This window comes from Paenibacillus sp. A3 (assembly GCF_001399685.1).
Classification (GTDB): domain Bacteria; phylum Bacillota; class Bacilli; order Paenibacillales; family NBRC-103111; genus Paenibacillus_G.
Genome location: NZ_JTHN01000166.1, coordinates 1 through 56,131 on the forward strand (window position 1 = coordinate 1; position 56,131 = coordinate 56,131).

At 51.2% G+C, this 56,131-nt stretch carries 70 protein-coding genes, 1 rRNA gene and 1 other annotated feature; all 71 genes read left to right on the forward strand.

Annotated features, from left to right (window positions below):
* The first annotated feature begins 112 nt into the window (after positions 1–112).
* The 71 genes from rrf to QJ48_RS24290 all read left to right on the forward strand — a co-directional run bounded on the left by rrf (position 113) and on the right by QJ48_RS24290 (position 56,128).
* A 5S ribosomal RNA gene (gene rrf, locus QJ48_RS23940) occupies positions 113–229 on the forward strand.
* Between the two features lie 246 nt (positions 230–475).
* Positions 476–937, forward strand: coding sequence for a CtsR family transcriptional regulator (locus QJ48_RS23945; protein ID WP_054975975.1), 462 nt, complete (start codon positions 476–478; stop codon positions 935–937).
* A 46-nt stretch (positions 938–983) separates the two neighbouring features.
* Positions 984–1,502, forward strand: a complete 519-nt coding sequence (locus QJ48_RS23950) for a UvrB/UvrC motif-containing protein (protein ID WP_054975976.1) — start codon at positions 984–986, stop codon at positions 1,500–1,502.
* Between the two features lie 25 nt (positions 1,503–1,527).
* Positions 1,528–2,595 (forward strand): protein arginine kinase, encoded by a 1,068-nt coding sequence (locus tag QJ48_RS23955; protein WP_054975977.1) that lies wholly within the window; start codon positions 1,528–1,530, stop codon positions 2,593–2,595.
* Between the two features lie 61 nt (positions 2,596–2,656).
* A complete protein-coding gene (gene clpC, locus QJ48_RS23960) occupies positions 2,657–5,101 on the forward strand; it encodes an ATP-dependent protease ATP-binding subunit ClpC (protein WP_054975978.1) in 2,445 nt (814 codons plus the stop codon).
* Between the two features lie 177 nt (positions 5,102–5,278).
* The gene (gene radA / locus QJ48_RS23965) at positions 5,279–6,646 is read left to right on the forward strand and encodes a DNA repair protein RadA (protein ID WP_054975979.1); all 1,368 of its coding nucleotides are present in this window, start codon (positions 5,279–5,281) and stop codon (positions 6,644–6,646) included.
* Positions 6,647–6,834: 188 nt separating this feature from the next.
* Positions 6,835–7,914, forward strand: a complete 1,080-nt coding sequence (disA, locus tag QJ48_RS23970) for a DNA integrity scanning diadenylate cyclase DisA (RefSeq protein WP_272948151.1) — start codon at positions 6,835–6,837, stop codon at positions 7,912–7,914.
* A 75-nt stretch (positions 7,915–7,989) separates the two neighbouring features.
* Positions 7,990–8,724 (forward strand): CDP-diacylglycerol--serine O-phosphatidyltransferase, encoded by a 735-nt coding sequence (pssA, locus tag QJ48_RS23975; RefSeq protein ID WP_054975980.1) that lies wholly within the window; start codon positions 7,990–7,992, stop codon positions 8,722–8,724.
* Positions 8,725–8,890: 166 nt separating this feature from the next.
* A complete protein-coding gene (locus tag QJ48_RS23980; RefSeq protein ID WP_054975981.1) occupies positions 8,891–9,988 on the forward strand; it encodes a PIN/TRAM domain-containing protein in 1,098 nt (365 codons plus the stop codon).
* Between the two features lie 85 nt (positions 9,989–10,073).
* The gene (gene ispD, locus QJ48_RS23985) at positions 10,074–10,781 is read left to right on the forward strand and encodes a 2-C-methyl-D-erythritol 4-phosphate cytidylyltransferase (RefSeq protein WP_082420660.1); all 708 of its coding nucleotides are present in this window, start codon (positions 10,074–10,076) and stop codon (positions 10,779–10,781) included.
* Entirely contained in the window at positions 10,778–11,263 is a 486-nt protein-coding gene (ispF, locus tag QJ48_RS23990) for a 2-C-methyl-D-erythritol 2,4-cyclodiphosphate synthase (RefSeq protein ID WP_054975983.1), read from the forward strand. The genes ispD and ispF overlap by 4 nt, the downstream gene beginning before the upstream one ends.
* 69 nt (positions 11,264–11,332) lie before the next feature.
* Positions 11,333–12,787 carry a glutamate--tRNA ligase gene (gltX, locus tag QJ48_RS23995; RefSeq protein WP_193394488.1) on the forward strand — a complete coding sequence of 485 codons (1,455 nt, stop codon included), beginning with the start codon at positions 11,333–11,335 and terminating at the stop codon, positions 12,785–12,787.
* Between the two features lie 413 nt (positions 12,788–13,200).
* Positions 13,201–13,863 carry a serine O-acetyltransferase gene (gene cysE / locus QJ48_RS24000; RefSeq protein ID WP_193394487.1) on the forward strand — a complete coding sequence of 221 codons (663 nt, stop codon included), beginning with the start codon at positions 13,201–13,203 and terminating at the stop codon, positions 13,861–13,863.
* Entirely contained in the window at positions 13,853–15,250 is a 1,398-nt protein-coding gene (gene cysS / locus QJ48_RS24005) for a cysteine--tRNA ligase (RefSeq protein ID WP_054975985.1), read from the forward strand. The genes cysE and cysS overlap by 11 nt, the downstream gene beginning before the upstream one ends.
* Before the next feature lie 4 nt (positions 15,251–15,254).
* Complete coding sequence (locus tag QJ48_RS24010; protein ID WP_054975986.1) at positions 15,255–15,722, forward strand: Mini-ribonuclease 3; 468 nt, start codon at positions 15,255–15,257, stop codon at positions 15,720–15,722.
* A 1-nt stretch (position 15,723) separates the two neighbouring features.
* Entirely contained in the window at positions 15,724–16,464 is a 741-nt protein-coding gene (rlmB, locus tag QJ48_RS24015) for a 23S rRNA (guanosine(2251)-2'-O)-methyltransferase RlmB (protein ID WP_054975987.1), read from the forward strand.
* Between the two features lie 24 nt (positions 16,465–16,488).
* Positions 16,489–17,004, forward strand: a complete 516-nt coding sequence (locus QJ48_RS24020; RefSeq protein WP_054975988.1) for an NYN domain-containing protein — start codon at positions 16,489–16,491, stop codon at positions 17,002–17,004.
* Between the two features lie 128 nt (positions 17,005–17,132).
* Positions 17,133–17,777: an RNA polymerase sporulation sigma factor SigH gene (gene sigH, locus QJ48_RS24025; RefSeq protein WP_025851016.1), complete on the forward strand. Its 645-nt coding sequence runs from the start codon at positions 17,133–17,135 to the stop codon at positions 17,775–17,777.
* Between the two features lie 340 nt (positions 17,778–18,117).
* Positions 18,118–18,267, forward strand: a complete 150-nt coding sequence (rpmG, locus tag QJ48_RS24030; protein ID WP_025851018.1) for a 50S ribosomal protein L33 — start codon at positions 18,118–18,120, stop codon at positions 18,265–18,267.
* Positions 18,268–18,284: 17 nt separating this feature from the next.
* Complete coding sequence (gene secE, locus QJ48_RS24035) at positions 18,285–18,497, forward strand: preprotein translocase subunit SecE (RefSeq protein ID WP_010498901.1); 213 nt, start codon at positions 18,285–18,287, stop codon at positions 18,495–18,497.
* Between the two features lie 28 nt (positions 18,498–18,525).
* On the forward strand, positions 18,526–19,059 hold the full coding sequence (nusG, locus tag QJ48_RS24040; RefSeq protein WP_010498900.1) for a transcription termination/antitermination protein NusG: 534 nt from the start codon (positions 18,526–18,528) through the stop codon (positions 19,057–19,059).
* 41 nt (positions 19,060–19,100) lie between these two features.
* On the forward strand, positions 19,101–19,526 hold the full coding sequence (gene rplK / locus QJ48_RS24045) for a 50S ribosomal protein L11 (RefSeq protein WP_010498899.1): 426 nt from the start codon (positions 19,101–19,103) through the stop codon (positions 19,524–19,526).
* A gap of 58 nt (positions 19,527–19,584) precedes the next feature.
* Entirely contained in the window at positions 19,585–20,277 is a 693-nt protein-coding gene (gene rplA, locus QJ48_RS24050; RefSeq protein ID WP_010498897.1) for a 50S ribosomal protein L1, read from the forward strand.
* Positions 20,278–20,331: 54 nt separating this feature from the next.
* Positions 20,332–20,479: a sequence feature (ribosomal protein L10 leader region), on the forward strand.
* A gap of 156 nt (positions 20,480–20,635) precedes the next feature.
* Positions 20,636–21,145, forward strand: coding sequence for a 50S ribosomal protein L10 (gene rplJ, locus QJ48_RS24055; protein ID WP_054975989.1), 510 nt, complete (start codon positions 20,636–20,638; stop codon positions 21,143–21,145).
* A 57-nt stretch (positions 21,146–21,202) separates the two neighbouring features.
* Positions 21,203–21,568 (forward strand): 50S ribosomal protein L7/L12, encoded by a 366-nt coding sequence (gene rplL / locus QJ48_RS24060; protein WP_054975990.1) that lies wholly within the window; start codon positions 21,203–21,205, stop codon positions 21,566–21,568.
* 81 nt (positions 21,569–21,649) lie between these two features.
* Entirely contained in the window at positions 21,650–22,246 is a 597-nt protein-coding gene (locus QJ48_RS24065) for a class I SAM-dependent methyltransferase (RefSeq protein WP_054975991.1), read from the forward strand.
* 470 nt (positions 22,247–22,716) lie between these two features.
* Complete coding sequence (rpoB, locus tag QJ48_RS24070) at positions 22,717–26,271, forward strand: DNA-directed RNA polymerase subunit beta (RefSeq protein ID WP_054975992.1); 3,555 nt, start codon at positions 22,717–22,719, stop codon at positions 26,269–26,271.
* An 89-nt stretch (positions 26,272–26,360) separates the two neighbouring features.
* Entirely contained in the window at positions 26,361–29,981 is a 3,621-nt protein-coding gene (gene rpoC, locus QJ48_RS24075) for a DNA-directed RNA polymerase subunit beta' (RefSeq protein ID WP_054975993.1), read from the forward strand.
* A 149-nt stretch (positions 29,982–30,130) separates the two neighbouring features.
* Positions 30,131–30,382, forward strand: a complete 252-nt coding sequence (locus QJ48_RS24080; protein ID WP_010498885.1) for a ribosomal L7Ae/L30e/S12e/Gadd45 family protein — start codon at positions 30,131–30,133, stop codon at positions 30,380–30,382.
* Positions 30,383–30,505: 123 nt separating this feature from the next.
* The gene (gene rpsL, locus QJ48_RS24085; RefSeq protein WP_010498884.1) at positions 30,506–30,925 is read left to right on the forward strand and encodes a 30S ribosomal protein S12; all 420 of its coding nucleotides are present in this window, start codon (positions 30,506–30,508) and stop codon (positions 30,923–30,925) included.
* Positions 30,926–30,967: 42 nt separating this feature from the next.
* Complete coding sequence (gene rpsG, locus QJ48_RS24090) at positions 30,968–31,438, forward strand: 30S ribosomal protein S7 (protein ID WP_010498883.1); 471 nt, start codon at positions 30,968–30,970, stop codon at positions 31,436–31,438.
* A gap of 35 nt (positions 31,439–31,473) precedes the next feature.
* Positions 31,474–33,549: an elongation factor G gene (gene fusA / locus QJ48_RS24095; protein ID WP_054975994.1), complete on the forward strand. Its 2,076-nt coding sequence runs from the start codon at positions 31,474–31,476 to the stop codon at positions 33,547–33,549.
* Positions 33,550–33,582: 33 nt separating this feature from the next.
* Positions 33,583–34,773, forward strand: coding sequence for an elongation factor Tu (gene tuf, locus QJ48_RS24100; protein ID WP_054975995.1), 1,191 nt, complete (start codon positions 33,583–33,585; stop codon positions 34,771–34,773).
* Positions 34,774–35,019: 246 nt separating this feature from the next.
* Complete coding sequence (rpsJ, locus tag QJ48_RS24105; protein WP_006212922.1) at positions 35,020–35,328, forward strand: 30S ribosomal protein S10; 309 nt, start codon at positions 35,020–35,022, stop codon at positions 35,326–35,328.
* A gap of 54 nt (positions 35,329–35,382) precedes the next feature.
* Positions 35,383–36,009, forward strand: coding sequence for a 50S ribosomal protein L3 (gene rplC / locus QJ48_RS24110; protein ID WP_054975996.1), 627 nt, complete (start codon positions 35,383–35,385; stop codon positions 36,007–36,009).
* Positions 36,010–36,033: 24 nt separating this feature from the next.
* On the forward strand, positions 36,034–36,657 hold the full coding sequence (rplD, locus tag QJ48_RS24115; protein ID WP_036691415.1) for a 50S ribosomal protein L4: 624 nt from the start codon (positions 36,034–36,036) through the stop codon (positions 36,655–36,657).
* Positions 36,657–36,953, forward strand: a complete 297-nt coding sequence (rplW, locus tag QJ48_RS24120) for a 50S ribosomal protein L23 (protein WP_010498877.1) — start codon at positions 36,657–36,659, stop codon at positions 36,951–36,953. Before rplD ends, rplW begins: the two co-directional genes overlap by 1 nt.
* 26 nt (positions 36,954–36,979) lie before the next feature.
* Complete coding sequence (gene rplB / locus QJ48_RS24125) at positions 36,980–37,810, forward strand: 50S ribosomal protein L2 (RefSeq protein ID WP_054975997.1); 831 nt, start codon at positions 36,980–36,982, stop codon at positions 37,808–37,810.
* A 39-nt stretch (positions 37,811–37,849) separates the two neighbouring features.
* Entirely contained in the window at positions 37,850–38,131 is a 282-nt protein-coding gene (rpsS, locus tag QJ48_RS24130) for a 30S ribosomal protein S19 (RefSeq protein WP_054975998.1), read from the forward strand.
* A gap of 45 nt (positions 38,132–38,176) precedes the next feature.
* Complete coding sequence (rplV, locus tag QJ48_RS24135; RefSeq protein ID WP_025851035.1) at positions 38,177–38,512, forward strand: 50S ribosomal protein L22; 336 nt, start codon at positions 38,177–38,179, stop codon at positions 38,510–38,512.
* A 13-nt stretch (positions 38,513–38,525) separates the two neighbouring features.
* Positions 38,526–39,191 carry a 30S ribosomal protein S3 gene (gene rpsC / locus QJ48_RS24140; protein WP_054975999.1) on the forward strand — a complete coding sequence of 222 codons (666 nt, stop codon included), beginning with the start codon at positions 38,526–38,528 and terminating at the stop codon, positions 39,189–39,191.
* Between the two features lie 2 nt (positions 39,192–39,193).
* Entirely contained in the window at positions 39,194–39,628 is a 435-nt protein-coding gene (gene rplP, locus QJ48_RS24145; RefSeq protein ID WP_054976000.1) for a 50S ribosomal protein L16, read from the forward strand.
* Positions 39,618–39,818, forward strand: a complete 201-nt coding sequence (gene rpmC, locus QJ48_RS24150; RefSeq protein ID WP_013921153.1) for a 50S ribosomal protein L29 — start codon at positions 39,618–39,620, stop codon at positions 39,816–39,818. Before rplP ends, rpmC begins: the two co-directional genes overlap by 11 nt.
* 24 nt (positions 39,819–39,842) lie before the next feature.
* Entirely contained in the window at positions 39,843–40,106 is a 264-nt protein-coding gene (gene rpsQ, locus QJ48_RS24155) for a 30S ribosomal protein S17 (protein WP_013921152.1), read from the forward strand.
* A 41-nt stretch (positions 40,107–40,147) separates the two neighbouring features.
* Positions 40,148–40,516: a 50S ribosomal protein L14 gene (rplN, locus tag QJ48_RS24160; protein WP_010498867.1), complete on the forward strand. Its 369-nt coding sequence runs from the start codon at positions 40,148–40,150 to the stop codon at positions 40,514–40,516.
* Between the two features lie 57 nt (positions 40,517–40,573).
* Positions 40,574–40,927: a 50S ribosomal protein L24 gene (gene rplX / locus QJ48_RS24165; protein ID WP_081481723.1), complete on the forward strand. Its 354-nt coding sequence runs from the start codon at positions 40,574–40,576 to the stop codon at positions 40,925–40,927.
* A gap of 32 nt (positions 40,928–40,959) precedes the next feature.
* On the forward strand, positions 40,960–41,502 hold the full coding sequence (gene rplE / locus QJ48_RS24170) for a 50S ribosomal protein L5 (RefSeq protein ID WP_054976001.1): 543 nt from the start codon (positions 40,960–40,962) through the stop codon (positions 41,500–41,502).
* Positions 41,503–41,553: 51 nt separating this feature from the next.
* On the forward strand, positions 41,554–41,739 hold the full coding sequence (locus tag QJ48_RS24175; RefSeq protein ID WP_010498863.1) for a type Z 30S ribosomal protein S14: 186 nt from the start codon (positions 41,554–41,556) through the stop codon (positions 41,737–41,739).
* 33 nt (positions 41,740–41,772) lie between these two features.
* Positions 41,773–42,171: a 30S ribosomal protein S8 gene (gene rpsH / locus QJ48_RS24180; protein ID WP_010498862.1), complete on the forward strand. Its 399-nt coding sequence runs from the start codon at positions 41,773–41,775 to the stop codon at positions 42,169–42,171.
* A gap of 31 nt (positions 42,172–42,202) precedes the next feature.
* Positions 42,203–42,745 carry a 50S ribosomal protein L6 gene (rplF, locus tag QJ48_RS24185; protein ID WP_054976002.1) on the forward strand — a complete coding sequence of 181 codons (543 nt, stop codon included), beginning with the start codon at positions 42,203–42,205 and terminating at the stop codon, positions 42,743–42,745.
* A gap of 65 nt (positions 42,746–42,810) precedes the next feature.
* Entirely contained in the window at positions 42,811–43,179 is a 369-nt protein-coding gene (gene rplR, locus QJ48_RS24190; RefSeq protein ID WP_054976003.1) for a 50S ribosomal protein L18, read from the forward strand.
* Between the two features lie 29 nt (positions 43,180–43,208).
* Positions 43,209–43,706 (forward strand): 30S ribosomal protein S5, encoded by a 498-nt coding sequence (gene rpsE / locus QJ48_RS24195; RefSeq protein WP_010498854.1) that lies wholly within the window; start codon positions 43,209–43,211, stop codon positions 43,704–43,706.
* A 10-nt stretch (positions 43,707–43,716) separates the two neighbouring features.
* Positions 43,717–43,905 (forward strand): 50S ribosomal protein L30, encoded by a 189-nt coding sequence (rpmD, locus tag QJ48_RS24200; protein WP_010498853.1) that lies wholly within the window; start codon positions 43,717–43,719, stop codon positions 43,903–43,905.
* Positions 43,906–43,938: 33 nt separating this feature from the next.
* The gene (gene rplO / locus QJ48_RS24205; protein ID WP_010498851.1) at positions 43,939–44,379 is read left to right on the forward strand and encodes a 50S ribosomal protein L15; all 441 of its coding nucleotides are present in this window, start codon (positions 43,939–43,941) and stop codon (positions 44,377–44,379) included.
* On the forward strand, positions 44,379–45,680 hold the full coding sequence (secY, locus tag QJ48_RS24210; RefSeq protein WP_054976004.1) for a preprotein translocase subunit SecY: 1,302 nt from the start codon (positions 44,379–44,381) through the stop codon (positions 45,678–45,680). The genes rplO and secY overlap by 1 nt, the downstream gene beginning before the upstream one ends.
* A gap of 84 nt (positions 45,681–45,764) precedes the next feature.
* Entirely contained in the window at positions 45,765–46,415 is a 651-nt protein-coding gene (locus QJ48_RS24215; protein WP_010498847.1) for an adenylate kinase, read from the forward strand.
* Positions 46,415–47,167: a type I methionyl aminopeptidase gene (map, locus tag QJ48_RS24220; RefSeq protein ID WP_054976005.1), complete on the forward strand. Its 753-nt coding sequence runs from the start codon at positions 46,415–46,417 to the stop codon at positions 47,165–47,167. Before QJ48_RS24215 ends, map begins: the two co-directional genes overlap by 1 nt.
* A 6-nt stretch (positions 47,168–47,173) precedes the next feature.
* The gene (locus QJ48_RS24225; RefSeq protein WP_054976006.1) at positions 47,174–47,482 is read left to right on the forward strand and encodes a KOW domain-containing RNA-binding protein; all 309 of its coding nucleotides are present in this window, start codon (positions 47,174–47,176) and stop codon (positions 47,480–47,482) included.
* A gap of 2 nt (positions 47,483–47,484) precedes the next feature.
* On the forward strand, positions 47,485–47,703 hold the full coding sequence (infA, locus tag QJ48_RS24230; RefSeq protein WP_009676800.1) for a translation initiation factor IF-1: 219 nt from the start codon (positions 47,485–47,487) through the stop codon (positions 47,701–47,703).
* Between the two features lie 47 nt (positions 47,704–47,750).
* A complete protein-coding gene (gene rpmJ / locus QJ48_RS24235) occupies positions 47,751–47,864 on the forward strand; it encodes a 50S ribosomal protein L36 (RefSeq protein ID WP_003333770.1) in 114 nt (37 codons plus the stop codon).
* 16 nt (positions 47,865–47,880) lie between these two features.
* Positions 47,881–48,249, forward strand: coding sequence for a 30S ribosomal protein S13 (gene rpsM / locus QJ48_RS24240; protein ID WP_054976007.1), 369 nt, complete (start codon positions 47,881–47,883; stop codon positions 48,247–48,249).
* Positions 48,250–48,270: 21 nt separating this feature from the next.
* Entirely contained in the window at positions 48,271–48,666 is a 396-nt protein-coding gene (gene rpsK, locus QJ48_RS24245; protein WP_010498836.1) for a 30S ribosomal protein S11, read from the forward strand.
* A 125-nt stretch (positions 48,667–48,791) separates the two neighbouring features.
* Complete coding sequence (locus tag QJ48_RS24250) at positions 48,792–49,736, forward strand: DNA-directed RNA polymerase subunit alpha (protein ID WP_025851070.1); 945 nt, start codon at positions 48,792–48,794, stop codon at positions 49,734–49,736.
* A 49-nt stretch (positions 49,737–49,785) separates the two neighbouring features.
* Complete coding sequence (gene rplQ, locus QJ48_RS24255; protein WP_010498832.1) at positions 49,786–50,151, forward strand: 50S ribosomal protein L17; 366 nt, start codon at positions 49,786–49,788, stop codon at positions 50,149–50,151.
* 102 nt (positions 50,152–50,253) lie between these two features.
* Positions 50,254–51,030: a tRNA pseudouridine(38-40) synthase TruA gene (gene truA, locus QJ48_RS24260; protein ID WP_054976008.1), complete on the forward strand. Its 777-nt coding sequence runs from the start codon at positions 50,254–50,256 to the stop codon at positions 51,028–51,030.
* A 157-nt stretch (positions 51,031–51,187) separates the two neighbouring features.
* A complete protein-coding gene (gene rplM / locus QJ48_RS24265; RefSeq protein WP_025851074.1) occupies positions 51,188–51,625 on the forward strand; it encodes a 50S ribosomal protein L13 in 438 nt (145 codons plus the stop codon).
* Between the two features lie 18 nt (positions 51,626–51,643).
* Positions 51,644–52,036, forward strand: a complete 393-nt coding sequence (rpsI, locus tag QJ48_RS24270; RefSeq protein WP_010498826.1) for a 30S ribosomal protein S9 — start codon at positions 51,644–51,646, stop codon at positions 52,034–52,036.
* Positions 52,037–52,236: 200 nt separating this feature from the next.
* Positions 52,237–52,929: a phosphoadenylyl-sulfate reductase gene (locus tag QJ48_RS24275; protein ID WP_054976009.1), complete on the forward strand. Its 693-nt coding sequence runs from the start codon at positions 52,237–52,239 to the stop codon at positions 52,927–52,929.
* Positions 52,930–52,959: 30 nt separating this feature from the next.
* Positions 52,960–54,135, forward strand: a complete 1,176-nt coding sequence (sat, locus tag QJ48_RS24280) for a sulfate adenylyltransferase (RefSeq protein WP_054976010.1) — start codon at positions 52,960–52,962, stop codon at positions 54,133–54,135.
* 71 nt (positions 54,136–54,206) lie between these two features.
* Complete coding sequence (gene cwlD / locus QJ48_RS24285; RefSeq protein ID WP_054976011.1) at positions 54,207–54,962, forward strand: N-acetylmuramoyl-L-alanine amidase CwlD; 756 nt, start codon at positions 54,207–54,209, stop codon at positions 54,960–54,962.
* Between the two features lie 59 nt (positions 54,963–55,021).
* On the forward strand, positions 55,022–56,128 hold the full coding sequence (locus QJ48_RS24290; RefSeq protein WP_054976012.1) for an Mrp/NBP35 family ATP-binding protein: 1,107 nt from the start codon (positions 55,022–55,024) through the stop codon (positions 56,126–56,128).
* Positions 56,129–56,131 lie beyond the last annotated feature (3 nt).

The window sequence follows — 56,131 nt, forward strand, 5'->3', positions numbered from 1 at the left end:
TCGAGGGCTTATCCAATACGATTCACTTTACGCTATGTTTCGATCCAGTTTTCAGGGTGCAAGTCGCCTTGAACAAAGTAAAGATGTTTCGTGGCAGAAACATCGCAATCCGTTTGGTGATGATGGCGGAAGGGAACCACGCGTACCCATCCCGAACACGACCGTTAAGCCTTCCAGCGCCGATGGTACTTGGACCGCAGGGTCCTGGGAGAGTAGGACGTCGCCAAGCACAAGAGCTTCTTCGGATTTTATCCGGAGAGGCTCTTTTTCTTTATCTCGGCAAGAATAAAAGTGCCCGGACGACCCCAAACTAAGAAATAGGTGGGGGAGTTGCAATCTTACGCAAATCTGCTATAATGTAGTTAAAGTCAAAGAAAGTCAAAGTCAATGATTCTGCCACCTAGACTTATACCAGATCATCTAGGCTTTCTTTGCTTTAAATATGGTTTTACTTCTGTCGCGGGAGGTCGAATAGATGCGCAATGTTTCAGAAATTATTGAGCAATATCTGAAGCAAACTTTGCAGCAGAGCCCCGACGGTGTGATCGAGATCCAACGCAATGAGCTGGCCGATCAATTCAACTGCGTTCCCTCGCAGATCAATTACGTCATTAGTACCCGTTTTACGTTGGAGAAAGGGTACATTGTCGAGAGCAAGCGGGGCGGCGGCGGTTACATTCGAATTCAAAGAATCGAGCTGCAATCGCATGGCGCGGTGATGGATCATATTTTCCAAACCATCGGTACGCACATGGATCAGCTTGCATCCGAAGGACTGCTGTATCAGCTGGAAGAAGGGGGCTTCATCACTTCGCGGGAAGCGGCATTGATGAAAGCAGCCATTACCCGGGAGGTCCTGATCTTGAAGCTGCCTCTAAGGGATGAGATCAGGGCAAGAATATTGAAGGCGATGTTGATTTCTTTGCTAAGCAAATGATATTCGTATCCTGCCGTCCCAAGGCAAGATTAAAGGAGGGACCCAGATGATTTGTCAGGAATGTGGCAAGAAGCAAGCGACGCTTCATTTTACGAAAATTTTGAATGGCGAGAAGACGGAGTTTCACATTTGCGAATCGTGCGCCAGAGAAAAAGGGGAGCTCATCCCGGGGACGGCCAATGGGTTTTCCATTCATAATCTGCTCAGCGGACTGCTTGATTTCGAACCGTCGGCGCACAGTACGCTCGCCAACAAAGTACAGCCCAGCCGCTGCGAGCACTGCGGACTAACATATACGCAGTTCAGTAAGGTCGGCCGTTTCGGCTGCAGCGAGTGCTATAAGCATTTTGGGGAGAAGCTGGACCCGTTGTTCAAACGCGTCCATGGCAACATTATTCATACCGGCAAGGTTCCCAAGCGATCCGGCGGGTTAATTAAACATAAGCGTGAAATCGATCAGTTGAAAAAGGAATTGCTGATCCGTATCGATAATGAGGAATTCGAAGAAGCAGCCCGTCTGCGGGATCAAATCCGCGAGCTTGAGAAAAAGGTTGCCGAAGGTTAGACGGGTGACGTAAGGAGGAGTGCTTATGACGGAAGCAAGCCGTTTTACAGAGAATGCGCTTAGCGATTGGATGAAGGGTGAAGGGCCGGATTCGGATATCGTCATTAGCAGCCGCATACGCATCGCGCGAAATATACAGGCGTACCCCTTCCCCATGTTGGCAACGAACCAGCAATCGAAGGAAGTGCTGGAGCAAGTAGCCCAAGTCGCTCATAATGAAGAGTTGGGTACGATCAGCCGGTTTTCGATGCTGCCGCTTTCCGAGTTGAATGAACTGGAGAGACGGGTGCTGGTCGAAAAGCATTTGATTAGTCCGGCATTGGCTAACGAATCGCGCAACGGAGCCGTCATTCTCAGTGACAACGAGTCCGTTAGCATTATGGTCAATGAAGAAGACCATCTTCGGATTCAGTGCTTGTGTCCTGGTTTTCAGATTAAAGAAGCTTGGGATCTGGCCAACCAGATCGACGATATTTTCGAAACGCATTTAAATTATGCTTTTGACGAAAAGCGTGGGTACATGACGAGCTGTCCTACGAACGTGGGCACGGGGATTCGCGCTTCGGTGATGATCCATCTTCCCGCGCTCGTGCTGACGCAGCAGATCAACCGCATATTGTCGGCTATTACTCAGGTGGGGCTGGCCGTGCGGGGCTTGTATGGCGAAGGCAGCGAAGCGCTCGGCAATCTGTTCCAGATTTCGAACCAGATTACGTTGGGACAATCCGAAGAGGAAATTATCGATAACCTGTACAGCGTCGTAAGGCAAATTATCGAGCACGAACGTGCAGCCAGACAGAAGCTGATCTACGAGACGAGAGCCAAAATTTTGGACCGGGTCAGCCGTTCTTACGGCGTCTTGTCGTATGCGGCGATTATGGATTCCAAAGAAGCGGCGCAGCGGCTGTCGGACGTGCGGCTCGGGATTGATCTCGGGTTTATCAAAAATGTCTCTCCGCATGTGCTCAACGAGCTTTTGGTTATGACCCAGCCGGGTTTTTTGCAGCAGACGGCAGGAGAAAAGCTGACACCTGAAGAAAGAGACATTAGACGGGCACAGCTCATCAGAGAAAAAATTGCGGAAACGGGCTAGCCGTCAACATACGAAACCGCATAATAAGCATACGCTATACCAATCTTTGGAGGTGTTACACATGATGTTTGGCAGATTTACGGAACGCGCGCAAAAGGTATTGTCCTTGGCGCAGGAGGAAGCAGTTCGTTTGGGACACAACAATATCGGAACAGAGCACATTCTGCTCGGTCTGATTCGTGAAGGCGAAGGCATTGCCGCGAAGGCGCTCATTGCGCTCGGACTCGGCCTGGAGAAAATTCAAGACGAAGTCGAATCGCTGATCGGACGGGGACAAGAGCAGCCATCGAATATCGCATACACGCCGCGGGCGAAAAAAGTAATCGAGCTGTCGATGGACGAAGCCCGCAAGCTGGGACACACGTACGTCGGAACGGAGCACATTCTGCTCGGCTTGATTCGTGAAGGCGAAGGCGTTGCTGCACGCGTATTGAACAATTTGGGCGTGAGCCTGAACAAGGCCCGTCAGCAAGTGCTTCAACTGCTCGGCAGCAGCGAGGTGGTCTCGCCTAACCATGGTAACCCGACGAATGTGAATACACCGACGTTGGACGGTCTGGCTCGCGATCTGACGGCTTATGCCAAGGAAGGCAACCTGGACCCGGTCATCGGCCGCAGCAAAGAAATTGAGCGCGTGATTCAAGTGCTCAGCCGCCGTACAAAAAACAATCCGGTTCTCATTGGTGAGCCCGGCGTAGGTAAAACGGCGATTGCCGAAGGACTGGCACAAAAAATCGTCGCGAACGAAATTCCGGAAACGCTGCGCGATAAGCGTGTCATGACCTTGGATATGGGGTCGGTCGTCGCCGGTACGAAATACCGCGGCGAATTCGAAGACCGCCTGAAAAAAATTATGGATGAAATCCGGCAAGCCGGAAACATCATCTTGTTCATTGATGAATTGCATACGTTGATCGGTGCCGGCGGGGCGGAGGGTGCGATCGACGCTTCGAATATTTTGAAGCCGGCTCTGGCTCGCGGAGAGCTTCAGTGCATCGGGGCTACGACGCTTGACGAGTACCGCAAATATATCGAAAAGGACGCAGCGCTGGAAAGACGCTTCCAGCCGATTACGGTCGATCAACCGTCGCCGGAAGAAGCGATTCAGATTTTGCACGGGCTGCGTGACCGTTACGAAGCGCATCACCGCGTGAAAATTACGGATGAAGCCATTGAGCAAGCCGTGAAGCTATCCGACCGTTATATTACGGACCGGTTCCTTCCGGATAAAGCGATCGACTTGATCGACGAAGCCAGCTCCAAAGTAAGGCTCCGTTCGTATACGGTACCGCCGGATCTGAAAAAGCTGGAAAGCCGTCTCGATGATATCCGCAAGGAAAAAGACGCTGCCGTGCAAAGCCAGGAATTCGAGAAAGCAGCATCGCTGCGCGATACGGAGCAGAAGCTGCGGGAAGAGCTCGACTCGACGAAGAACGAATGGAAAGAGAAGCAAGGACGCACCGACTCCGAAGTGACGCCGGACGATATTGCCCAAGTCGTAGCAAGCTGGACCGGTATTCCTGTCGTGAAGCTGGCCGAGGAAGAAACTCAGCGCCTGCTGAAAATGGAATCTATCCTGCATGACCGGGTGATCGGCCAGGATGAAGCGGTCAAAGCGGTCAGCCGCGCGATTCGCCGGGCTAGAGCGGGTCTTAAAGATCCGAAACGCCCGATGGGCTCGTTTATCTTCCTTGGTCCGACCGGTGTCGGGAAAACCGAGCTGGCTCGTGCGCTTGCCGAGTCTCTCTTCGGTGACGAGAATGCCGTCATTCGGATCGACATGTCCGAGTACATGGAGAAACATTCTACGTCTCGTTTGGTCGGAGCGCCTCCGGGATACGTCGGCTACGAAGAAGGCGGCCAATTGACCGAAAAAGTACGCCGCAAGCCGTACTCCGTTGTCCTGCTGGACGAAATCGAAAAAGCGCACCCTGAAGTATTCAATATTTTGCTGCAGGTGCTTGAAGACGGCCGCCTGACGGACTCCAAAGGCCGTACGGTCGACTTCCGCAATACGCTGATCATCATGACATCGAACGTCGGGGCCGATACGATCAAGAGAAACTCGACGCTCGGCTTCACTGCCGCACATGATGCAGGCAAAGATTATAACAATATGAAAGAAAAAGTAATGGGCGAGCTGAAGAAAAGCTTCCGTCCGGAGTTCTTGAACCGGATCGACGAGATTATCGTGTTCCACTCCTTGGAAGAACAGCATATCGCCGAGATCGTTACTTTGATGGCCGACGACCTTCGCAAACGGTTGAAAGAGCAGGAAGTTGAATTCTTCCTGACCGATTCGGCCAAAGCGTTCCTCGCCAAAGAAGGCTACGATCCGACCTTCGGCGCGAGACCGCTGCGCAGAGCGATTCAGAAGCACATCGAAGACCGGTTGTCGGAGGAATTGCTGCGCGGCAACATCACCAAAGGCGACACGCTTACGATCGACGAGAAGGACGGCGAATTGATCGTTCATCGCAATCAAGGCGTCGGTACGGAGGCTTAAGTCTAAAATTCAGGAGCGCAGGCTCCTTCCATAGCATCCCACGGCTGCAAGCTGGGCCGGAGGGATGCTTTTATTATTTACCATTAAAGCTTTTTTTCTTTTCAGCGGCGGCAAGGGTTTTCAAGACAGGGTCAAAATGGTAAACTTTGAGTTGGGATCAGAAAGCAGGGTTAAATGATGGCGAAAACAAAAACGAAGTTCTTCTGCCAGTCATGCGGCTACGAATCGCCGAAATGGCTCGGCAAATGTCCGGGCTGCGAAGCTTGGAATACATTTGTGGAAGAAGTGGAGACCGTTGTTAAGAGCAAAGGGCTGCACACAAATTTTTTGAACAAGAAAGAAAAAGCGGTTTCTATCATAAACATAGAAAGCAGTCAAGAAGAGCGGATCGTAACGGACAATCGGGAGTTAAACCGCGTGCTTGGCGGCGGCATCGTGCCCGGCTCCTTGATTCTGGTAGGCGGCGACCCGGGGATCGGGAAGTCGACGCTGCTTCTGCAAACGTCCCATTTGCTGACGCAGTTGGACTTGAAGGTGCTGTACATTTCCGGTGAGGAATCCGTCCGCCAGACGAAGCTGAGGGCAGACCGGCTGCAAGCCGTTTCCCCGCTGTTGTTCGTGCTTTGCGAAACGAATGTGGAGCATATCGAAGCGGCGATTGACGAGATCGAGCCGGATTTCATCGTCATCGACTCGATCCAAACGGTATACCACGGTGCCGTGGCTTCCGCGCCCGGTTCAGTCTCTCAAGTTCGGGAATGCACGGGGCATTTTATGCGGATTGCTAAAATGAAAGGAATCGCAACCGTTCTCGTTGGTCATGTTACTAAAGAGGGCGCCATTGCCGGACCGCGATTACTCGAACATATGGTCGATTGCGTGCTGTATTTCGAAGGGGAACGGCATCATTCGTACCGGGTGCTTCGCGCTGTTAAAAACCGGTTCGGTTCGACCAACGAAATCGGGATTTTCGAAATGCGGGAAAGCGGCTTGGTTGAGGTTAACAATCCGTCAGAGCTGTTTTTGTCCGAACGGCCGCTGGGCGTTGCCGGCTCGACCGTCGTCGCCAGTATGGAGGGGACGCGTCCCGTGCTCGTAGAGCTTCAAGCGCTCGTCTCGTCCACCAACTTCCCATCCCCCCGGCGGATGGCGACCGGCTTCGATCATAACCGGCTGTCGCTCATTATCGCGGTGCTGGAGAAGCGGATGGGCATGTTCTTGCAAAATCAGGACGCTTACCTTAACGTCGCAGGCGGCGTGAAGCTGGATGAGCCGGCGGTCGACCTTGCGGTAGCGGTCAGCATCGCCTCCAGCTTCCGCGAACAGCCGACGCAGCCGTTCGACGTCATCTTCGGCGAAGTCGGACTGACGGGCGAGGTGCGCGGCGTGTCCCGCGTCGACCAGCGGGTGCGGGAAGCGGAGAAGCTCGGCTTCCGCCGCGTGATTCTCCCGCAAAAAAGCCTGAAAGGCTGGACGCCCCCGGCAGGCATTCAAATTATCGGCGTCAACACCGTAGCCGAAGCGCTATCGGCTGCTTTAGTATAATTCTTTTGGTTATCAAGTTTTCAGTGGAGAACAGTGCAACTGCCGGAGAGTTTACGTGCCGCCCTTGAATTCGGAAAAATACCGCTATAGTTATATTAAATTTTCCGAATTCAAGAGCGGCCGCAGGCAGTTGCAGCTGTCTCGGAACGTCCGAACTTGATCACCAAAACTCGTCAGGAGGGACACCATTGAGCAAGGAAGAAGCAAAACGCGACGTCATGAGCCAGCTGCTGCAGCTCGTTGCGCCAGGCACGCCGTTCCGGGAAGGGCTGGAGAACGTGCTGCGCGCCAAAACGGGCGGCTTAATCGTCGTCGGCTACAGCCCGGAAGTGATGGAGATTGTAGACGGCGGCTTTTCCATCAACTGCGATTTTTCCCCAAACTACTTATATGAGCTGGCCAAAATGGACGGCGCGATCATCCTCAGCGAGGATTTAAAGCGTATTCTGTATGCGAATACGCAGCTGATTCCGGACTCTTCGATTACGTCTACCGAAACGGGCATTCGGCACCGGACGGCGGAGCGCGTCGCGAAGCAGACCTCCAAGCTTGTGGTGTCCATCTCGCAGCGGCGCAACGTCATTACCTTGTATCAAGGCAGCTTGCGCTATTCGCTCAAAGATATCGGCGTTATTTTGACGAAAGCGAATCAAGCGATCCAAACGCTGGAGAAATACAAGTCCGTATTGGACCAGGATTTGACCAATCTGGGCGCTTCCGAATTTGAGGAGCTGGTTACTTTGCACGATGTTACCGGTGTGATGCAACGTATTGAGATGGTTTTACGTATTAAAGGAGAGATCAAGCGTTACATTAACGAGCTCGGTAACGAAGGCCGGTTGATCAGCATGCAGTTGGAGGAATTGGTTGGCAACACTGAGAATGAAGCTTACTTGCTGATTAAGGATTACGTCAAAGAGTTGACTGAAGAGAAGGTAAAAGAAGTCCAAGCGACGCTCAAGAAGCATTCGACCGACGAGATGCTCGATCATTCGCACATTGCACGGGCGCTCGGCTATCCGCATACGACTGGCAGCGCGGAGGAGACGATCTCGCCAAGAGGCTACCGGGTACTGAACAAAATACCGCGTCTTCCCTCCGTCATTATACATAATCTGGTGGAACGGTTTGGTCAGCTCCCGCATCTGATGATGGCGACGATTGAGGAATTGGACGAAGTGGACGGCATCGGCGAAGTTCGTGCACGCACGATTAAAGAAGGATTAAAGAGGATTCAAGATCAGGTGCTCATTGACAGACATATTTAAGTTGCATACAATCAGAGGGTAGCCAAATATTATTAGGATATTAGGGTACAGTAAAACCAGAGGTGGACTAAAACAATGATAACAAAATCCCTTCCGAACTTGTTTACGATTGGGAACTTGTTCTTAGGTATTATTGCAATTATTTCCGTGTTTAATAGTAAACCCGAGCTTGCTGCGATCATGGTCATCGTCGCGATGCTTCTGGACGGATTGGACGGACGCGTTGCCCGTGCGCTCAATGCGCAGAGCGAATTCGGCAAAGAGCTGGACTCGCTGTCCGATGTCATCTCGTTCGGTGTAGCGCCGGCGTTCATCATGTATGTGGTGGCTTTCACCGAGATGAATGCAGCGGCAGCGTGGATCGTGACCGCGATCTTCCCGATCTGCGGCGCGCTTCGTCTGGCCCGCTTCAATGTCGTTGCCGGGACGCCGGGATATTTTATCGGCTTGCCGATTCCTGCAGCCGGCGGCGTATTGTGTACGCTCGCGCTCTTCCATAAAGAGTTGAACACTGTCGTACTCGTCTTGTCGACGCTTCTGCTGTCCTACTTGATGGTCAGCACCGTGAAATACCCGAACTTCAAAAAGGTCGGCATCCCGAAAGCTGCCATCTGGATTACGCCCGTTGTCGTCGTGGTTGCCGTTGTACTGGCTGTCATGTATCCGGGGCTGCTGTCCAAGCTCATCTTCGTACCGCTGCTACTTTATGCGCTGTACGGCTTAAAAAAAAACGTTGATCGGCTGTTCTTCTGGAAACGAAGAAAACGTCCGTCCATGGAAGAGCCGGAGTCCAAAACAACGAACATCTAAAACCGCATAGGCTGCATAAGGCTATGAAAATAAAAAGCATTTGTTTTCCGCAAGGAAAATGAATGCTTTTTTTCATTTTCTTCAACTGATACGATTAGGCTTGAGTAATTTGGATCATAATTGTAGAAGAAGGCAGAATTTGTTATTTTTATGGAGGTGAAAGTCTATGATGAAAAAATGGTTCCAGCTTCTATTTGCAGTAATCGGCGGTGCGTTAGGAGTACGGTGGAGTGATACGATAGGGAAACCATGTTTTGAATTCATAGCATCGGTTTTGGGACGGGAAGAGATTCAAGGACAAGCCCTCTGGATGCTGGGGGCCGGCGCGCTGCTCTTCTATTCGATCAGTTCTTGGGCATTAACGTATCTGCTGAACGTGGTGCAGCGGGGAGAGGAACGGATTGCCAACGTACCGGTGACCGATCTGCTTGCGGGCTCGATCGGGATGGTCGTCGGCTTGCTCTTTTCGTCGGTGCTGCTCCATCCGTTCAGTCAAGCAGGCGTGTTCAGCCCCCTGCTGCACATGCTGCTGATCGCGGCATTTTCGTATGCGGGCTATCGGCTTGGGGCAGTCAAACAGGAGGAGCTGTTCACCGTGCTGGACGCACGTCGATCGGATCGCGGGAAAGGAGCGTCCGGAGAGCCCAAAGGATTCGAGGAGCATAAAATTCTCGATACGAGCGTGATTATTGACGGACGTATAGCGGATATTTGCAAAACCGGATTTATCGAGGGAACCCTTGTCATTCCTGAATTCGTGCTGGAAGAGCTGCAGCATATTGCCGATTCGTCGGATTTGCTCAAGCGCAACCGCGGCCGTCGGGGGCTGGACATTTTGAACAAAATCCAGAAGGAGCTTGATGTCAAAGTACTCATCTACGAGGGGGATTTCGAAGAGATTTCCGAGGTGGACAGCAAGCTTGTGCGTCTGGCCAAAGCTTTGCAGGGCAAAGTGATTACGAACGACTTCAATCTCAACAAAGTATGCGAGCTGCAGGGCGTATCGGTTCTGAATATCAACGATCTGGCGAATGCGGTGAAGCCGGTCGTACTGCCCGGAGAGGAAATTCTGGTGCAAGTCATCAAGGACGGCAAGGAGCACGGACAGGGTGTCGCCTATTTGGATGACGGCACGATGATTGTCGTGGAAGGCGGCCGGGACTTTATCGGCATGACGCTCGATGTGCTGGTGACAAGCGTTCTGCAAACGTCAGCTGGTCGAATGATATTTGCCAAGCCGAAGCTATTGGAAAAAGCGCTCTAACACGGTATGATAAGATAGATGCGCTTAGAATAAGGCAAACGGGTTTGCTTCATTCGGAGCCGAACCATAGTGGCAGGTGGACAAGGTGACGGATAAACTAGGGGTCGTGGTCGTAGCGGCGGGCAGAGGCTCGCGTATGCGGACGCAAGAAAGCAAGCAATACTTGCTGCTGGACGGTAAACCGATTCTGGTACATACGCTGGAGCTGTTCGATCGGCTGGAAGCCGTAAGCGACGTCGTGTTGGTTACGGGTGCGGACGATGTAGAGCGGTGCCGGGGCTATATCGAGACTTACGGGCTCAGAAAGGTGAAGCGGGTGATTCCCGGGGGGAAGGAACGTCAAGACTCCGTTTACCAAGGGCTATTGGCCTTGGACGGCACCGCCCATTGGGTGATGGTGCACGACGGCGTCCGGCCGTTTGCCGCCCGGGAGCATATCGCGGCATGCCTGGATAAAGCGGTAGAGACCGAAGCGGCTGTTCTGGCCGTACCCGTAAAAGATACGATTAAAATTGTGGACGGCGAAGGGTTGATCCAAGCGACCCCGGACCGGCGCAGCTTGTGGGCGATTCAGACCCCGCAGGCTTTTCGTTTTTCTTTGCTGCGCGATGCGCACGAGCGGGCACGGGAGGAAGGCTTCGTCGGGACGGACGACGCCATGCTGGTCGAACGGCTTGGCGTCCGGGTCGCTGTAGTCGAAGCCGACTATTACAATATCAAAATCACGACGCCTGAGGACTTGCCTTGGGCCGAGTGGATCATTCGACATGTCAGGGGAGAGCGAGAGTCATGATACGAGTGGGACAAGGGTTCGACGTGCATCAACTGGTGGAGGGACGCAAGTGCATTATCGGCGGCGTGGACATTCCTTTTGAAAAAGGGCTGCTCGGGCATTCCGATGCGGACGTGCTGCTGCACGCTCTGACCGACGCGATTCTTGGAGCGCTGGGGCTCGGGGATATCGGGAAGCACTTTCCCGACACGGATGCCGCGTATAAGGATGCGGACAGCTATAAACTGCTTGTTCAAGTATGGGAGACAGCCAAGCAAGAGGGGTACCGTCTGGGCAATGCGGACTGCACGATCATCGCGCAGAAGCCGAAGATGGCGCCGTACATTCCCGCAATGGTCGAACGGATCGCAAGCGCGCTCGAATCGGAGCCGTCACAGATTAATGTGAAAGCGACGACGACGGAGCAGCTCGGCTTCACCGGGCGGGGCGAAGGGATTGCCGCACAGGCGGTTGTTTGTCTTGTGAAAGATGTGATATTATAACAAATAATCTTTTTACGGATCGAATGGCTTCCGGCGAGCGGTTGGCGCGGGAGTACGGGAGGAGAGGGCATTATGGCAGAGTTTCGCGTAAGATACGCGCCGAGTCCGACGGGGCATTTGCACATTGGCGGAGCACGGACGGCATTGTTCGATTATTTGATTGCCCGCAAGCAAGGCGGGAAATTTATTGTCCGTTTCGAGGACACGGATCAGACGAGACATGTGGAATCGGGCGTCGACAGCCAGCTTAACGGTCTTAAGTGGCTCGGCGTGGATTGGGACGAGAGCGTGGACATCGGCGGACCGTACGGACCGTACCGGCAAACGGAGCGGCTTCATTTGTATCAGCCGTTTGTCGATCAGCTGCTGGAAAACGGCGGTGCGTACCGCTGCTTTTGCTCGGAAGCGGATCTGGAGAAGGAACGCGCAGAGCAGGAAGCGGCAGGGCAGATGCCGATGTACTCTGGAAGATGTCGTCATTTGACGCCGGAGCAAGTCGAAGCGTTTGTGGCCGAGGGCCGCAAGCCGTCGATTCGTTTTCGCGTACCGGAAAACCGGGTGATCGCCTTCGAGGACCGCATCCGCGAGCATGTCGAGTTTGAGAGCAACGGGATCGGCGACTTCATCATCGTGCGTCCGGACGGCATTCCGACGTATAATTTTGCCGTTATTTTGGATGACCATCTGATGAAAATTTCATTGGTCATCCGTGGCGAAGAGCATTTGACCAATACGCCGCGGCAAATTATGATGTACGAGGCGCTCGGGCTGCCTGTGCCGGAATTCGCCCATTTGGCGCTCATCTTGAACCCGGACCGCAAGAAGATGAGCAAGCGGGACGAGTCCATCATCCAATTCATCGAGCAGTACAAAGAGCTCGGGTATTTGCCGGAAGCGGTTATGAACTTTATCGCCCTGCTCGGCTGGTCGCCCAAAGGCGAGGAAGAAATTTTCACCAGAGAAGAGCTGATCGAGCAGTTCGATCTGGACCGGGTGTCCAAGAGTCCGGCCGTATTCGACATGGACAAGCTCAACTGGATGAACAACCTCTATATTAAAAAAGCCGATACCGCGCGGATTACGAAGCTGGCCCTGCCCCATTTACAGAAAGCCGGCAAGCTGCCGGAGGCGCTCACCCCCGAGCAAGAGCAGTGGGTTCACTCGCTCGTCGGGCTTTATCAGGAGCAGCTGCGTTACGCCGCCGAAATCGTGCCGTTGTCCGAGCTGTTCTTCCGTGAGGACGTCAGCTATGACGATGAGGCCAAAGCGATGCTTGCCGAAGAGCATGCGCCGATCGTTCTTGGCAGTTTTTTGAAGCAGGTTGAGGCCGCAACCGAGTTTACCGTGGATGCGCTGAAAGCGATGATCAAGGCGGTGCAGACGGAGACCGGTTATAAAGGAAAGCAGCTGTTCATGACCATCCGTGTGGCGCTGACGGGACAAATGCACGGGCCCGATCTGAACATAACGCTGCATTTGCTGGGAAAAGAAACGGTATCCGCACGCATTAAGAAGTTATTGTAATGCCTACGGTTTTCTTATATACTTAGAAAAAAATAAGATCATTTCTTCGAAAACATACATCTACGGCGACGAACGGGAAAGTACGGAAAAGTCGGGATTCCCAGAGAGGACGATCGGTTCAGTAACGAACCGGCTGCGAGTCGTCCAATTCCCCTTTTGCGGAAGTGCACCCGGGAGCCGTAAAGACGATCTGACGCGAGCGCTCCGGTGCAGCGGCAGGGTAGTCTTTACCGTGACGTTCACGATACGAACGATAGAGACGGATAGACGTTGGGCCGTGCGTTGCCCTTGTACGTTTATCCAAGCAGAGTGGAACCGCGAAAGAAGACGCCTCTGCAGCCGAAAAGGCTGTGGAAGGCGTTTTTTTGCGTGATGCGTAGACGAAGGCGTCGCACAGGAACGGGGGATGATACGTGTTTGCCAGAATGAAAGAAGACATCGAGACGATCTTTGAGAACGATCCGGCGGCGAGAAGCTGGTTTGAGGTCGTGTTCACCTATTCCGGTTTGCACGCCCTCTGGGCGCATCGCGTGGCGCACTGGTTTTATAAAAAAAGCTGGTTCACTATCGCGCGAATCATTTCGCAAGCCAGCCGTTTTATGACAGGGATCGAAATCCATCCCGGCGCCGTGATCGGGAGGCGTTTTTTTATCGACCACGGCATGGGCGTCGTCATTGGAGAAACGTGCGAGATCGGCGACGACGTGCTGCTCTATCACGGCGTAACGCTTGGGGGAACCGGCAAGGAGCGGGGGAAGCGGCATCCGACCATCGGCAATAACGTGGTCATCTCGGCCGGGGCAAAGGTGCTCGGGTCCTTCACGGTAGGGGACAACTCGCGGATCGGGTCGAACTCTGTCGTATTAAGCGAAGTTCCGGCCAACAGCACCGTCGTCGGAATCCCGGGCAAAATCGTCAAGCGGGACGGCGTGCGCGTCGGACGCTTGGAGCATGACAAGCTTTCGGACCCTGTTCTCGATATGATTCGCCAAATGCAGCAGCAAATCGACGAGCTGAAGGCTGAGGGTCATCAAGAAAAGACCAGAATTGGAGGAGCCGTGAAACATGAGTCTTAAGATTTATAATACGTTGACTCGCACGAAAGAAGATTTCAAACCGCTGGAAGCGGGTAAGGTGAAAATGTACGTCTGCGGTCCCACCGTGTACAGCTACATTCACATCGGAAACGCGCGTCCGGTCATTTTTTTTGACGTCGTGCGACGTTATTTGGAATCGATCGGCTACGAAGTGACGTATGCCGCCAACTTTACGGATGTGGACGACAAGCTGATTAAAAAAGCGGCCGAAATGGGAGTCACCGTACCGGAGGTTGCCGACTTGTTCGTGCAAAAATATTACGAAGACACCCAAGGGCTCGGGGTGCGGGAAGCGACGCTTCATCCGCGCGTCACCCAGAACATGGCCGAGATCATCGATTTCATCTCCGGACTGGTGGAGAAAGATTATGCCTACGAGGCCGGCGGGGACGTCTTCTTCCGGACGGCCAAATTTCCGGAGTACGGCAAGCTGTCGCACCAGAATCTGGAAGAGCTGCAATATGGCATTCGTGTAGACGTCGACGAGCGGAAGGAAAGCCCGCAGGATTTTGTGCTCTGGAAAGCGGCGAAGCCGGGCGAAATCAGCTGGTCGAGTCCGTGGGGCGAAGGGCGCCCGGGCTGGCACATCGAATGCTCGGCGATGATCCGCAAATATTTGGGCGATTCGATCGACATTCACGGAGGCGGACTGGACCTGACCTTCCCGCACCACGAATGCGAAATTGCGCAGTCCGAAGGCTTGACGGGTCAGAAAATGGCCAGCTACTGGATGCATAACGGGTTCGTGAACGTTAACGATGAGAAAATGTCGAAATCGCTCGGCAACGGAATCAATGTACACGAGCTGCTGAAGACGATTCCGGGTCAAGTCATCCGGTACTTCATGCTGTCCGGCCATTACCGCAATCCGCTCAACTTCAGCGACGAAGCTGTGGAGCAGGCGAGAGGAAGCTTGGCGCGGATTGAGAACTGTCTTTCCGCGCTGAAGCACCGTCTCAAAACGGCGGAAGCGGGGGAAGTCGATGCCGAAATGGCGGCGGCGGTGCTAACCGCGCAGCAGCAGTTCGAAAGTAAGATGAACGATGATTTCAATACGCCGGACGCGATAACTGCAGTATTCGAGCTCGTCAATGCGGCCAATCCGTACATCAACCGTGAGCAGGTGACGGCTCCCACCTTGGAGCTGCTGCTGAAGCAGTTTGAAGCGATGGATCAAGTGCTGGGCATACTAGCTCCTGAAGCCGAGGATCTGCTGGATGAAGAAATCGAACAATTGATCGTCGAACGGACGGAAGCCCGCAAAGCGAAAAATTGGGCGCGAGCCGACGAAATCCGCAATCTGTTGACTGAGCGCGGCATCGTGCTTGAGGATACGGCCCAAGGCATTCGTTGGCGGCGGAGCTAGAGCGATGGAACGGGATGAACAGGCGCTGCCTTATTTGCAAGCGAATTTGTTTTCTTTTCCGCCTTCGCGCGAGCCGAGGCTGTTGAACCCCCTCGTGCTGGCCTATATGGGCGATGCCGTCTATGAAGTCTTTATCCGGCAATATGTCGTCTCGCAGACGAATCATAAGCCGAACCATCTTCACCGGCTGTCTACCCGGTATGTCTCGGCCAAGGCACAGGCGAAGGCGCTGCAGCGCTGGCTGCCGCTTCTGACCGAAGAGGAGACGGATATCGTCAAGCGGGGAAGAAACGCCAAATCGGGCACAACGGCCAAAAATGCCGATGTGCTCGAATACCGCCACAGCACGGCGTTCGAGTGCCTGATCGGCTACTTGTATTATACACAGCGGTGGGAGAGGCTTCAGCAGCTGTTGATGCTCTCCTTGGAGCGGGATGAAACATCAACGACAACAGGAAAGGGGGACGCTTGACGTGGAAGAATTTATCGGAGGCAAGCATTCCGTACTCGAAGCGCTGCGTTCCGGGCGGACCATCAACAAAATTTGGATCGCCGAGCAGGTTCAAAAACAACTTACCCAGCCGATCCTCGCGGAAGCGAAGCAGAACGGCGTCATCGTGCAATTTGCGGACAAGCGCAAGCTTGACCAAATGACCGGCGGTGTACAGCATCAAGGCGTCGTTGCTCAGGTAGCGGCGTATGCCTATGCCGAAGTGGAGGATCTGCTGGCTTTGGCCGCGGAACGCAACGAAATGCCGTTCCTGCTCATTCTCGACGAAATCGAGGACCCGCATAACTTGGGGTCCATCCTGCGGACGGCGGACTGTACCGGCGTACACGGGGTCATCATTCCGAAGCGGCGTTCCGTGGGGCTGACCGCAACGGTATCCAAAACCTCCGCAGGCGCGGTCGAATACGTGCCCGTAGCCCGCGTCACCAACCTCGCCCAGACGATCGAACAGCTTAAGGAGCAGGGCGTTTGGATCGCCGGAGCCGATGTGGGGGCGCAGCAGCCGGTCTATCAAACAAACTTGAATCTTCCTCTGGCTATCGTGATCGGCAATGAGAACAAAGGCATCGGGCGGCTCATTCGCGAAAAATGCGACTTTTTGTTGAAGCTGCCGATGTTCGGTCAAATCAACTCGCTTAACGCCTCAGTCGCGGCGTCGGTGTTCATGTATGAAGTCGTCCGGCAGCGAATGGCTGCGGAATAGCGTCATGCAGCGGGGCGATGCGGCATGATTCAGGAGATCCTCATCGTAGACGGTTACAACATCATCGGATCATGGCCGGAATTGCAAAGGCTGAAGGAGATCCGGCTGGAGGAAGCACGCGACCGGCTGATCGAAACGATGGCCGAATACCAGTCGTTCTCCGGGATGAAGGTTATCGTGGTGTTTGACGCTTACTACGTTCCGGGGCTTGGCGGCAAATATTTGCAAAGCAAGCTCCCGGTCTACTACACTAAAGAAAAGGAAACGGCGGACGAGCTGATCGAGAGGCTCGTCACCGCCCATATCGGACGGCGCAAACAGGTATATGTCGCAACCTCCGATATGACGGAGCAGCATGTAATTTTCGGCAAAGGGGCTTTCCGGATTCCGGCAAGCGAACTTTTGGTCAAGGTGAGGCAGGTCCGCCAGGAAATCCGCCGGACGATCGACACCGAAGCAGCGCCGAAGCGCAATTCGTTTGACAGCAGACTTAGCGGAGATATACGCGATCAGCTGGAGAAATGGCGCAGGGGGAATTAGGGGCTTTGAAGGCGATGCCTGTAAATCAGCCAACAATCTAGTTTTTGTAGCGGGAATCCGGTTGACGGCGCTAGATTACATAATGTATACTAGTCCTATCTTTCAAGCGTTGGGCCGGAGGGATTGTAGTGAGTGTCGACCTCAAAGAGTTGAGAATGTACGAATACGACCTCAAGGCAGACGAAGATGTGGTCGAAGCGGTCCGTGAAGGGGATAGCGACGCCTTAGAGTACTTGATCAACAAGTACAAGAACTTCGTTCGCGCCAAAGCGCGCTCTTATTTTCTAATCGGCGCTGATAGAGAGGATATCGTACAAGAGGGAATGATCGGCCTGTATAAATCGATCCGCGACTTCCGCGGCGATAAGCTAGCCTCCTTCAAAGCGTTTGCCGAGCTTTGCATCACCCGTCAAATCATTACGGCCATCAAAACCGCCACTCGCCAGAAGCATATCCCCCTGAATTCCTACGTTTCGTTGGACAAGCCCATCTATGATGAAGATTCCGACAGGACGCTACTCGATGTCATTTGCGGCTCCCGTGTATCCGATCCCGAGGAATTGATCATTAATCAAGAGGAGTTCAGCGGGCTGGAAGATAAAATGGGAGAGATATTGAGCGACCTGGAACGCAGGGTGCTGATGCTGTATTTGGACGGACGATCCTATCAGGAAATCGCCGTGGATTTGGACCGGCACGTCAAGTCGATTGACAATGCATTGCAGCGCGTGAAGCGCAAGCTGGAGAGGTATTTGGAAGTGCGTGACGCATAAAACGTAGATAAGCGCCTTTATTGCTGTGATAGCAAGGTGCTTTTTTTGTTTTATAGATATAGACTTTATAAGTCATCAGCTATGTTTAGAGATTATTATAGAACTAATGTTCGCGCATGGCAAGATGTCCTTTTGTAAAAAAATAATCAAGTTTTCGTTTAGGAACGAGCCGCCTGGTCAATAATGGATGAGACGGGACAGGCGCTATGTTAATCCTTTTTCCTTGACAGAAGATAGGCCGTATGCTAAAGTATATCGGGTAGCCTTAGACGAAAAGGCGTTTTTTTGCTGGTCGTGTAAGGTTGTAAATTTCGAGGCTGGTCCGTAGGAGGTGTACATCATGCGGGTGATCATCACGTTAGCGTGCACAAACTGCAAGCAAAGAAACTATACATCCACCAAAAATAAGCGCAACCATCCTGACCGCATGGAGCTCAAGAAATATTGCAAGTTTTGCAATGAACAAACTGCTCATCGCGAGACTCGCTAGTTTTTGGAGGTGTAGTTGTGTCCTTTTTGGCTAAAATGAAGCAGGGATTCGGCAACACATTTTCCTTTTTCGGCGATAGCTGGTCTGAGCTGAAAAAAGTGAAATGGCCCACCCGTAAAGAATTGATTAGCTATACGCTGGTCGTGTTGTTTACGGTTGCCTTCGTGACGGTGTACTTCTACGTTCTGGACTTAGGAATTTCTGAGCTGCTTCGCCTCGTGTTTAAATAAATTTAGGCTATAGGGTGGCGCTATGGAAATGGAAAAAAGATGGTACGTCGTTCATACCTACTCCGGGTATGAAAACAAGGTAAAGGCCAATTTGGAGAAACGCGTCGAATCCATGGATATGAAGGACAAGATCTTTCGTGTGCTCGTTCCCATGGAGGAGGAGCTTGTGAATAAGGATGGCAAGAAAAAAACGGTTATGCGCAAAGTATATCCGGGGTACGTTCTCGTGGAGATGATCCAAACGGACGACTCTTGGTATGTGGTGCGCAACACACCCGGCGTTACCGGGTTCGTGGGATCAACCGGTTCGGGATCGAAGCCGACGGCTTTGCTTCCGGAGGAAGTCGATTCTATTCTCAAGCATATGGGTATCGAAGAGCCGAAGCCGAAAATCGACTTCGAACTCAAAGAGACCGTGCGCGTGAAAGTCGGGCCGTTCGCCAATTTTGTCGGTTCCGTGGAAGAAATTCTGCTCGACAAAAGCAAGCTGAAGGTCCATGTCAACATGTTCGGCAGAGAAACGCCGCTTGAGCTCGACTACCACCAGGTGGAAAAGCTGTAGCGTGAAACACTGCCATACTACGGGCGAGGAGGTGTCACACAATGGCAAAAAAGGTTATTAAAGTTGTGAAACTGCAGGTTCCTGCAGGGAAAGCGAATCCGGCTCCGCCGATCGGTCCGGCTCTTGGTCAAGCAGGCGTGAACATCATGGCATTCTGCAAAGAGTTCAACGCTCGTACTGCCGATCAAGCAGGTCTTATCATTCCGGTTGAGATCTCCGTATTCGAAGACCGTTCTTTCACGTTCATCACAAAAACGCCGCCGGCTGCCGTATTGCTGCGCGTAGCTGCTGGGATCGAAAAAGGATCCGGCGAACCGAACAAGAAGAAGGTTGCAACTGTAAAACGTGCGAAAGTGCGTGAAATCGCCGAGCAAAAAATGCCTGACCTGAACGCTGCATCCGTTGAGGCTGCTATGCGTATGGTCGAAGGTACAGCTCGCAGCATGGGCGTAGTCATCGAAGACTAATCGCTCACTGCACTCAGTGGGAGGATATTCCGCTAATACCACATAGGAGGACATAAAAGTGGCTAAACACGGTAAGAAATACCTTGAAGTTGCTAAGCAAATCGATGCTGAGACGTTCTACGAACCGCTCGAAGCCATCGAACTCGTTAAGAAAACGGCACGCGCCAAGTTCGACGAAACCGTTGAAGTGGCTGTGCGTCTGGGCGTAGACCCTAGAAAACAAGACCAAGCCGTTCGCGGTGTGGTTGTATTGCCTCACGGCACAGGTAAAACGAAACGTGTTCTTGTATTTGCCAAAGGCGACAAAGCCAAAGAAGCGGAAGCGGCAGGCGCCGATTTCGTAGGCGATCAAGACATGATCAACAAAATTCAGCAAGGCTGGTTCGACTTCGATGTCTGCGTAGCTACGCCGGACATGATGAGCGAAGTGGGTAAGCTCGGTCGTATCTTGGGTGGTAAAGGTTTGATGCCGAACCCGAAAGCGGGTACCGTTACGTTTGACGTAGCGAAAGCCGTTCAGGAGATTAAGGCAGGTAAAATCGAGTACCGTCTGGACAAAGCCGGACAAATCCATGCGCCGATCGGTAAAGTATCCTTCGACGCCGAGAAACTTGCTGAGAACTTCAAAGCTTTGATCGATGCGCTCAACAGAGCAAAACCGGCTGCAGCCAAAGGGGTATACCTGAAAAACATCGCGGTATCCTCGACGATGGGGCCAAGCGCTCGCGTCAATGCAACAGCCCTGAGATAAGGTAAAGCTTGGTGGTTGACTTTTGAAGTCATCCATGCTAACCTGTTTTAGGTTGACAAACGAATATGCTTACCGTAGACAGCAGGTGCTCGTTCGAGCTTAATTTCCTGCCGAGGTGTTGTGATATAAATTCGATATTCTGTACGGAATATGTGAATCGTCATGCCTTCGCCGTGTCTGCGAAGGCATTTTCGCTTTTAGCGGGAATGTCGGCGGAGAGCAGCGGCGAGGAAAGGGAACGACCTCGAGAACGTGTTTACGAAGTAAGTTTTCGGACGCTTAAGAAGCAGTTTTCTCACGAAAACTAAGTGGATGCTTACGAAGCAGTTTTCTTACGAAAACTTGTAGGAGGTGCAAAATGGCAAACGTAAAAATTATCGAGCAAAAAGCTCAGCAAGTTACGGAAGTATCTGAAAAGCTGAAAGAGAACTCTTGCTCCATCGTAGCTGACTACCGCGGTTTGAACGTGAAGCAAGTAACCGAGCTTCGCAAACAACTGCGTGAAGCGGGCGTAGAATTCCAAGTGTTGAAAAATACGCTGATTCGTCGCGCGACAGCTACTGCGGAATTGTCTGATCTGGATGAGTACTTGACCGGTCCTACCGCGATTGCATTCAGCAAAGACGACATTGTAACTCCGGCCAAAATTTTGACCGAGTTCGCCAAGAAAAACGAAAAGCTCAGCGTAAAAGCAGGTGTCGTTGAAGGTAAAGTGGTTGATTTCAACCAAATCAAAGCGCTGGCGGAACTGCCTTCCAGAGAAGGTCTTCTGTCCATGTTGCTCAGCGTGCTTCAAGCTCCGGTTCGCAACTTCGCCCTTGCGGTTAAAGCTGTGTCCGAGAAGCAAGAAGGCGGCGCGCAAGCGTAATTGTACCGCTTGAAATGATTAAAAAACATTCTTATTTGAGATAATGGAGGTTTAACCATGAGCAAAGAGCAAATCTTGGAAGCCATTAAAGGCATGACTGTTTTGGAACTGAACGATCTGGTTAAAGCAATCGAAGACGAGTTCGGCGTAACCGCAGCAGCTCCGGTAGCTGTTGTAGCAGGTGTCGGCGGTGCGGCAGAAGCTCCAGAGCAAACAGAATTCGACGTAATTCTGACCAACGCTGGCGCGTCCAAAATCAACGTTATCAAAGTTGTTCGCGAAATCACGGGTCTCGGCCTGAAAGAAGCAAAAGATCTCGTAGACAACGCACCGAAGCCGCTTAAAGAGAAAGTATCCAAAGAAGAAGCTGATTCCGTTAAAGCAAAATTGGAAGAAGCAGGCGCTTCCGTAGAAGTGAAGTAATTCGAGCTACAGCACCCCTTGCAGAGGCGATCCTCTTCAAGGGGTTTTCCTTTTGAATTCGAACCGGGAGGCGGTGGATACGTGTCCGAGCATTACTATACCCCGAGACCGAGCGTAGAGCACGATTTGCATACGATCGAGGAAACGCTGCGCGGTCGCAGCTTTGTTTTTTGGACGGATGCAGGGGTCTTCTCCAAAAAGGGGGTCGATTACGGATCGAAGCTGCTGGTGCAGACTATGGAGCTGGCGAAGCAAGCCAGGGTGCTGGATGTGGGCTCCGGGTACGGCCCGATTGGATTGGCGGCCGCAGTGGTAGCGGAGCAGGGAAGCGTTACGATGGTGGACATTAACGAGCGTGCCATTGAACTGGCGAAGCGAAACGCCGAACGCAACCGGATCGCAAACGTCCGGATTTTGCAAAGCGATTTGCTGGCAGAGGTGATGGACCAGACTTTTGATGCGGTGCTGACCAATCCGCCCATTCGCGCCGGCAAAGAAACGGTACACCGCGTGTTTGAGCAGGCTCACCATGTATTGGCTCCCGGCGGGGCGCTATGGGTAGTCATCCAGAAAAAGCAGGGGGCTCCTTCCGCTTACGCCAAGCTCGAGTCTCTCTACTCCCAAGTGGAAGAAGTCGAGCGCGACAAGGGCTATTGGATTATCAAGGCCGTGAAGTAATATTCCGGAGAGGTTCTTCTTTTGGTCGGAGGAATCTATCGGTTGGCGGCGAGTTTTTTGTCCCATTCCTTTCAATGTGATATGTATTTTAGAAGGGATGGGACAAAACGTGTCTGAGCTTAAGTGGACCGATATATTCCGCGGCAGGAAATATGTTGACTTGACTTTTGCTTTGTGATATTATTATAAAATGTCAGCATTAAGATAGGGTGAAATCTCTTTAGTCGACTAAAATGTCAAGATTTTTTTATACAGGTATGAATAAAATTTTTCCATTTGACGTATAATGTTAAAATTTTAGGTAAACCATACAAGGTATAAGGAAATTTATGGCAAGTCGAAAGGGTGGGCACCCATATTACTATTTCTATTTAGTCATTTAGAAGCTTCCTGAAGAAGTGACACTTCGCGCAGTTATTTACTCGAGAAGGCTTCCCAAAGAGGCTTTTATTTTGTTCTATTGAGTAGACATGAGGGGTGAATCTAAGTTGGCGGGACATCTTGTTCAATTAGGTAGACGTAAACGCAGGTCGTACGCTCGGATTCATGAGGTTTTGGAGGTTCCGAACCTGATTGAAATCCAACAAAAATCATATCAATGGTTTTTGGATGAGGGATTGCGTGAAATGTTTCAAGATATTTCCCCGATCCAAGACTTTACGGGGAATTTGGTGTTGGAATTTATCGACTACAGCTTGGGAGAGCCTAAGTATTCGGTCGACGAATCCAAGGAACGCGACGTCACCTTTGCTGCACCGCTTCGTGTGAAAGTACGCTTGATCAATAAAGAAACCGGCGAGGTTAAAGAGCAGGAAGTGTTTATGGGCGACTTCCCTTTGATGACTGAGACGGGTACCTTTATTATCAACGGCGCTGAACGGGTTATCGTCAGCCAGCTGGTTCGTTCCCCTAGCGTTTATTTTAGCACGAAAGTCGATAAGAACGGAAAGAAAACATATACCGCAACCGTGATTCCGAACCGTGGAGCCTGGCTGGAGCTGGAGACGGACGCCAAGGACATTATCTACGTGCGGATCGACCGTACGCGGAAAATTCCGGTCACGGTGCTGCTCCGCGCTCTTGGTTTCGGTACAGATGCGGAAATCATAGATTTGCTCGGCGACAACGAGTATATCCGCAACACACTGGACAAGGACAATACCGATTCGACGGACAAGGCCTTGATCGAGATCTATGAGCGTCTGCGTCCGGGCGAGCCGCCTACGCTGGATAACGCCAGAAGCTTGCTTGTTGCGCGCTTTTTCGATCCGAAACGGTACGATCTGGCTAACGTCGGCCGGTACAAAATCAACAAGAAGCTGCACATCAAAAACCGTCTGTTCAATCAGCGGCTGGCAGAGACGCTTGTCGATACGAATACCGGAGAAATCGTTGCCGAGGCCGGCCAATTGCTCGACCGCCGTCTGCTCGACACGATCATTCCTTATCTGGAAGAAAGCGTCGGCTTCACGGAATACAATGTAGTTAATGGTGTAACCGAGTCGGATAAAATTCCGCTGCAGTGCGTCAGCGTATATTCTCCGCTTGAGGATGGGAAGGTCGTCAAGGTTATTGCCAACGGCAAGATCGATAAAACGGTCAAAAACATTACCCCGGCCGATATTATCTCATCCATCAACTATTTCATTAACCTGCTGCACGGTATCGGCAGCACGGACGACATCGACCACTTGGGGAACCGTCGTCTGCGCTCCGTCGGCGAGCTTCTGCAGAACCAGTTCCGGATCGGTTTGTCCCGGATGGAGCGCGTTGTGCGCGAGCGGATGTCCATTCAAGACGTGAACACCATCACGCCGCAGCAGCTTATCAATATTCGTCCGGTCATTGCGTCCATCAAAGAGTTTTTCGGAAGTTCCCAGCTTTCGCAGTTCATGGACCAAACGAACCCGCTTGCCGAGCTTACGCACAAACGTCGTTTGTCCGCATTGGGACCCGGTGGTTTGACGCGGGAGCGCGCAGGTTTCGAAGTACGGGACGTTCACCACTCTCACTATGGGCGGATGTGTCCGATTGAGACGCCGGAGGGACCGAACATCGGGTTGATCAACTCCTTGTCGACCTTTGCGCGTGTGAATGAATTCGGCTTTATCGAAGCGCCTTATCGTCGCGTCGACCCGCACACGGACGTTGTAACGGATGAAATCTCCTACCTGACGGCCGATGAAGAGGATAATTACGTGGTCGCTCAGGCGAACGCCGAACTGACCGAGGAAGGCAAGTTTGCGAACGACTCCGTCATCGTGCGTTACAAAGACGACATTTTGACGCTTCCGAAAGAGCGAGTCGACTACATGGACGTCTCCCCGAAACAGGTTGTGTCCGTGGCGACCGCTTTGATTCCGTTCCTTGAAAATGACGACTCCAACCGCGCCCTGATGGGTTCGAACATGCAGCGTCAGGCGGTACCGCTTCTTATTCCGAAGTCGCCGCTTGTCGGTACGGGGATGGAGCACAAATCGGCCAAAGATTCCGGCGTATGTATCGTTTCCAAAGTGAACGGCGTCGTCGAACGGGTTTCGGCTAACGAAATCTGGGTACGCCGTCAAGAGATGGTGGACGGCCGCTTGGTCAACGGAGATATTATCAAGCACAAGCTGCACAAGTTTTTGCGCTCCAACCAAGGAACTTGCATCAACCAGCGTCCGATCTGCCATAAGGGCGAACAGGTTCGCGTCGGTGACATATTGGCCGACGGTCCTTCGACCGAACAGGGAGAGCTGGCGCTCGGCCGCAACGTCGTCGTTGCTTTCATGACTTGGGAAGGCTACAACTACGAGGATGCGATTCTGCTTAGCGAAAAATTGGTGAAGGAAGATGTTTATACTTCCATTCACATTGAAGAATACGAATCCGAAGCGCGCGACACGAAGCTCGGACCGGAAGAAATTACCCGCGATATTCCGAACGTGGGCGAAGACGCGCTGAAAAACTTGGACGAACGCGGCATTATCCGCGTCGGCGCCGAGATTGCCGCCGGTGACATCCTGGTCGGTAAAGTAACGCCTAAAGGGGTAACCGAACTGACTGCGGAAGAGCGTCTTCTGCATGCGATCTTCGGTGAGAAAGCTCGCGAAGTCCGCGACACTTCGCTTCGCGTGCCTCACGGTACGGACGGAATCGTAGTCGACGTGAAGGTCTTCACCCGCGAGAATGGTGACGAGCTTCCTCCAGGCGTCAATCAATTGGTACGCGTCTATATCGCCCAAAAACGGAAAATTTCCGAAGGCGACAAAATGGCGGGACGCCACGGTAACAAAGGGGTTATCGCGCGCATTTTGCCGGAAGAGGACATGCCGTTCCTGCCGGACGGTACGCCGGTTGAGGTCGTACTGAACCCGCTGGGGGTTCCTTCCCGGATGAACATCGGACAGGTGTTGGAAGTTCACTTGGGGATGGCAGCGAAATATCTCGGCATTCACACGGCTACGCCAGTATTCGATGGTGCCCGTGAGTACGACGTTTTCGATACGATGGAAGAAGCCGGAATGCAGCGCAACGGTAAAACGATGCTGTATGACGGCCGGACGGGAGAAGCATTTGAACGCGAAGTTACCGTTGGCGTCATGTACATGATCAAGCTGGCGCACATGGTCGACGATAAAATCCACGCCCGTTCCACTGGGCCATACTCTCTCGTTACGCAGCAGCCGCTCGGCGGTAAAGCGCAGTTCGGCGGCCAGCGCTTCGGGGAGATGGAGGTTTGGGCGCTTGAGGCGTACGGCGCAGCTTATACGCTGCAGGAAATCTTGACGGTCAAGTCCGACGATGTCGTCGGCCGCGTGAAGACGTACGAATCGATCGTCAAGGGCGAGAACGTTCCGGAGCCGGGCGTTCCGGAATCCTTCAAAGTATTGATCAAAGAGCTTCAAAGCTTGGGTATGGATGTCAAAATCTTGTCCGAGAACGAAGAAGAGATCGAAATGAAGGAAATGGACGACGAGGATGAGGTGACCAGCGACAAGCTGAACCTGAATCTCGAAGGCGCGGAGCTTGGTGTAGAGTAAGGCTGTGATGGAATGCTTTACGGACGTAAGTCATGGGCATATGCCCGCACACAGATTTTGCTGCACAAAACATGGAGGAGGGTTGCTCCTTGATCGACGTCAATAATTTTGAGTACATGAAAATCGGATTGGCTTCCCCCGACAAGATACGTTCATGGTCCAGAGGCGAAGTAAAGAAGCCGGAAACGATCAACTACCGAACGTTGAAACCGGAAAAGGAAGGCTTGTTCTGCGAGAAAATCTTCGGGCCGACCAAAGATTGGGAATGTCATTGCGGTAAATATAAACGCGTCCGTTACAAAGGCGTCGTCTGTGACCGATGCGGCGTTGAGGTTACTCGCCAAAAAGTGCGCCGCGAACGTATGGGCCATATCGAACTGGCTGCGCCGGTTTCGCATATTTGGTACTTCAAAGGCATTCCGAGCCGCATGGGGCTTGCGCTTGACATGTCTCCCCGTTCGCTGGAGGAGATCATCTACTTCGCATCCTATGTTGTAACGGATCCGGGAGATACGCCGCTGGAGAAAAAACAGCTGCTCTCCGAGAAAGAATACCGCAGCTATCGCGAAAAGTACGGCTATGCGTTCCAAGCCGGCATGGGCGCCGAAGCGGTGAAGAAGCTTCTGCAGGACATCGACATCGAGAAAGAAGTCGATACGCTGAAGGAAGAGCTGAAAACCGCACAAGGGCAACGCCGCAACCGCGCAATCAAGCGGCTCGAAGTCATGGAAGCTTTCCGTAACTCGAAAAATATGCCGGAGTGGATGGTGCTGGACGTGCTGCCGGTCATTCCTCCGGAGCTCCGTCCGATGGTGCAGTTGGACGGCGGACGTTTTGCGACCTCCGACTTGAACGACCTGTACCGCCGGGTAATTAACCGGAACAACCGTCTGAAAAGACTGCTCGACTTGGGCGCTCCCGACATTATCGTGCAGAACGAGAAACGGATGCTGCAGGAAGCCGTTGACGCCTTGATCGACAACGGCCGCCGCGGCCGTCCGGTAACGGGTCCGGGCAACCGTCCGCTCAAATCGCTCAGCCATATGCTGAAAGGGAAACAAGGCCGTTTCCGTCAAAACCTGCTCGGTAAACGTGTTGACTATTCCGGTCGTTCCGTTATCGTCGTAGGACCGAGCCTTAAGATGTATCAATGCGGGCTCCCGAAAGAGATGGCACTTGAGCTGTTTAAGCCTTTCGTCATGAAGGAGCTTGTCAACAAAGGTCTTGCGCACAACATCAAGAGCGCAAAGCGCAAAGTAGAACGCGTCAGCCCGGAAGTATGGGACGTGCTCGAAGAAGTCATCAAAGAGCATCCGGTCCTGCTTAACCGCGCCCCCACGCTTCACCGTCTCGGGATTCAGGCGTTCGAGCCGATCCTGGTCGAAGGGCGCGCGATCAAGCTGCATCCGCTCGTATGTACGGCTTATAACGCCGACTTCGACGGTGACCAGATGGCCGTCCACGTGCCGCTGTCCGCAGAAGCGCAAGCAGAAGCTCGCGTCTTGATGCTGGCTTCGGGGAACATTTTGAACCCGAAAGACGGCAAGCCTGTCGTTACGCCTTCGCAGGATATGGTTCTCGGCAGCTTCTACTTGACGACCGAGAATAAGCAAGCGAAAGGCTCGATGACGATTCTTCGTACCGTTGCCGAAGCCGTGTCCCTGTACCATCGCGGAGACGCTTCGCTTCATGCCCGCGTAGCCATTCCGACCAAAGCGCTCGGGAAAACGAGCTTTACGCCGGAACAGCAAGAAGCGATGCTCATTACAACGATCGGAAAAATCATCTTTAATGAGATTTATCCCGTTGACTTCCCGTACATCAACGAAGCGACCAAAGCGAACTTGTTGAACGGTGCGTCAGATAACTATTTCGTATTCGAAAAAGGCGGAGACATCCGCAAAGCGATGGAAGAGCTGCCGGAGACGAAAGCCGTAGGTAAAGACTACCTCGGTACCATCATCGCCGAATGCTTCCGCCGTTACCATACGACGCAAACGTCGGTTACGCTGGATAACATTAAGCAGCTTGGCTTTACTTATTCCACGCGGGCAGGGATCACGATCGCGGTGGCAGACGTTACCGTTCCACAGGAGAAGGACGAGATTCTTCACGAGTCCGACGAAAAAGTTCGGGTCGTGACGAACCAATACCGCCGAGGCCTGATTACGGACGACGAGCGATATGAACGCGTCATTGCGATATGGAGTAAGGCGAAGGACGAAATTACCGACATTTTGATGAAGTCGCTTGATAAATACAACTCCATCAACATGATGGTTGAGTCCAAGGCGCGCGGTAACAAATCGCAGATCACCCAGCTTGGCGGGATGCGCGGTTTGATGGCGACGCCGACAGGCCGGATCTACGAATTGCCGATCAAATCGAACTTCCGCGAAGGCTTGACGGTCTTGGAGTACTTTATCTCCACGCACGGCGCGCGGAAAGGTTTGGCCGATACGGCGCTTCGTACCGCCGACTCCGGTTACTTGACCCGTCGTCTTGTCGACGTGGCGCAGGACGTCATCGTACGCGACGAGGATTGCGGCACGGACAAAGGCTTCTTGGTCAGCCGGATTCAAGACGGCAAAGAGGTTATCGAGGATCTGTACGACCGAATCGAAGGCCGTTATTCCTTCGAAACGATCCGCGATCCGAAAACCGGTGAAGTCATTGTTTCCCGCAACGATCTAATCGAAGCAGGAAAAGCTGACCGGATTATTGAAGCAGGCATTGAAAAGGTACAGATTCGTTCCGTACTTAGCTGCCGCTCCAGACACGGCGTATGTAAAAAATGTTACGGACGTAACCTGGCGACAGGCCAGCACGTTGAGATCGGTGAAGCCGTAGGGATTATCGCGGCGCAATCCATCGGGGAACCAGGAACGCAGCTGACGATGCGTACGTTCCATACCGGGGGCGTTGCGGGCGACGATATTACCCAAGGTTTGCCGCGGATTCAGGAGCTTTTCGAAGCGCGGAATCCGAAAGGGCAAGCGACGATCTCGGAAATCGACGGCGTGGTAAAAGAAATTCGCGAAGCCAAAGACCGCCGGGAGATCGAGGTTCAAGGCGAAGCGGAATCCAAGGTGTATTCCATTTCTTACGGTTCCCGTATCCGGGTCTCCGTCAACCAGACCGTAGAGGCTGGCGACGAGCTGACCGAGGGTTCCATCGACCCGAAAGAAATGCTGCGCATCAAAGGGATCCGTGGCGTGCAAAATTATATTTTGCAAGAGGTTCAGCGCGTATACCGGAACCAAGGGGTAGAAATCAACGATAAGCACGTTGAGGTTATGATCCGCCAGATGCTGCGTAAAATCCGTATCGTCGATGCGGGCAATACAACGCTGCTTCCGGGCTCGTTCGTGGATATCCACGAGTACGAGGAAGCGAACAAAGTGGCTCTCTTCGCGGGCGAAGAGCCTGCAGTAGCGAAGCCGGTGCTCCTCGGGATCACCAAAGCGTCGCTGGAGACCGATTCGTTCCTGTCTGCGGCATCGTTCCAAGAAACCACCCGGGTTCTTACTGATGCGGCGATCAAGGGCAAAGTCGACCAACTGCTCGGCTTGAAAGAAAATGTCATCATCGGGAAGCTGATTCCGGCTGGTACGGGGATGTCGAGATACCGCAACATCCGTATCACCGACCCGAACGCTGTTCCGTTGGATGAAGAAATGACCGAGGCGGAAGCTGTAACGGTAGAATAAAGCATCTCATAGACTTGCCTTTAAAATTTGGATTGAAAAATCTTGTTTAAAGGCAAGTCTTTATTCTTGACAGGGTATAACTGAAGTGCTACTATATCAAAGTGTGCCATTTTAGAGGCTCGTCACCTGTCCCTTGGAGGGGTTGTCACATGTCTTATGATAGAGTGAAGCAGGCAGCGAAACTGACTATCGGCACGAAGCAAGCGATGAAGACGGTGGAGCAAGGCCAAGCCACGGAAGTGTTCATTGCGAAAGATGCAGATCCGCGAATTACGATAAAAATAGTTAACCTTTGCAAGAAATGCGGGGTTAAAGTGACATACGTGGACTCCATGAAAATGTTAGGTAAAGCGTGTGGAATCGATGTAGGCGCAGCTGTGGCTGCGGTGGTGAATGAATAGACGTTTTTGTCTGAGAAACAGTGATGGATCGAAGGCAAAAACTTTTCCTTTGTTCATTTACGACTCGCCTGGATCTGTGGGCTTGAAAAATGCAACATCATTACAATGAAGGAGGTGGCCAATATGCCAACAATTAACCAGCTCGTTCGTAAAGGACGTCAAGCTAAAGTTGTAAAATCCAAATCCCCTGCTCTTCAAAGAGGCTTCAATGCCCTGAAAAGAGAAGCGACGGATCTGAGCTCCCCTCAAAAACGCGGTGTGTGCACTCGTGTAGGTACGATGACGCCGAAGAAACCGAACTCCGCACTTCGTAAATATGCGCGTGTTCGTTTGACCAACCGTGTCGAGGTTACGGCTTACATCCCGGGTATCGGACACAACCTGCAAGAGCACAGCGTGGTGCTGATCCGCGGAGGTCGGGTAAAAGACCTTCCGGGGGTACGTTACCATATCGTTCGCGGTGCGCTTGATACTGCAGGTGTGAACAACCGTAAACAAGCTCGTTCCAAGTACGGCGCGAAACGCCCGAAAGTGAAGAAATAATGAGAAGTAATTCAAAGAACTTTTTTAGAAAGGGGGATAACTATGCCTCGTAAAGGTCCAGTTACTCGCAGAGACGTATTGCCAGATCCGGTGTACAACAGCAAGCTTGTTACCCGTTTGATCAACCGCATCATGATTGATGGTAAAAGAGGAGTAGCTCAACAGCTGCTTTACAATGCTTTCAATCTGATCCAAGAGCGTACAGGTAAAGAGCCGATGGAAGTTTTCGAACAAGCCATCAAAAACATCATGCCTGTTCTCGAAGTCAAAGCCCGCCGTGTGGGGGGAGCTAACTACCAAGTACCGATTGAAGTTAGACCTGAACGCCGCACGACGCTCGGACTTCGCTGGCTCGTCAACTACTCCCGCCTGCGCGGTGAGAAGACGATGGAAGAAAGATTGGCGCAAGAGATCATCGATGCAAGCAACAACACGGGCGCTTCCGTTAAAAAACGTGAAGACACGCACAAAATGGCTGAAGCCAACAGAGCGTTCGCTCACTATCGTTGGTAAAATTTTATTCCTATCAATAGGAAGGAGACAACCTGATGGCAAGAGAGTTCTCCTTAAAAGATACGCGTAACATCGGGATCATGGCGCATATCGATGCCGGTAAGACGACCACGACCGAGCGTATTCTGTTCTACACAGGCCGCGTGCACAAAATCGGTGAAGTTCACGAAGGTGGCGCAACGATGGACTGGATGGAGCAGGAACAGGAGCGCGGAATCACGATCACGTCCGCCGCTACGACCGCTCAATGGAAAGGTCACCGCATCAATATTATCGACACCCCGGGTCACGTTGACTTCACCGTTGAAGTTGAACGTTCCCTGCGCGTATTGGATGGAGCAGTTGGCGTATTCAGTGCCAAGGAAGGCGTTGAGCCTCAGTCGGAAACCGTTTGGCGTCAAGCGGACCGTTACGGCGTTCCTCGGATTGCTTACGTTAACAAGATGGATATCATTGGTGCAGATTTCCTGGGTGCCGTACAGCAAATGCGCGACAAATTGGGCGCAAATGCCGTTGCCATTCAACTGCCGATCGGTGCTGAAAGTGATTTCAGAGGCATTATCGATCTGGTTGAACAAGTCGCCTATATCTATAAAGACGACCTTGGCAAAGACGTTGAGCAAAGCGAAATCCCGGAAGACTATAAGGAAAGAGTCGAGGAGCTCCGTACAGAGCTTATCGAGAAAGTTGCCGAGCTGGACGAAGAACTCACGATGAAATACCTCGAAGGCGAAGAGATTACCGTTGATGAAATCAAGGCTGCCCTTCGTAAAGGGGTATGCGAAGTGAAAATCTTCCCGGTTATCTGCGGATCTTCGTACAGAAACAAAGGCGTACAGCCTATGTTGGATGCCGTTGTTGCTTACCTTCCATCCCCGCTCGACGTACCGGATATCAAAGGTACGCTGGAAGACGGATCGGAAGTTGTACGCAAATCGTCTGACGACGAGCCGTTCGCGGCGCTTGCGTTCAAAATCATGACGGACCCGTTTGTTGGTAAGTTGACATTCTTCCGCGTATACTCCGGTATCCTGAACTCCGGCTCCTACGTGGTCAATGCAACGAAAGGCAAGCGTGAACGGATCGGCCGTATTCTCCAAATGCATGCGAACAGCCGTCAAGAAATCAGCATCGTATATGCTGGTGATATCGCTGCTGCCGTAGGCTTGAAAGATACAACAACCGGCGATACGCTTTGCGACGAGAAAAATCCGGTTATTCTGGAGTCGATGAACTTCCCTGAGCCGGTTATCGAACTCGCGGTTGAGCCGAAAACGAAAGCCGACCAAGACAAAATGGGTATCGCTTTGGCTAAATTGGCTGAAGAAGATCCTACGTTCCGTGCAAAAACGAACGAAGAAACAGGCCAAACGATCATCGCCGGTATGGGTGAGCTTCATCTGGAGATCCTCGTTGACCGTATGCTTCGCGAGTTCAAGGTAGAAACCAACGTGGGTAAACCGCAGGTTGCTTACCGCGAAACGTTCCGTCAAGCGGCTAAAGTTGAAGGTAAATTCGTTCGCCAATCTGGTGGCCGTGGTCAATACGGACACTGTTGGGTGGAGTTCGCACCGCTTGAGCCGGGAACAGGCTTCCAATTCGAAAGCAAGATCGTCGGCGGTGCGATTCCGAGAGAATACATCGCGCCGATCCAAGCTGGTATCGAAGAGTCGATGAAAAACGGCGTGTATGCAGGCTTCCCGCTTGTAGACATCAAAGCTACCGTTGTTGACGGATCTTACCATGATGTTGACTCCTCCGAGATGGCGTTTAAAATCGCAGGTTCCATGGCCCTCAAAGCCGCTGCGGAAAAATGCCGCCCGGTTCTGCTTGAGCCAATCATGAAAGTGGAAGTTACCGTACCGGAAGAGTACATGGGCGACGTTATGGGCGACCTGAACTCCCGCCGCGGACGGATCGAGGGTATGGATACTCGTCACGGAGCTCAAGTCATTCGTGCGAAAGTGCCTCTCTCCGAAATGTTCGGTTATTCCACGACACTGCGTTCTCGTACGCAAGGTCGCGGCGTATACTCGATGGAAATTTCCCATTATGAAGAAGTGCCTAAGTCCATTGCTGACGAAATCGTCGCAAAGAACAAAGGCGCCTAATATATTTAGATTATTTAAGGAGGCAATCTACTCATGGCAAAAGCGAAATTTGAGCGTAATAAACCGCACGTTAACATTGGTACCATCGGTCACGTTGACCATGGTAAAACAACTTTGACTGCTGCAATCACGACTGTATTGTCCAAAAAATACGGCGGTGCTGCTGTAGCATTCGACCAAATCGACAAAGCTCCGGAAGAGCGCGAGCGCGGTATCACGATCTCCACTGCGCACGTTGAATATGAAACTCCTAACCGTCACTACGCACACGTTGACTGCCCAGGCCACGCCGACTATGTTAAAAACATGATCACCGGCGCAGCTCAAATGGACGGCGCGATCCTGGTTGTATCCGCAGCTGACGGCCCTATGCCGCAAACTCGCGAGCACATTCTGCTCTCCCGTCAGGTAGGCGTACCTTACATCGTCGTATTCCTCAACAAATGCGACATGGTTGAAGACGAAGAGCTTCTTGAACTGGTTGAAATGGAAGTTCGCGACCTGCTCAACGAGTACGAGTTCCCGGGCGACGACACTCCGATCGTTCGCGGCGCAGCTCGTGAAGCACTGCAAAACCCAGACGGTCCTTGGGCTGACAAAATCGTTGAGCTGTTCGAGCACATCGATTCCTACATCCCGACTCCTGAGCGCGACACTGACAAGCCTTTCTTGATGCCGGTAGAGGACGTGTTCACGATCACTGGTCGTGGTACCGTTGCTACAGGTCGTGTAGAGCGCGGTGTAGTTAAAGTCGGCGACGAGATCGAAATCATCGGTCTGGTCGAAGAAACTCGCAAATCCGTTGTTACGGGCGTAGAAATGTTCCGTAAACTTCTGGATTCCGCTCAAGCGGGCGACAACATCGGCGCACTGCTTCGCGGTGTAGACCGTAAAGACATCGAGCGTGGACAAGTTTTGGCTAAACCGGGTTCGGTTAAACCGCACACGAACTTCTCCGCTCAAATCTACGTTTTGACTAAAGAAGAAGGTGGACGTCATAAGCCGTTCTTCACTGGCTACCGTCCGCAATTCTATTTCCGTACAACGGACGTTACGGGTATCATCAACCTGCCGGAAGGCACAGAGATGGTTATGCCTGGCGACAACATCACGGTAACGGTTGAGCTGATCGCTCCGATCGCTATCGAAGAAGGTACTCGCTTCGCTATCCGCGAAGGCGGCCGTACCGTTGGTGCCGGTGCCGTTGCTTCCATCACGAAGTAATTTTAGTCTCCGGACTTTGCCCTTCATCTCTATGAGATGAGGGGCTTTTAATTTTTTTTAGGCGAATGTCGAATTTTTTCTTGCTTTTTGGTTTTGTATTTAATATAATAGTGAACGTTGGTCTGTGACGTTGCGATGATGTGAGAGGTTGCTGACACACCCGGCCCCTTTGCCATAGGGGCGGCGTCAGGAGATTTTCACGGAGTATGTCCGATACTAAATTGGGCGATAGAAGGAGGGAATACTATGGCAAAGCAAAAGATTCGTATTCGTTTGAAGGCTTATGATCACAGAGTGCTGGATCAATCCGCAGAGAAGATCGTGGAAACAGCCAAACGTTCCGGTGCAGGAGTGTCTGGTCCGATTCCGCTTCCGACTGAGAAGCAAATCATCACGATTCTGCGTGCGGTTCACAAGTACAAAGATTCGCGTGAGCAATTCGAAATGCGCACACATAAGCGTTTGATCGATATCGTCAATCCGACGCCGCAAACCGTTGATGCGCTGATGCGTCTGGACCTGCCGTCCGGTGTGGATATCGAAATCAAACTGTAATATACGTTTGTGGATAAATAAGCGACAAGCAAGAGAGGAAAAGAGGTGTCAACGATGACAAAAGGTATCTTAGGTAAAAAGCTTGGGATGACTCAAGTATTTACGCCGGAAGGATTGGTTGTGCCGGTAACTGTAATTCAAGCGGGTCCTTGCACAGTGCTGCAGAAGAAGGATTCGGAGAACGACGGTTACGAAGCCATCCAAATCGGTTTTGCCGACAAGAAAGAAAAGAACGCGAACAAACCTGAGTTGGGCCATGCGAAAAAAGCGGGCGCAACGCCTAAGCGCTACGTTAAGGAGTTTCGCGGCGTTCAGATTTCCGAGTATGAAGTTGGCCAAGAAATCAAAGCCGACGTATTCTCCGAAGGTGAATTCGTTGATGTAACAGGAACGTCCAAGGGTAAAGGATTCCAAGGCGTTATCAAAAGACATAACCAATCCACTGGTCCGATGTCTCACGGTTCCCGTTACCACCGCGGTCCGGGTTCGATGGGTTCCATCCAGGCTAACCGTGTTCCTAAAGGTAAGAAATTGCCGGGTCACATGGGTACGGAAACCGTTACGATTCAAAAGCTCGAAGTTGTGAAAGTAGACGTTGAGCGCAACGTTCTTCTGATCAAAGGCTCCATTCCGGGTCCTAAAAACAGCTTCGTTACGATAAAGTCTTCGGTGAAGAAGTAAGAAAGACGGAAAGGAGGATAACAAATGCCAAAAGTAGCAGTGTTCAACGTTAGTGGTGCCCAAGTAGGCGAAGTGGAACTCGCGGATAGCGTGTTCGGAATCGAGCCGCACGTTCATGTTTTGAATGAAGCGGTATTGATGCAGCGTGCGTCCCTTCGTGCAGGTACGCATAAAACGAAAGGTCGTTCCGAAGTTCGCGGCGGTGGCCGTAAACCGTGGAAACAAAAAGGCACAGGCCGTGCTCGTCAAGGTAGTATCCGCTCTCCGCAATGGAAAGGCGGCGGTACCGTTTTTGGTCCGACACCTCGCAGCTATGCCTACAAACTGCCTAAGAAAGTTCGTCGTTTGGCGATTAAATCCGCGTTGTCTTCCAAGGTGAAGGCGAGCGAAATTATCGTGCTTGACCAATTGCAATTGGCTCAACCGAAAACGAAAGAATTTGCAGCAATTTTGAATAACCTCAAAGTGGATCGTAAAGCTTTGGTTGTGACGGCTGCTTATGACGAGAACGTAGCATTGTCCGCACGTAACATTCCTGGCGTGAAATTTGTTGCTGCCGAAGGAATCAACGTGCTTGATGTTATGGTTTACGACAAGCTGATCATTACGAAGGATGCGGTGCAAAAGGTAGAGGAGGTGTTTGCGTAATGAAGAACCCTCGCGATATTATCAAGCGCCCGGTCATTACCGAACGTTCCAGCGAAATGATGGCGGAAAAGAAATATGTGTTCGAAGTGGACATCCGTTCGAATAAAACGGAAGTCAAACAAGCGATCGAGCAAATCTTCAAAGTAAAAGTAACGAACGTAAATACGCTCAGAATGCCGGCGAAGCCGAAGCGTTATGGCCGCTATTCCGGATATACGTCCGAATGGAAAAAAGCGATCGTCACTTTAAGCGCAGACAGCAAAGAACTGGAGTTCTTTGAAAACTCGCAAGTTTAATTTTTTGAAGTAAGGAGGGAATCCACGTGCCAATTAAAAAATATAAACCAACCTCTCCTGCAAGACGTGCGATGTCGGTTTCTACTTTTGAAGAAATCACAACATCCACACCGGAGAAATCGCTTTTGGCTCCTTTGAGCAAAAAAGCGGGTCGGAACAACCAAGGTAAAATTACGGTTCGTCACCAAGGCGGCGGACACAAACGTAAATACCGCATCATCGATTTCAAACGGAACAAAGATGGAATACCTGGTCGCGTTGCTACAATCGAATACGACCCGAACCGTTCCGCTAACATCGCATTGATCCACTACGTGGATGGCGAGAAACGCTACATCATCGCTCCGAAAGGCTTGAAAGTGGGCGATCAAATCGTATCCGGTCCGGATGCCGACATCAAAATCGGCAACGCGCTTCCTTTGGAAAACATTCCGGTAGGTACGGTTATCCACAACATCGAGCTGAAGCCTGGCAAAGGCGGACAATTGGTTCGCGCAGCCGGTACGGAAGCTCAATTGCTCGGTAAAGAAGAGCAATATGTAACGGTTCGCTTGTCTTCCGGCGAAATGAGAAAAATCCTCAAAGTTTGCCGCGCGACAATCGGTTCCGTAGGTAACGAAGATTACGAACTCGTGAAGATCGGTAAAGCCGGCCGTTCCCGTTGGTTGGGTCAAAGACCGGAAGTTCGCGGTTCCGTTATGAACCCGAATGATCACCCGCACGGTGGTGGTGAAGGTCGCTCCCCGATCGGACGCAAATCCCCGATGTCTCCTTGGGGCAAACCGACGCTCGGATACAAAACGCGGAAGAAAAACAAAGCTTCCAATCAATATATTGTACGTCGCCGCACGAAGTAATTACTTTTTCGGTTCGGTTAAAGAAGGGAGGAACGAAGCATGGGTCGCAGTTTGAAAAAAGGGCCTTTCGTAGATGGCTACCTTTTGAAGAAAGTCGAAGGTATGAATGTTGAGGGCGCAAAGAAGCAAGTGATCAAAACTTGGTCTCGCCGCTCCACGATTTTCCCGCAATTCATCGGTCACACGTTCGGTGTGTATGACGGCAGAAAGCATGTTCCGGTATACGTAACGGAAGATATGGTCGGACATAAACTCGGTGAGTTTGCACCAACCCGTACTTACAAAGGACACGACGACGACAAGAAGACGGGTAAACGCTAGGCTCGGAACCTACAGATCAGTTTGTGAATGAGAGGAGGTACATCCATGCAACAAGCTAAAGCTATTGCAAGATACGTTCGAATTGCTCCGCGCAAAGCGCAACTCGTTGTTGACTTGATCCGCGGCAAGCAAGTGGGCGAAGCGATCGCAATTCTGCGTCACACGCCGAAGGCGGCTTCCCCGATCGTTGAGAAATTGCTCAACTCGGCTATTGCCAATGCGGAGCATAACTACTCCATGGATCCTAATAGTCTGGTGGTTTCGCAAGTATTTGTGGACCAAGGCCCGACTTTGAAAAGATTCCGTCCTCGTGCGATGGGTCGTGCGAGCCGCATCAATAAACGTACCAGCCACATTACATTAGTGGTATCTGAGAAATAAGGAGGGACAACGTGTGGGTCAAAAAGTAAACCCGGTAGGACTTCGTATCGGCATTATCCGTGATTGGGAATCCAAATGGTACGCCGGCAAAGATTTCGGCGACTTGCTGATGGAAGACGTAAAAATCCGTGAATATTTGAAACAAAAGTTGAAAGAATCTGCCGTTTCCCGCATTGAAATCGAGCGTGCCGCTAATCGCGTGAACGTAACGATTCATACGGCGAAGCCAGGCATGGTTATCGGTAAAGGCGGTTCCGAGGTTGAAGTTATTCGCGGTTACCTGACTAAGCTGACGAACGGCAAAAAAGTACACATCAACATCTCTGAAGTAAAACACCCGGAACTGGATGCGATCTTGGTTGCAGAAAGCATTGCACAACAATTGGAGCGTCGCGTATCGTTCCGTCGTGCACTGAAACAAGCGATTCAAAGAACGATGAGATCCGGTGCAAAAGGGATCAAAACATCGGTCAGCGGTCGTCTGGGCGGAGCGGAAATCGCCAGAACGGAAGGTTACAGCGAGGGTACGGTTCCTCTTCATACATTGCGTGCGGACATCGACTACGGTACGGCTGAAGCTCATACCACTTACGGTCGGATCGGCGTAAAAGTATGGATCTATCGTGGCGAAGTTCTTCCAACGGCTAAGAAAAAGGCTGCTACGGAAGGAGGCAACTAATCATGTTAGTTCCTAAACGTGTGAAACACCGCAAAGAGCACCGCGGCAACATGCGCGGTCGCGCTAAAGGCGGCACGGAAGTTCATTTTGGTGAATACGGCTTGCAAGCGATGGAGCCGGCTTGGGTAACCAACCGTCAAATCGAAGCTGCCCGTATTGCGATGACTCGTTACATCAAGCGGGGCGGTAAAGTTTGGATCAAGATTTTCCCTTCCAAACCGATCACCCAAAAGCCGCTTGAAGTTCGGATGGGTAGCGGTAAAGGTAACGTAGAAAAATGGGTTGCTGTCGTTAAGCCGGGTAAAGTTATGTTCGAACTGGCCGGCGTAAGCGAAGAAATCGCCCGTGAAGCTATGCGTCTCGCCTCTCACAAGCTGCCGATCAAAACGAAGTTTGTGAAAAGAGAAGAAGTAGGTGGTGAAGCAAATGAAAGCTAGTGAATTTCGCAACTTAACCACTGCTGAGATCGAACAAAAGATTGCCGGATTTAAAGAGCAGCTCTTTAACCTCCGTTTTCAACTGGCTACAGGTCAACTGGATAATCCCGTACAAATTCAAAAAGTCCGCAAAGAGATTGCCCGGGCAAAGACTGTTTTGCGTGAAAGAGAATTGGGAATCACTAGTTAATGAATGAGAGAGGAGGATCTCAGAATGGCTGAACGCAACGAGCGTAAAACGCAGCTGGGTAAAGTCGTAAGCGACAAAATGGACAAAACCATCGTTGTGGCTGTAGAAACCTACAAAAAACACGACTTGTACCACAAACGCATTAAATATACGAAGAAATTCAAAGCTCATGACGAAAACAACGAAGCGAAAATCGGCGATGTTGTTAAAATCATGGAAACTCGTCCGCTTTCCAAAGACAAGCGTTGGAGACTGGTCGAAGTCGTAGAAAAAGCGGTTATCGTTTAATATAAGCATCGGGCATCAATTCCGGAAGGAGGGAATACACAATGATTCAACCTTTTACTCGTTTGAACGTAGCTGACAACTCTGGTGCGAAGCAACTGATGTGTATCCGCGTGTTGGGTGGTACGGGTCGTCGTACGGCTAACATCGGTGATCTGATCATCTGCTCCGTGAAAGAAGCAACACCAGGTGGCGTTGTCAAAAAAGGCGACGTTGTTAAAGCAGTAGTCGTGCGTACGAGACGCGGTGCTCGCCGTAAGGACGGATCCTACATCAGCTTTGACGAGAACGCAGCCGTAGTTGTAAAAGAAGATAAGAGCCCGCGCGGCACACGTATCTTCGGACCGGTTGCCCGCGAACTTCGCGACAGAGACTTCATGAAGATCGTTTCTCTGGCTCCGGAAGTTATCTAATAAACCAGCTGCTTACGAAGTCGGCTTTCATAGGAAAGTTTGTAGGAGGTGTACACAGTGCCAAAACAACCGAAGAAACTCGAGTCTCATAACAATAAATTGCACGTGAAAAAAGACGATACGGTTTTTGTTATCACCGGTAAAGACAAAGGGAAGAAAGGCCGCGTTATCGCAGCATTCCCTCGTGAAAACCGTGTGCTGGTCGAAGGCGTGAACATGATCAAGAAGCATTCGAAGCCTTCCCAACAAAATCCGCAAGGCGGCATTATCACGCAAGAAGCTCCGATCCACGCATCCAACGTGATGCTGGTAGATCCGAAGAGCGGCCAACCTACTCGCGTAGGTTACAAAGTGCTGGACAACGGCAAAAAAGTTCGCGTTGCGAAAAAATCCGGCGAAGTTATCGACTAATCGTATAAGTAAGAAAGGAGGTACACGGATTCATGGCTGCAAGAATGAAAGATCGCTTTTTGAACGAAATTACGCCTGCCCTGATGCAGAAATTCAACTACACCACGGTGATGCAGGTTCCGAAAATTGAAAAAGTGGTTATCAACATGGGTGTTGGCGAAGCAGTTGCTAACTCCAAAGTGCTCGATACCGCTGTTAACGATCTGCAGTTGATCTCCGGACAAAAGCCGGTTATCACCAGAGCGAAAAAATCGATCGCAGGCTTCAAGCTGCGTGAAAATATGCCGATCGGTGTGAAAGTTACGCTTCGCGGCGAGCGTATGTATCACTTCTTGGATAAATTGTTCAACGTTGCTCTTCCTCGCGTACGCGACTTCCGCGGCGTATCGACCAAGGCTTTTGACGGCCGCGGTAACTACACGCTCGGTTTGAAAGAACAACTCATCTTCCCAGAGGTTGAGTACGATAAAGTGGATAAAGTGCGCGGTATGGATATCGTTATCGTCACAACGGCTAAAACGGACGAAGAGTCCCGCGAATTGTTGGCTCAATTGGGCATGCCGTTTTCCAAATAACATGCTTACGAAGCAAGTTTCCTAATGGAGACTTTGGAGGTGTAAACTGAAGTGGCAAAAACTTCGATGAAGATTAAGCAGCAGCGTCCTCCGAAATTCAAGGTGCAGGCTTACACACGCTGCGAACGCTGCGGTCGCCCGCATTCCGTACTACGGAAATTCAAAATTTGCAGAATTTGCTTCCGCGAATTGGCATACAAAGGCCAGATTCCTGGCGTGAAGAAAGCAAGCTGGTAAACTTTAAGCTCTCGGGAAGGAGGTTCACTACACATGGTTATGTCCGATCCAATTGCAGATATGCTTACACGCATTCGCAACGCTAACGTCGTTCGTCATGAAACTGTCGAAATTCCGGCTTCGAAGGTCAAAAGAGAAATCGCTGAGATCCTCAAGAAGGAAGGCTTCATTCGTGACGCTGAATATATCGAAGACAGCAAGCAAGGCATCATCCGCTTGTTCCTGAAATACGGCCCTAACAATGAGCGCGTTATTACAGGACTCAAAAGAATCAGCAAACCGGGCCTTCGCGTTTACGCGAAAAGCCAAGAAGTGCCTCGCGTACTTGGCGGTTTGGGAATCGCAATTCTGTCCACGTCCAAAGGCGTGATGACGGATAAAGAAGCTCGTCAATCCAAAGCTGGCGGAGAGGTAATCTGCTACGTTTGGTAATCTAGATTTTGAATGAACGGAGGTGCACAACATGTCCCGTATTGGTCGCAAACCGATCACGATCCCAAGCGGAGTAAACGTGACTATTGACAATACACTCATTACGGTAAAAGGTCCGAAAGGCACTTTGAGCCGTGAATTGCATAGAGATATGAAGATCAGCGTTGAGGACAATGTTCTGACCGTAGAACGTCCTTCCGACAATAAATTGCACCGCTCTCTGCATGGTACGACCCGCAGTGTCGTACAAAACATGGTTAGCGGAGTAACTGATGGTTTTGCTAAATCTCTTGATCTCGTCGGCGTAGGTTACCGTGCGAACAAAACCGGCAACAAGCTGGTTCTGAACGTAGGTTACTCCCACCCGGTAGAAATCGAGCCGGAGAACGGTATCGAGTTCGAAGTTCCTTCCAACACTAAAATCATCGTTAAAGGGATCGACAAAGAGTTGGTTGGAGCTACAGCAGCAAAAGTTCGTTCCGTTCGTGAGCCTGAGCCGTACAAAGGTAAAGGTATTAAATACGAAGGCGAGCGTATCCTTCGCAAAGAAGGTAAAGCCGGTAAGAAGAAATAAGGCTGCTTAAGCTGATCGCATAATCCGAACTTCGGATGATCCAACTCGAAAGGAGTGAACCTCGAATGATTACCAAAGGCGACAAAAACAAAGCGCGTTTGAAAAGACATCTTCGCGTTCGTAAGAAAATTCAAGGAACGACGGAACGTCCTCGTCTGAACATCTTCCGTTCCTCTAAGCATATGTACGCACAATTGATCGACGACGTTAAAGGCGTAACGATCGCAGCGGCTTCCACGCAGGACAAAGAGCTCAGAGAAGGGCTCGGAAACGGCGGCAACGCAGAAGCAGCTTCGAAAGTCGGCGCTCTGATCGCTGAGCGTGCAAAAAAAGCAGGTGTCGTGAAAGTCGTTTTCGACCGCGGCGGTTACCTGTACCATGGACGTGTCAAAGCACTTGCTGACGCTGCTCGTGAAGCAGGTCTTGAATTCTAATCCAATTCATCAATAAGGAGGTAAAGGACTTGCGTATTGATCCCAATACATTAGAACTGACTGAAAAAGTCGTTCATATTAACCGCGTAGCTAAAGTCGTAAAGGGCGGTCGCCGTTTCAGCTTTAGCGCACTCGTGGTTGTGGGCGACGGCAAAGGTTGGGTAGGCGCGGGAATCGGTAAAGCTTCCGAGGTACCTGATGCGATTCGCAAAGGTATCGAAGATGCGAAGAAAAACCTGATTCACGTTCCTATCGTCGGAACGACTATTCCTCACATGGTGATCGGACATTTCGGCGCAGGACGCGTATTGCTTAAGCCTGCTTCGAAAGGTACCGGAGTTATCGCTGGCGGCCCGGTTCGTGCGGTTCTTGAACTGGCAGGCGTAGGCGACATTCTGACGAAGTCCCTCGGGTCTTCGAACTCCATCAACATGGTTAACGCTACTCTGGAAGGCTTACAGCGCCTGAAGCGTGCGGAAGAGGTTGCTAAGCTTCGCGGTAAAACCGTAGAAGAACTCTTAGGTTAGGAGGGATACCATGGCTAAGCAACTGCAAATTACCCTCAAGCGCAGCCTGATCGGTCGTCCTGAAACTCAGCGTCGTACGGTTACGGCTCTCGGACTTCGCAAATTGCATCAATCCGTTACACAACAAGACAATGCTGCGATCCGCGGCATGGTTAACCAAGTAAGCCACTTGGTCGAAGTTAAAGAAATTGAAGCTTAAGGTGTTAACATATAGCTAGAGGAGGTGCAAACGATGAAATTGCATGAGCTTTCTTCCGCTCCAGGTTCCCGCGATACGCGCAAGCGTGTAGGTCGTGGTATCGGTAGTGGGATGGGTAAAACAGCTACTCGCGGTCACAAAGGTCAAAACGCCCGTTCCGGCGGCGGTGTCCGTCCGGGCTTCGAAGGCGGTCAGAACCCGCTTTATCGTCGCTTGCCAAAACGTGGATTTAACAACAGATTCCGTACGGAATATGCGGTTATCAACGTAGAGGATTTGAACAAGTTTGCAGCAGGTACGGAAGTAACTCCTGAAGTTCTTTTGGAATCCGGCATCGTGAAAAACCCTAAAGACGGCATCAAAATCTTGGGTAACGGTGAAATCACGGTTCAGCTGAACGTTAAGGCTAGCAAGTTCTCCCAATCTGCGGTAGAGAAAATCCAGGCTGCCGGCGGTAAAACCGAGGTGATTTAATGTTTCGTACCATATCCAATATTATGAAAGTAGACGATCTGAGGAGACGGATCCTGTTCACCCTTCTGGTGCTGATCGTCTACAGAATTGGTGCTTTTATTCCGGTACCTAACATCAACACAGACATTCTCAAGCTTCAAGACCAAGCTAACGCAGGTGGTGTATTCGGCTTGCTGAATACATTCTCCGGCGGCGCGTTGTTCCAGTTCTCCATCTTCGCGATGGGGATTATGCCGTATATCACGGCATCCATCATCGTGCAGCTTCTTTCCATGGATGTCATTCCGACATTCACGCAATGGGCTAAAGAAGGAGAAGTCGGCAGAAAGAAGTTAAGCCAGATCACCCGTTACGGGACCATTGTGTTGGGGATCATTCAAGCCTTTGGTCTGGCGATCGGATTTAACCGTCTATATGCCGGTCTTGTGATCAATCCGAACTTTACGACGTATGCGTTGATCGCGATCGTACTTACGGCTGGGACTGCTTTTCTGATGTGGTTAGGGGAACAAATCACCGAAAATGGCATTGGAAATGGTATTTCCATTATCATCTTCGCAGGGATTGTTGCGGCAATCCCGACTGGCATCGGACAAATATACCAAACGCAATTTGCAGATGCAGGCGGCGCGCTCTTCCTTAACATCTTGAAGGTCGTTATTATTGCCGTCGTGGTCATTGCCTTGATCGCCGGTGTGATTTTCGTCCAGCAGGGCGTTCGTAAAATTCCGGTGCAGTATGCAAAACGGGTGGTAGGACGCAAAATGTTCGGAGGACAGTCGACGCACATTCCGCTTAAAGTAAACGCGGCTGGCGTCATTCCGGTCATCTTCGCGCTTTCGCTGTTAGTGTTTCCTCCGACGATTGCAAGCTTCTGGAGAGGTAACGCTGTGGCGGAATGGATTATCACCAACTTGAACTACACGCATCCGCTCGGTATGGTGCTGTACGTTTTGTTGATCATCGGCTTTACGTATTTCTACACGTTTGTACAGATGAACCCTGTGCAAATGGCGGATCAGATGAAGAAAAATGGCGGATATATTCCAGGCATCCGTCCGGGCAAAACCACCTCGGTTTACTTGACGCGAGTCATGACCCGAATCACATTGTCCGGTGCGCTTTTCTTGTCTGCCATCTCGATCCTTCCAATGATTATCGGTTCTGTGGCTGGGCTGCCGAACTCCGTTACCATTGGCGGAACGTCTTTGCTGATCGTTATCGGTGTAGGACTTGAGACGATGAAACAAATCGAGAGCCAACTGATCAAACGCCACTACAAAGGCTTTATTAATAAATAGCAAATAGGTACTGATAGTGAGCTTTAAACTATCGGCACCTATTGTGCTGTTAGTATCGATAGATGCCAGTGGGGAGGAAGTCTGATGAACGTCATCTTTATGGGGCCCCCGGGTGCAGGAAAAGGTACTCAGGCGGAACGAATCGTTGATGAGTTTCAAATTCCGCATATTTCTACGGGAGACGCCTTTCGGCTGGCGATGAAGCAGGAAACGCCGCTCGGGCTCGAAGCGAAGAAGTATGTGGATCAAGGTTTGCTCGTACCGGATGAAATTACGATCGGGATCGTTCGCGAACGCCTTCAGCAGCCGGACTGCAGCAAAGGCTTTTTGCTGGACGGTTTTCCAAGAACCATCTCCCAAGCCGAAGCCTTGGATGAGATTGCGGCTTCGCTGGGTAAAACCATCGAGCACGTGATCAATCTGAAAGTGGATCGGGATTTGCTGCTTGCCCGTTTGACAGGTCGCCGGATCTGTAAATCCTGCGGAGCTACGTATCATGTCTTGTTTAACCCTCCTGCACGTGAGCATGTTTGCGACAAATGTTCTGGTGAGTTGTATCAACGTTCGGATGACACCGAAGAAAAGGTAGGGACTCGTTTGGACGAGTATACCAATAAAACCGCTCCGCTTCTGGAGTATTATCGTAACAAGGGAATATTGCGTGAGGTTAACGGTGAGCAAGAGATTAATACGGTTACTGCACAAATCAGTTCACAATTGCGGGGGCTTGCGTAATGATCATCTGTAAGTCAGCTGCTGAATTGGAATTGATGCGGGAGGCGGGACGGATTGTCGCCGAAACGCATCGGGTGCTGCGGCAAGCCATTCAGCCCGATATTACAACGAAACAGCTCGACCAGATCGCAGAAGATTTTATTCGCAGTCAGGGCGCAATTCCGTCTTTTAAAGGCTACAATGGTTTTCCTGGCAGTATTTGCGCTTCGGTCAACGACGAACTGGTTCACGGCATACCCAGTCAACGAAAGCTTAAAGACGGTGACATCATCAGTATCGACATCGGTGCAGAGTACAAAGGATATCATGGGGATTCCGCATGGACCTACGGTGTTGGCGAGATTTCCGATACGGCCCGCAAGCTGCTCGAAGTAACCGAAAGGTCGCTTTATGCAGGACTTGCCGAAGCCAAGCCGGACGCCAGACTGTACACGATATCCCACGCCATTCAAAAAGTGATTGAAGATGAAGGTTTTTCGGTTGTTCGGGAATACGTAGGACATGGCATCGGAACGAAGCTCCATGAGGAGCCACAGATTCCGAACTACGGCATTCCAGGGCGCGGTCCGCGGCTGAAGCCCGGTATGGTACTTGCAATCGAACCGATGGTTAACGTGGGCGAACGTTATGTGAAGACCCTCGAAGACAATTGGACGGTTGTGACGGTGGATGGCACACTGTGCGCGCATTTTGAGCATACCATAGCGATTACGCCGGACGGCTACGAGATTTTTACGCTGCCCGGTAAGTAAAGCACGATGGCAACATCGAACATGCCCCAGATCGGACAAATCGTAAGGGTGAATCGGGGACGGGAATCCGGATCGTACGCCGTCATAATCGGCGTCGTAGACCAACGGTACGTGTGGATTGCAGACGGCGGAAAACGGAGATCAGACGCACCCAAAAAGAAAAACATGATTCATCTTGAGCTTCTGCCGGCGATCAGCAGCGAAGTGGCTGATAGTATAATGACTACCGGTCGAGTCACCAACGGAAAGCTGCGGTTTGCATTGACGAAGTATGCGGACCATGAATCAGCGAAAGCGCAAGAGAAAGGAGAATGACTGTGGCCAAAGAAGATGTGATTGAAGTTGAAGGTACAGTGATTGAACCTCTTCCGAATGCAATGTTTAAGGTTGAACTGGAAAACGGTCATAAGATACTTGCTCACGTATCCGGTAAAATCAGAATGCACTTTATCCGGATCCTGCCCGGCGATAAAGTGACGGTCGAGCTCTCGCCCTATGATTTGACCAGAGGCCGTATAACCTATCGTTTTAAATAAATGTACGAAGTAAGTTTTCTCACGAAAACTTTGAGGAGGTTAACACCATGAAGGTTAGACCGTCGGTCAAGCCGATTTGCGAAAAATGCAAAGTCATTCGCCGCAAAGGGAACGTTATGGTAATCTGCGAAAATCCGAAACATAAACAAAAACAAGGTTAAGGAGGTGCTGTGTTAAATGGCACGTATTGCTGGTGTAGACTTGCCTCGTGACAAACGAGTAGTAATCGCGCTGACCTACATTTTCGGGATCGGTAACACGACTGCTCAGAAAATTGTCGCTCAAACCGGTATCAATGCCGATACTCGCGTTCGCGATTTGACGGAAGACGAAGTAAGCAAAATCCGCGACGTCATCGACAAAACGCTGAAAGTGGAAGGCGACCTGCGTCGTGAAATCGCACTGAACATTAAGCGCCTGATCGAGATCGGCTGCTATCGTGGTGTACGTCACCGCCGCGGCCTGCCTGTTCGCGGTCAACGTACTAAAACCAATGCTCGTACGCGCAAAGGTCCTCGTCGTACGGTAGCTAATAAGAAAAAATAGTAAAGGGGGGTAACCTTTTAAATGGCTAAACCTAAAAAAGTCGTTCGTACAAAACGTCGTGATCGGAAAAATATCGACTCCGGAGTGGCTCATATCCGCTCTACGTTCAACAACACTATCGTAACCATTACCGACCCGCACGGAAATGCAATCTCCTGGGCAAGCGCTGGTAACCTCGGGTTCAAAGGCTCGCGTAAAAGCACTCCGTTTGCTGCGCAAATGGCTGCCGAATCCGCGGCAAAAGCTGCTATGGAGCATGGCATGAGAGCAGTTGAGGTTATGGTTAAAGGACCGGGTGCAGGTCGCGAAGCTGCGATTCGTTCGCTGCAAGCTGCAGGTTTGGAAGTAAACCTGATTAAAGACGTAACCCCGATTCCTCATAACGGTTGCCGTCCTCCGAAACGTCGTCGTGTCTAATTAGGATTGCTAAGTCAAGCGGTATATTATTCCAAAAGTTGTGAATACTATTTGGATAGGCATACTGCGCGTTTATACGTCTTAAGTTATCCAAAGGGAAACGACGTTTTAAGGAGGGTGTAACCATGATCGAAATCGAAAAGCCGAAAATAGAAACCGTATCATTGAGCGAAGACGGCACCTACGGCAAGTTTGTCGTAGAGCCATTGGAACGAGGCTACGGAACGACTCTTGGGAACTCGCTTCGCAGAATTTTGCTTTCGTCTTTGCCGGGCGCCGCTGTGACGTCCGTGCAAATCGACGGCGTGCTGCATGAGTTCTCTACGGTTCCTGGCGTCATGGAAGATGTTACGGAGATTATCCTGAACCTGAAAGGACTGTCGCTCAAGATTCACTCCGACGAGGAGAAAGTGCTTGAGATTGATGCCGAAGGCGAAGGGGCTGTTGTGGCTGGCGATATTCGCGGCGATAGCGATGTGGAGATCTTAAACCCGGATTTGCACATTGCTACGCTGTCCTCCGATGCAAGGCTGCATATGAGAATTCATGCGAACCGCGGCCGGGGATACGTATCGGCAGATAAGAACAAAAAAGAGGATCAGCCGATCGGCGTGATTCCGATCGATTCGATCTACACTCCGATTACTCGTGTCAATTACAGCGTAGAAAACACTCGCGTCGGTCAAGTTACCAACTATGATAAGTTGACCCTTGAAGTTTGGACGGATGGAAGCATCCGCCCGGAAGAAGCTGTAAGCTTGGGCGCCAAAATTTTGACGGAGCATCTGATGCTGTTCGTCGGTCTGACCGACGAAGCCAAGGACGCCGAGATTATGGTGGAGAAGGAAGAGGACAAGAAGGAGAAAGTTCTGGAGATGACTATCGAAGAACTCGACCTCTCGGTTCGCTCCTACAACTGCCTGAAGCGCGCCGGCATCAACACGGTGCAGGAATTGATTACGAAAACGGAAGAAGACATGATGAAGGTCCGCAACTTGGGTCGCAAATCTCTGGAGGAAGTTCAAGAGAAGCTCGAAGAGCTTGGTCTTGGCCTGAGAATGGAAGATTAAGTCTTAAGTCGCGCACCTCTGACCAATCAAGCAGAAGGAGGTTGCTCACATGGCATACCAAAAGTTGGGTCGTGACTCCAGCGCGCGTAAAGCTTTGTTTCGCGATCTGGTAACCGACTTGTTCATACATGAGCGCATTCAAACGACGGAAGCGAAAGCCAAAGAACTTCGTTCCATCGCAGAAAAATTGATCACCTTGGCAAAACGTGGTGACTTGCACGCACGTCGGCAAGTGGCTTCCTTCGTTCGTCGCGAAGCGGCTAACGAAAACCAAGATGCGATTCAAAAGCTTTTCTCCGATCTGGCTCCTCGCTACGCTGAGCGTCAAGGCGGCTATACCCGCATTTTGAAGCTTGGACCTCGTCGCGGCGATGCTGCTCCAATGGTTTACTTGGAGCTTGTAGACCGGGCTTAAGAGAAAAAGGATGGGAAAGGGTGGACGGGATCTTACGATTCTGATGAAACCCTTTTTTTTGTAGGATCGAAAATTTCGTTTTTCCAAGCACGGAGGACTGCCGTGAGAAACATCTGCATGACGGTATCCTATGACGGAACGGCTTATCATGGCTTCCAGACACAGCCTCAGAAGATTACGATTCAACAGTGCCTGGAGCAAGCTTTGCGTCAGCTCACCTTCGAGGAGATCAAAGTGACGGCTTCGGGGCGCACCGATGCGGGGGTTCATGCGCGGGGACAGGTTTTTAATTTTCAGACCGGTTCTCAAATCCCGATTGAACGCTGGTGCATGGCGATTAACTCACGATTGCCGGATGATATTGTGGTATGGGATGCTAGGGTGGTGCCGGATGATTTTCATGCCCGAAGGTCCGCTAAGCGCAAGACGTACCGATATACGATGCGATGCGGGAAATATCCGGACCTGTTTAAGCAGCATACGGAGTTTCATCATCCGACTTCCCTTGATATAACGGCCATGCAGGACGCGCTGAGCTGCTTTGTCGGCGAGCATGACTTCACTTCGTTTTGTTCGAGCCGATCTTCGGCGGAAAGCCATGTTCGCACGATCTTCGAAGCTCGCTTGGAGTGCGAATCGATGGAGCCGCACTTACAGTCGTACGCTATCCACATTTATTTGACCGGCAGTGGTTTCTTATATAATATGGTGCGGATCATTGTAGGTACCTTAATTGAGGTTGGCGAGGGGAAGCGGAGCCCGTCTAGTATTCGCGACGTATTGGCGGCGAAAGACAGGGCTTTGGCAGGGCCGACGGCGATGGCGCACGGGCTTATGCTGTGGGAAGTTTTTTATGGAAAAGATGCGCCAAATGCTTGATTACTGCACGCCAATGTAGTAAAATAACAGATGGTGTTTCTTATGACTGGCTACCCCACGGCCCCGGGTCAATGAAACGGCCAACCAACTTGTTATAACCTATAACCATGATAAATGAATGACCTGTGATGAAGATAGATTTAGGAGGAACATTAACATGCGTACCACATATATGGCGAAGCCTAATGAAGTTGAACGCAAATGGTACATCATCGATGCTACCGATAAGACGCTCGGACGTCTGGCCAGCGAAGCGGCAAGCATTCTGCGCGGCAAACATAAGCCTCAATTTACTCCGCATGTAGACACTGGCGATTTCGTTGTCGTCATCAATGCTGAGAAAATCGTTTTGACAGGTAAAAAACTGCAAAACAAAATGTACTATCGTCACTCCCTGCATCCGGGCGGTCTGAAAGTGACCTCGGCTCAAGATATGCTGAACAACAAGCCTGAGCGTATGTTGGAACTGGCGATTCACGGTATGCTTCCGAAAAACCGTTTGGGCAACCGCCTGAAAACGAAGCTTAAAGTGTATGCAGGTTCGGAACATCCGCATCAAGCACAACAACCTGAAGTTTGGGAACTTCGCGGTTAATAAAGGGAGGACTGTCTTGTGGCACAAGTACAATATTATGGCACCGGTCGTCGTAAGCATTCGGTAGCACGTGTACGTTTGGTACCGGGCGAAGGCCGTATCGTTATTAATAAACGCGAGCTGGACGAATACTTTGGTCTGGAAACGCTGAAATTGATCGTAAAACAACCGCTTAACCTGACTGAAACATTGTCCAAGTACGATGTATTGGTTTTGGCTCATGGCGGCGGGATCTCCGGACAAGCCGGCGCGATCCGTCACGGGATTTCCCGCGCTCTGCTGAAAGCAGACCCGGAATTCCGCGGCGCCCTGAAAAAGGCGGGCTTCTTGACTCGTGACCCGCGGATGAAAGAGCGTAAAAAGTACGGCTTGAAAGCTGCTCGTCGCGCTCCTCAATTCTCCAAACGTTAATATCGACACAACGAACCTTTCCGATTCACGTCGGAAAGGTTTTTTTTTATTTTCACCAAACAAGCCCGAAAGCAATAATATAAGGCAGAAGCCTAGACAAAATTTTAAATTGACAAAAAGGGTCCACCGATTATAATTAAAATAAATAAAATAAAACACATATTTATACTCGGAATTAAAATGCTGGAGGTGCGAAAAACATGAATTTATTTGAGAAAGAGGAATTAATTCGTCAAGCAGCAGAGGATTTTGAGTCTCAAAGTCCGGAGGCACTTTTATCCTGGGCGGTAGAAAGGTTTCCCAATATCACTTTAGCCTGTAGTTTCGGAGCAGAGGACGTCGTATTGGTCGATATGCTCCAGAAGGTTAGTCCGAAAACGGATATCTTTTACCTGGATACGAACGTGCATTTTCAGGAAACCTATGAAACCCGCGACCGCTTGCAGCAGCACTATGGAGTCGAATTCGTTCAAGTGCTCCCGAAGCTTACGCTGAAGGAGCAGGCGCAGCAGTTTGGCGAAGAACTGTGGAAGAGCGCTCCGAACCAATGCTGTAATATCCGCAAAGTCGATCCGTTAACGGATATCCTCAAAAACTACGATGCCTGGATCACAGGAATTCGCCGTGACCAAGCTCCGACACGCGCCAATTCCAAGAAGGTCGAATACGACGTGAAGTTCGGTCTTGTTAAATTCAACCCGCTCGCCAGTTGGACACCGGAAGATGTATGGAGTTATATTCGAAGCAACAACATTATTTACAACCCGCTTCATGATCGGAACTACCCAAGTATCGGCTGCGAGCACTGTACTCGTCCGGTAGCGGTGGGTGAGGACCCGAGAGCGGGCCGTTGGGCCGGATTCGAGAAGACGGAATGCGGACTTCATAAATAAGTAGAGAGGGTAATAGGAGGAGCAATAGCGATGGGAGAAACCATTCGACCGCACGGTGGAACGCTCATTAATCGGGTGATTGAGGGCGAGAAAAAAACAAGCCTGCTGGAGCATGCCGCAACGTTATATTCGATTAAGATCGACGCATGGACGATTTCCGATCTTGATTTGATCGGTGTCGGCGCTTTTTCGCCGCTTACAGGCTTTTTGGGTGAACAGGATTATCATTCGGTCGTGGAACGTATGCGCTTGGAAGACGGAACGGTCTGGAGCATTCCGATTACTTTAGCCGTTGAGCCGCAAATCGCCAGTAACCTTGCGATCGGACAGGAAGCAGCGCTTGTAGGGGCCCAGGATGGCATCGTCTACGGCATTATTGAAGTCCAAAGCATCTATCATGTCGACCAGCGCAAAGAAGCGCTGAACGTATTTAAAACCGACGACGAAGCGCATCCCGGCGTTCAGAAGCTGTTCTCCAGACCGTCAACCTATGTGGGCGGACCGATTCAAGTATTAAACCGTCCGAAGCCGGATAAATTCGAGGAGTTTTACTACGATCCGGCCGTAACGCGGCGGATTTTTTCCGAGAAGGGCTGGAAGACCGTAGTCGGCTTTCAGACCCGGAATCCGGTTCACCGGGCACACGAATACATTCAAAAAAGCGCGATGGAAATCGTTGATGCGCTCTTCTTGAACCCGTTGGTGGGCGAGACCAAGTCTGACGATATATCGGCGGATGTCCGGATGCGCAGCTATTTGATCCTGTTGGAAAATTACTATCCGAAGGACCGCGTATTTTTGGGCGTATTCCCCGCAGCGATGCGCTATGCCGGGCCGCGTGAAGCGATATTCCATGCGATGGTTCGCAAAAACTACGGCTGCACGCATTTTATTGTAGGGCGTGATCATGCGGGCGTAGGCGACTATTATGGAACGTATGAAGCGCAGGAAATCTTCGGAAATTTCACGCCAGAAGAGCTTGGCATCACACCGCTGTTTTTCGAGCATAGCTTCTTTTGCACCAAATGCGGCAACATGGCTTCCAGCAAGACGTGTCCGCACGGCAAAGAAGACCATCTGCATCTGTCCGGAACAAAAGTTCGTGCGCTGCTGCGTGACGGCCAATGCCCGCCACCTCAGTTCACGCGGCCGGAAGTGGCGGAAGTGTTGATCGAAGGTATGAAAGACCCTGAATATCAGGTGTAAGCATCAGGTATAATTGTCCACCTCGTCCCATAAGATGAAAGAGAGTCTAGGGATGTGAGGTGGATTTTTTCATGTTCGGAAAAAGAAAGAGGGTCGTCGTTTGGCTGACCATGCATAGCGGAATCAAAATCGTCATGTCAGCCTTGTTGGTGGCGCTCATGCTGTTCATGTTCACCTACGAGCTCCCATCCACCAAAACATGGACGTATTGGACGATGCCGCTGTCCGGCAAAATCATCGCATTGGATGCCGGGCATGGCGGGCCGGACGGAGGCGCTCGAAGTAAGGACGGGCTGGAGGAGAAGGATGTCAATTTGGCCATTGCCTTGGCCCTTCGGGATTATTTGCAGCAGTCGGGAGCATTGGTGGTCATGACCCGGGAGGACGACCGGGATCTGGCCGCTCCGGAAACGAAAGGGTACAGTAAACGCAAAACCGAGGATCTGCTGAAACGAGCCGAGTTTGTTACCAAACAAAAGTCCAATCTATTCGTCAGCATCCATCTGAACAGTATCCCGTCCCCCCGCTGGTCGGGTGCACAGACGTTCTTTTATCCGAATCATGCGGACAATTCGACCTTGGCAACGTTGATTCAGGAGGAAATGAAAAGGAACTTGAAAAATACGGATCGGGTCGCGAAGCAGGCCGACAAAGAAATCTATTTGCTCAAAGCGATGACCATTCCAAGCGCTCTCGTCGAAGTCGGATTTTTATCCAATCCGGGTGAAGCTCAGCTGCTTCGGGATCCGGTTTATCAGAAAAAGATAGCGACTTCCATTTATCAAGGCATTCTCCGGTACTACTCGGGTGAAAAAGTGGGCTCCTGATGAATTTGTGGTATAATATACCGCAGTAGAACTTAACTATGGATCGCCGAGGTGACATCGTGATAACCAAAGAACAATTGCTGGCTTCCGTAAGCCAGCTGAAGGACCTGGAATTCGGCTTAAGCTTGGTTGATTTGAATTTTATTCGCGATATCATGATTAAAGAACTACATGTGTCGGCTACCGTACTGCTGTCCAGTGATAACGAACCGTACAAGCAGCAGCTGCAGGATCAGGTTGCTGAGGCTTTCAAACAAGCGGGCGCCACGGACGTTCACCTGCGCTTTCGGCTGCTGTCCGAATTCGAGCGCAACGAAGCGGCGCGCAAGGCTCAAGAATCCGCCTCTGTTCACGAAAAAAACGAACAACCTTCCGAGCCTTCCGTCAACGTGCTTGACCCGCAATCGGGAGTGCGTTTTATTGCTATCGCGAGCGGAAAAGGCGGCGTCGGGAAATCGACAGTCACGGTCAACTTGGCTGTAGCGTTAGCGAGATTAGGGAAGAAAGTCGGCTTGGTCGACGCCGACATTTACGGATTTAGCGTTCCCGACATGATGGGAATCGAAGAAAAGCCGCAGCTCGTGAACAACCATATTATTCCGGTTGAACGGTTCGGCGTTAAAGTGATTTCCATGGGCTTTTTTGTCGAAGAAAATACACCGGTCATTTGGCGCGGCCCGATGCTGGGGAAAATGCTTCGCAACTTCTTTAACGAAGTGGAGTGGGGCGAGCTTGACTATATTCTGTTGGATCTGCCACCGGGGACGGGAGATGTGGCCCTTGACGTCCATCAGATGATTCCGCACAGCAAAGAAATTATCGTTACCACGCCTCATGCTACAGCCGCTTTTGTAGCGGCCCGAGCCGGAGCGATGGCTATTCATACGGAGCATGAGATTATCGGTGTCGTCGAAAATATGTCGTACTATGCCTGTGGCAAATGCGGCAATAAAGAATATGTGTTCGGTCGTGGAGGTGGAGGCAAGCTGGCTGAGGAGCTACATACGAAGTTGTTGGCGCAAATTCCTCTCGGAGTTCCGGACAACCATGTGGCCGAACCGGATTATTCTCCTTCGGTGTACAAAGCTGATACCGAAACGGGACTCATTTACCGCGATATGGCAGTGCAAGTGATTCAACAGCTAGAGGAAAAAGGATCAGCCTGACGA

Bases quoted from the DNA above. Each gene is read 5' to 3' on its own strand.
- QJ48_RS23950 (WP_054975976.1), top strand. From the start codon at position 984: ATGATTTGTCAGGAATGTGGCAAGAAGCAAGCGACGCTTCATTTTACG.
- rpmJ (WP_003333770.1), top strand. From the start codon at position 47,751: ATGAAGGTTAGACCGTCGGTCAAGCCGATTTGCGAAAAATGCAAAGTC.
- rplR (WP_054976003.1), top strand. From the start codon at position 42,811: ATGATTACCAAAGGCGACAAAAACAAAGCGCGTTTGAAAAGACATCTT.
- cwlD (WP_054976011.1), top strand. From the start codon at position 54,207: ATGTTCGGAAAAAGAAAGAGGGTCGTCGTTTGGCTGACCATGCATAGC.
- nusG (WP_010498900.1), top strand. From the start codon at position 18,526: ATGGAAAAAAGATGGTACGTCGTTCATACCTACTCCGGGTATGAAAAC.
- rpsL (WP_010498884.1), top strand. From the start codon at position 30,506: ATGCCAACAATTAACCAGCTCGTTCGTAAAGGACGTCAAGCTAAAGTT.
- rpsM (WP_054976007.1), top strand. From the start codon at position 47,881: ATGGCACGTATTGCTGGTGTAGACTTGCCTCGTGACAAACGAGTAGTA.
- rplJ (WP_054975989.1), top strand. From the start codon at position 20,636: ATGGCAAACGTAAAAATTATCGAGCAAAAAGCTCAGCAAGTTACGGAA.
- ispF (WP_054975983.1), top strand. From the start codon at position 10,778: ATGATACGAGTGGGACAAGGGTTCGACGTGCATCAACTGGTGGAGGGA.
- rpoB (WP_054975992.1), top strand. From the start codon at position 22,717: ATGAGGGGTGAATCTAAGTTGGCGGGACATCTTGTTCAATTAGGTAGA.
- rpsJ (WP_006212922.1), top strand. From the start codon at position 35,020: ATGGCAAAGCAAAAGATTCGTATTCGTTTGAAGGCTTATGATCACAGA.
- rpsK (WP_010498836.1), top strand. From the start codon at position 48,271: ATGGCTAAACCTAAAAAAGTCGTTCGTACAAAACGTCGTGATCGGAAA.
- cysS (WP_054975985.1), top strand. From the start codon at position 13,853: ATGAGTCTTAAGATTTATAATACGTTGACTCGCACGAAAGAAGATTTC.
- rplO (WP_010498851.1), top strand. From the start codon at position 43,939: ATGAAATTGCATGAGCTTTCTTCCGCTCCAGGTTCCCGCGATACGCGC.
- QJ48_RS24225 (WP_054976006.1), top strand. From the start codon at position 47,174: ATGGCAACATCGAACATGCCCCAGATCGGACAAATCGTAAGGGTGAAT.
- clpC (WP_054975978.1), top strand. From the start codon at position 2,657: ATGATGTTTGGCAGATTTACGGAACGCGCGCAAAAGGTATTGTCCTTG.
- rplK (WP_010498899.1), top strand. From the start codon at position 19,101: ATGGCAAAAAAGGTTATTAAAGTTGTGAAACTGCAGGTTCCTGCAGGG.
- rpsH (WP_010498862.1), top strand. From the start codon at position 41,773: ATGGTTATGTCCGATCCAATTGCAGATATGCTTACACGCATTCGCAAC.
- QJ48_RS24080 (WP_010498885.1), top strand. From the start codon at position 30,131: ATGTCTTATGATAGAGTGAAGCAGGCAGCGAAACTGACTATCGGCACG.
- sat (WP_054976010.1), top strand. From the start codon at position 52,960: ATGGGAGAAACCATTCGACCGCACGGTGGAACGCTCATTAATCGGGTG.
- secY (WP_054976004.1), top strand. From the start codon at position 44,379: ATGTTTCGTACCATATCCAATATTATGAAAGTAGACGATCTGAGGAGA.
- QJ48_RS24010 (WP_054975986.1), top strand. From the start codon at position 15,255: ATGGAACGGGATGAACAGGCGCTGCCTTATTTGCAAGCGAATTTGTTT.
- rplW (WP_010498877.1), top strand. From the start codon at position 36,657: ATGAAGAACCCTCGCGATATTATCAAGCGCCCGGTCATTACCGAACGT.
- QJ48_RS24250 (WP_025851070.1), top strand. From the start codon at position 48,792: ATGATCGAAATCGAAAAGCCGAAAATAGAAACCGTATCATTGAGCGAA.
- pssA (WP_054975980.1), top strand. From the start codon at position 7,990: ATGATAACAAAATCCCTTCCGAACTTGTTTACGATTGGGAACTTGTTC.
- map (WP_054976005.1), top strand. From the start codon at position 46,415: ATGATCATCTGTAAGTCAGCTGCTGAATTGGAATTGATGCGGGAGGCG.
- rpmC (WP_013921153.1), top strand. From the start codon at position 39,618: ATGAAAGCTAGTGAATTTCGCAACTTAACCACTGCTGAGATCGAACAA.
- rplV (WP_025851035.1), top strand. From the start codon at position 38,177: ATGCAACAAGCTAAAGCTATTGCAAGATACGTTCGAATTGCTCCGCGC.
- rplF (WP_054976002.1), top strand. From the start codon at position 42,203: ATGTCCCGTATTGGTCGCAAACCGATCACGATCCCAAGCGGAGTAAAC.
- rpmG (WP_025851018.1), top strand. From the start codon at position 18,118: ATGCGGGTGATCATCACGTTAGCGTGCACAAACTGCAAGCAAAGAAAC.
- tuf (WP_054975995.1), top strand. From the start codon at position 33,583: ATGGCAAAAGCGAAATTTGAGCGTAATAAACCGCACGTTAACATTGGT.
- rpsQ (WP_013921152.1), top strand. From the start codon at position 39,843: ATGGCTGAACGCAACGAGCGTAAAACGCAGCTGGGTAAAGTCGTAAGC.
- QJ48_RS23945 (WP_054975975.1), top strand. From the start codon at position 476: ATGCGCAATGTTTCAGAAATTATTGAGCAATATCTGAAGCAAACTTTG.
- rplD (WP_036691415.1), top strand. From the start codon at position 36,034: ATGCCAAAAGTAGCAGTGTTCAACGTTAGTGGTGCCCAAGTAGGCGAA.
- radA (WP_054975979.1), top strand. From the start codon at position 5,279: ATGGCGAAAACAAAAACGAAGTTCTTCTGCCAGTCATGCGGCTACGAA.
- rplE (WP_054976001.1), top strand. From the start codon at position 40,960: ATGGCTGCAAGAATGAAAGATCGCTTTTTGAACGAAATTACGCCTGCC.
- QJ48_RS24215 (WP_010498847.1), top strand. From the start codon at position 45,765: ATGAACGTCATCTTTATGGGGCCCCCGGGTGCAGGAAAAGGTACTCAG.
- rplC (WP_054975996.1), top strand. From the start codon at position 35,383: ATGACAAAAGGTATCTTAGGTAAAAAGCTTGGGATGACTCAAGTATTT.
- rpmD (WP_010498853.1), top strand. From the start codon at position 43,717: ATGGCTAAGCAACTGCAAATTACCCTCAAGCGCAGCCTGATCGGTCGT.
- rplL (WP_054975990.1), top strand. From the start codon at position 21,203: ATGAGCAAAGAGCAAATCTTGGAAGCCATTAAAGGCATGACTGTTTTG.
- rpsG (WP_010498883.1), top strand. From the start codon at position 30,968: ATGCCTCGTAAAGGTCCAGTTACTCGCAGAGACGTATTGCCAGATCCG.
- rplP (WP_054976000.1), top strand. From the start codon at position 39,194: ATGTTAGTTCCTAAACGTGTGAAACACCGCAAAGAGCACCGCGGCAAC.
- rplM (WP_025851074.1), top strand. From the start codon at position 51,188: ATGCGTACCACATATATGGCGAAGCCTAATGAAGTTGAACGCAAATGG.
- fusA (WP_054975994.1), top strand. From the start codon at position 31,474: ATGGCAAGAGAGTTCTCCTTAAAAGATACGCGTAACATCGGGATCATG.
- rpsS (WP_054975998.1), top strand. From the start codon at position 37,850: ATGGGTCGCAGTTTGAAAAAAGGGCCTTTCGTAGATGGCTACCTTTTG.
- rplN (WP_010498867.1), top strand. From the start codon at position 40,148: ATGATTCAACCTTTTACTCGTTTGAACGTAGCTGACAACTCTGGTGCG.
- QJ48_RS23980 (WP_054975981.1), top strand. From the start codon at position 8,891: ATGATGAAAAAATGGTTCCAGCTTCTATTTGCAGTAATCGGCGGTGCG.
- QJ48_RS23955 (WP_054975977.1), top strand. From the start codon at position 1,528: ATGACGGAAGCAAGCCGTTTTACAGAGAATGCGCTTAGCGATTGGATG.
- rplQ (WP_010498832.1), top strand. From the start codon at position 49,786: ATGGCATACCAAAAGTTGGGTCGTGACTCCAGCGCGCGTAAAGCTTTG.
- QJ48_RS24020 (WP_054975988.1), top strand. From the start codon at position 16,489: ATGATTCAGGAGATCCTCATCGTAGACGGTTACAACATCATCGGATCA.
- QJ48_RS24275 (WP_054976009.1), top strand. From the start codon at position 52,237: ATGAATTTATTTGAGAAAGAGGAATTAATTCGTCAAGCAGCAGAGGAT.